General features: G+C 73.2%; 53 protein-coding genes and 2 pseudogenes (2 of these 55 running past the window's edge). 32 read left to right on the top strand and 23 right to left on the bottom strand.

The features are described 5' to 3' along the window. Positions 1-303: the 3' portion of a gamma-glutamylcyclotransferase family protein gene (locus tag Q3Y56_RS02200; RefSeq protein WP_304460283.1), read on the top strand. 108 nt of this gene lie to the left of the window's left edge; the window shows 303 of its 411 coding nt (coding positions 109-411); its start codon lies off the left edge, out of view; the stop codon is at positions 301-303. Positions 304-319: 16 nt separating this feature from the next. On the opposite strand, the gene Q3Y56_RS02195 is transcribed toward Q3Y56_RS02200, so the two are convergent. Further along, entirely contained in the window at positions 320-817 is a 498-nt protein-coding gene (locus Q3Y56_RS02195; RefSeq protein ID WP_304460282.1) for a Zn-ribbon domain-containing OB-fold protein, read from the bottom strand. Between the two features lie 128 nt (positions 818-945). Continuing rightward, on the bottom strand, positions 946-1,677 hold the full coding sequence (locus Q3Y56_RS02190) for a TetR family transcriptional regulator (protein ID WP_304460281.1): 732 nt from the start codon (positions 1,675-1,677) through the stop codon (positions 946-948). 114 nt (positions 1,678-1,791) lie between these two features. Between Q3Y56_RS02190 and Q3Y56_RS02185 the strand changes: the two genes are divergently transcribed. After that, positions 1,792-2,943, top strand: a complete 1,152-nt coding sequence (locus Q3Y56_RS02185) for an acyl-CoA dehydrogenase (protein ID WP_304460280.1) — start codon at positions 1,792-1,794, stop codon at positions 2,941-2,943. A gap of 124 nt (positions 2,944-3,067) precedes the next feature. After that, positions 3,068-3,337, top strand: coding sequence for a hypothetical protein (locus Q3Y56_RS02180; protein WP_304460279.1), 270 nt, complete (start codon positions 3,068-3,070; stop codon positions 3,335-3,337). A 67-nt stretch (positions 3,338-3,404) separates the two neighbouring features. On the opposite strand, the gene Q3Y56_RS02175 is transcribed toward Q3Y56_RS02180, so the two are convergent. Next, positions 3,405-3,620 (bottom strand): DUF397 domain-containing protein, encoded by a 216-nt coding sequence (locus Q3Y56_RS02175; protein WP_304460278.1) that lies wholly within the window; start codon positions 3,618-3,620, stop codon positions 3,405-3,407. Further along, positions 3,617-4,453: a helix-turn-helix transcriptional regulator gene (locus Q3Y56_RS02170; protein WP_304460277.1), complete on the bottom strand. Its 837-nt coding sequence runs from the start codon at positions 4,451-4,453 to the stop codon at positions 3,617-3,619. Before Q3Y56_RS02170 ends, Q3Y56_RS02175 begins: the two co-directional genes overlap by 4 nt. A 107-nt stretch (positions 4,454-4,560) precedes the next feature. On the opposite strand from Q3Y56_RS02170, the gene Q3Y56_RS02165 reads away from it, so the two are divergent. The 3 genes from Q3Y56_RS02165 to Q3Y56_RS02155 all read left to right on the top strand — a co-directional run bounded on the left by Q3Y56_RS02165 (position 4,561) and on the right by Q3Y56_RS02155 (position 6,551). Further along, the gene (locus Q3Y56_RS02165; RefSeq protein ID WP_304460276.1) at positions 4,561-4,719 is read left to right on the top strand and encodes a hypothetical protein; all 159 of its coding nucleotides are present in this window, start codon (positions 4,561-4,563) and stop codon (positions 4,717-4,719) included. Further along, positions 4,716-4,955, top strand: coding sequence for a hypothetical protein (locus Q3Y56_RS02160; protein WP_304460275.1), 240 nt, complete (start codon positions 4,716-4,718; stop codon positions 4,953-4,955). The genes Q3Y56_RS02165 and Q3Y56_RS02160 overlap by 4 nt, the downstream gene beginning before the upstream one ends. A gap of 492 nt (positions 4,956-5,447) precedes the next feature. Continuing rightward, on the top strand, positions 5,448-6,551 hold the full coding sequence (locus Q3Y56_RS02155) for a methyltransferase domain-containing protein (RefSeq protein WP_304460274.1): 1,104 nt from the start codon (positions 5,448-5,450) through the stop codon (positions 6,549-6,551). Positions 6,552-6,675: 124 nt separating this feature from the next. On the opposite strand, the gene Q3Y56_RS02150 is transcribed toward Q3Y56_RS02155, so the two are convergent. Both Q3Y56_RS02150 and Q3Y56_RS02145 read right to left on the bottom strand, forming a co-directional pair. Continuing rightward, a complete protein-coding gene (locus Q3Y56_RS02150; RefSeq protein ID WP_304460273.1) occupies positions 6,676-7,140 on the bottom strand; it encodes a hypothetical protein in 465 nt (154 codons plus the stop codon). Positions 7,141-7,269: 129 nt separating this feature from the next. Next, positions 7,270-8,706 carry an FAD-binding oxidoreductase gene (locus Q3Y56_RS02145; protein WP_304465447.1) on the bottom strand — a complete coding sequence of 479 codons (1,437 nt, stop codon included), beginning with the start codon at positions 8,704-8,706 and terminating at the stop codon, positions 7,270-7,272. Between the two features lie 150 nt (positions 8,707-8,856). Between Q3Y56_RS02145 and Q3Y56_RS02140 the strand changes: the two genes are divergently transcribed. Together Q3Y56_RS02140 and Q3Y56_RS02135 are read left to right on the top strand one after the other, a co-directional pair. Continuing rightward, a complete protein-coding gene (locus Q3Y56_RS02140) occupies positions 8,857-9,927 on the top strand; it encodes a YafY family protein (protein WP_304460272.1) in 1,071 nt (356 codons plus the stop codon). Between the two features lie 22 nt (positions 9,928-9,949). Next, positions 9,950-10,456, top strand: a complete 507-nt coding sequence (locus tag Q3Y56_RS02135; protein WP_304460271.1) for an SRPBCC family protein — start codon at positions 9,950-9,952, stop codon at positions 10,454-10,456. On the opposite strand, the gene Q3Y56_RS02130 is transcribed toward Q3Y56_RS02135, so the two are convergent. Then, complete coding sequence (locus Q3Y56_RS02130; protein WP_304460270.1) at positions 10,407-11,546, bottom strand: PP2C family protein-serine/threonine phosphatase; 1,140 nt, start codon at positions 11,544-11,546, stop codon at positions 10,407-10,409. The two genes, Q3Y56_RS02135 and Q3Y56_RS02130, sit on opposite strands and share 50 nt — an antisense overlap. A gap of 287 nt (positions 11,547-11,833) precedes the next feature. After that, positions 11,834-13,159, bottom strand: coding sequence for a 6-phospho-beta-glucosidase (locus tag Q3Y56_RS02125; protein WP_304460269.1), 1,326 nt, complete (start codon positions 13,157-13,159; stop codon positions 11,834-11,836). Between the two features lie 153 nt (positions 13,160-13,312). Between Q3Y56_RS02125 and Q3Y56_RS02120 the strand changes: the two genes are divergently transcribed. From Q3Y56_RS02120 to Q3Y56_RS02095, 6 genes are all read left to right on the top strand, one after another. After that, entirely contained in the window at positions 13,313-14,722 is a 1,410-nt protein-coding gene (locus Q3Y56_RS02120; RefSeq protein WP_304460268.1) for an ABC transporter substrate-binding protein, read from the top strand. Then, positions 14,719-15,639 carry a carbohydrate ABC transporter permease gene (locus Q3Y56_RS02115; protein WP_304460267.1) on the top strand — a complete coding sequence of 307 codons (921 nt, stop codon included), beginning with the start codon at positions 14,719-14,721 and terminating at the stop codon, positions 15,637-15,639. The genes Q3Y56_RS02120 and Q3Y56_RS02115 overlap by 4 nt, the downstream gene beginning before the upstream one ends. Before the next feature lie 44 nt (positions 15,640-15,683). After that, positions 15,684-16,511: a carbohydrate ABC transporter permease gene (locus tag Q3Y56_RS02110; RefSeq protein ID WP_304465446.1), complete on the top strand. Its 828-nt coding sequence runs from the start codon at positions 15,684-15,686 to the stop codon at positions 16,509-16,511. Positions 16,512-16,585: 74 nt separating this feature from the next. Continuing rightward, positions 16,586-18,670 (top strand): SpoIIE family protein phosphatase, encoded by a 2,085-nt coding sequence (locus tag Q3Y56_RS02105; protein ID WP_304460266.1) that lies wholly within the window; start codon positions 16,586-16,588, stop codon positions 18,668-18,670. 162 nt (positions 18,671-18,832) lie between these two features. After that, positions 18,833-19,507 (top strand): DUF4142 domain-containing protein, encoded by a 675-nt coding sequence (locus Q3Y56_RS02100; protein WP_304460265.1) that lies wholly within the window; start codon positions 18,833-18,835, stop codon positions 19,505-19,507. Between the two features lie 4 nt (positions 19,508-19,511). Then, positions 19,512-20,969 (top strand): DUF1996 domain-containing protein, encoded by a 1,458-nt coding sequence (locus Q3Y56_RS02095; protein ID WP_304460264.1) that lies wholly within the window; start codon positions 19,512-19,514, stop codon positions 20,967-20,969. Between the two features lie 106 nt (positions 20,970-21,075). On the opposite strand, the gene Q3Y56_RS02090 is transcribed toward Q3Y56_RS02095, so the two are convergent. Continuing rightward, a complete protein-coding gene (locus Q3Y56_RS02090) occupies positions 21,076-22,023 on the bottom strand; it encodes a PucR family transcriptional regulator (RefSeq protein WP_369696699.1) in 948 nt (315 codons plus the stop codon). A 598-nt stretch (positions 22,024-22,621) separates the two neighbouring features. On the opposite strand from Q3Y56_RS02090, the gene Q3Y56_RS02085 reads away from it, so the two are divergent. The 4 genes and pseudogenes from Q3Y56_RS02085 (at position 22,622) to Q3Y56_RS02070 (ending at position 26,762) form a co-directional block, all read left to right on the top strand. Then, the gene (locus tag Q3Y56_RS02085) at positions 22,622-23,560 is read left to right on the top strand and encodes a hypothetical protein (RefSeq protein WP_304460262.1); all 939 of its coding nucleotides are present in this window, start codon (positions 22,622-22,624) and stop codon (positions 23,558-23,560) included. Next, entirely contained in the window at positions 23,557-25,065 is a 1,509-nt protein-coding gene (locus tag Q3Y56_RS02080; protein ID WP_304460261.1) for an NADH-quinone oxidoreductase subunit NuoF family protein, read from the top strand. The genes Q3Y56_RS02085 and Q3Y56_RS02080 overlap by 4 nt, the downstream gene beginning before the upstream one ends. Positions 25,066-25,210: 145 nt before the next feature. Continuing rightward, a pseudogene (locus tag Q3Y56_RS02075) lies at positions 25,211-26,223 on the top strand (SCO0930 family lipoprotein). Positions 26,224-26,225: 2 nt separating this feature from the next. Then, on the top strand, positions 26,226-26,762 hold the full coding sequence (locus tag Q3Y56_RS02070; protein WP_304460260.1) for a hypothetical protein: 537 nt from the start codon (positions 26,226-26,228) through the stop codon (positions 26,760-26,762). 19 nt (positions 26,763-26,781) lie between these two features. On the opposite strand, the gene Q3Y56_RS02065 is transcribed toward Q3Y56_RS02070, so the two are convergent. Then, entirely contained in the window at positions 26,782-27,753 is a 972-nt protein-coding gene (locus tag Q3Y56_RS02065; protein ID WP_304460259.1) for a GlxA family transcriptional regulator, read from the bottom strand. A 128-nt stretch (positions 27,754-27,881) separates the two neighbouring features. Here Q3Y56_RS02065 and Q3Y56_RS02060 point away from each other — a divergent pair, with 128 nt between their 5' ends. Beyond that, positions 27,882-28,868: an NADP-dependent oxidoreductase gene (locus Q3Y56_RS02060; RefSeq protein ID WP_304460258.1), complete on the top strand. Its 987-nt coding sequence runs from the start codon at positions 27,882-27,884 to the stop codon at positions 28,866-28,868. 24 nt (positions 28,869-28,892) lie between these two features. Here Q3Y56_RS02060 and Q3Y56_RS02055 read toward each other — a convergent pair whose 3' ends face one another. Continuing rightward, positions 28,893-29,777 (bottom strand): helix-turn-helix domain-containing protein, encoded by an 885-nt coding sequence (locus Q3Y56_RS02055; RefSeq protein WP_304460257.1) that lies wholly within the window; start codon positions 29,775-29,777, stop codon positions 28,893-28,895. 35 nt (positions 29,778-29,812) lie between these two features. Here Q3Y56_RS02055 and Q3Y56_RS02050 point away from each other — a divergent pair, with 35 nt between their 5' ends. After that, on the top strand, positions 29,813-30,595 hold the full coding sequence (locus Q3Y56_RS02050; protein ID WP_304460256.1) for a phytanoyl-CoA dioxygenase family protein: 783 nt from the start codon (positions 29,813-29,815) through the stop codon (positions 30,593-30,595). A gap of 112 nt (positions 30,596-30,707) precedes the next feature. Continuing rightward, positions 30,708-33,050, top strand: a complete 2,343-nt coding sequence (locus Q3Y56_RS02045; protein WP_304460255.1) for an MMPL family transporter — start codon at positions 30,708-30,710, stop codon at positions 33,048-33,050. 29 nt (positions 33,051-33,079) lie between these two features. Here the strand turns inward: Q3Y56_RS02045 and Q3Y56_RS02040 are convergent. The 4 genes and pseudogenes from Q3Y56_RS02040 to Q3Y56_RS02025 form a co-directional block, all read right to left on the bottom strand. Further along, positions 33,080-34,129 (bottom strand): annotated as a pseudogene (locus Q3Y56_RS02040) (zinc-dependent alcohol dehydrogenase family protein); the annotation flags it as partial. Between the two features lie 245 nt (positions 34,130-34,374). After that, the gene (locus Q3Y56_RS02035; protein ID WP_304460254.1) at positions 34,375-35,169 is read right to left on the bottom strand and encodes an SDR family oxidoreductase; all 795 of its coding nucleotides are present in this window, start codon (positions 35,167-35,169) and stop codon (positions 34,375-34,377) included. A 34-nt stretch (positions 35,170-35,203) separates the two neighbouring features. Then, on the bottom strand, positions 35,204-36,415 hold the full coding sequence (locus Q3Y56_RS02030) for an amidohydrolase family protein (protein ID WP_304465445.1): 1,212 nt from the start codon (positions 36,413-36,415) through the stop codon (positions 35,204-35,206). A gap of 97 nt (positions 36,416-36,512) precedes the next feature. After that, on the bottom strand, positions 36,513-37,832 hold the full coding sequence (locus Q3Y56_RS02025) for a glutamine synthetase family protein (RefSeq protein WP_304465444.1): 1,320 nt from the start codon (positions 37,830-37,832) through the stop codon (positions 36,513-36,515). A 426-nt stretch (positions 37,833-38,258) separates the two neighbouring features. On the opposite strand from Q3Y56_RS02025, the gene pqqA reads away from it, so the two are divergent. The 8 genes from pqqA to Q3Y56_RS01990 all read left to right on the top strand — a co-directional run bounded on the left by pqqA (position 38,259) and on the right by Q3Y56_RS01990 (position 43,991). Next, the gene (gene pqqA / locus Q3Y56_RS02020; RefSeq protein ID WP_304460253.1) at positions 38,259-38,399 is read left to right on the top strand and encodes a pyrroloquinoline quinone precursor peptide PqqA; all 141 of its coding nucleotides are present in this window, start codon (positions 38,259-38,261) and stop codon (positions 38,397-38,399) included. A gap of 68 nt (positions 38,400-38,467) precedes the next feature. Further along, on the top strand, positions 38,468-39,304 hold the full coding sequence (locus Q3Y56_RS02015) for an MBL fold metallo-hydrolase (RefSeq protein WP_369696698.1): 837 nt from the start codon (positions 38,468-38,470) through the stop codon (positions 39,302-39,304). Next, complete coding sequence (gene pqqC, locus Q3Y56_RS02010; protein ID WP_304460252.1) at positions 39,301-40,044, top strand: pyrroloquinoline-quinone synthase PqqC; 744 nt, start codon at positions 39,301-39,303, stop codon at positions 40,042-40,044. Before Q3Y56_RS02015 ends, pqqC begins: the two co-directional genes overlap by 4 nt. Before the next feature lie 77 nt (positions 40,045-40,121). Further along, positions 40,122-40,388 (top strand): pyrroloquinoline quinone biosynthesis peptide chaperone PqqD, encoded by a 267-nt coding sequence (gene pqqD, locus Q3Y56_RS02005; protein WP_304460251.1) that lies wholly within the window; start codon positions 40,122-40,124, stop codon positions 40,386-40,388. A 158-nt stretch (positions 40,389-40,546) separates the two neighbouring features. Continuing rightward, complete coding sequence (gene pqqE / locus Q3Y56_RS02000) at positions 40,547-41,620, top strand: pyrroloquinoline quinone biosynthesis protein PqqE (RefSeq protein ID WP_304465443.1); 1,074 nt, start codon at positions 40,547-40,549, stop codon at positions 41,618-41,620. Positions 41,621-41,717: 97 nt separating this feature from the next. Then, positions 41,718-43,211 (top strand): SDR family NAD(P)-dependent oxidoreductase, encoded by a 1,494-nt coding sequence (locus tag Q3Y56_RS01995; protein ID WP_304460250.1) that lies wholly within the window; start codon positions 41,718-41,720, stop codon positions 43,209-43,211. Between the two features lie 127 nt (positions 43,212-43,338). Continuing rightward, positions 43,339-43,611: a hypothetical protein gene (locus Q3Y56_RS33315; RefSeq protein ID WP_369696697.1), complete on the top strand. Its 273-nt coding sequence runs from the start codon at positions 43,339-43,341 to the stop codon at positions 43,609-43,611. Further along, positions 43,515-43,991 carry a transcriptional regulator gene (locus Q3Y56_RS01990; RefSeq protein WP_369696842.1) on the top strand — a complete coding sequence of 159 codons (477 nt, stop codon included), beginning with the start codon at positions 43,515-43,517 and terminating at the stop codon, positions 43,989-43,991. Before Q3Y56_RS33315 ends, Q3Y56_RS01990 begins: the two co-directional genes overlap by 97 nt. A gap of 41 nt (positions 43,992-44,032) precedes the next feature. Here Q3Y56_RS01990 and Q3Y56_RS01985 read toward each other — a convergent pair whose 3' ends face one another. From Q3Y56_RS01985 to Q3Y56_RS01970, 4 genes are all read right to left on the bottom strand, one after another. Further along, positions 44,033-45,505 carry a hypothetical protein gene (locus Q3Y56_RS01985; protein WP_304460249.1) on the bottom strand — a complete coding sequence of 491 codons (1,473 nt, stop codon included), beginning with the start codon at positions 45,503-45,505 and terminating at the stop codon, positions 44,033-44,035. 119 nt (positions 45,506-45,624) lie between these two features. After that, a complete protein-coding gene (locus tag Q3Y56_RS01980; RefSeq protein ID WP_304460248.1) occupies positions 45,625-46,443 on the bottom strand; it encodes an SAM-dependent methyltransferase in 819 nt (272 codons plus the stop codon). Positions 46,444-46,541: 98 nt separating this feature from the next. Next, a complete protein-coding gene (locus Q3Y56_RS01975) occupies positions 46,542-46,778 on the bottom strand; it encodes a DUF397 domain-containing protein (protein ID WP_304460247.1) in 237 nt (78 codons plus the stop codon). A 2-nt stretch (positions 46,779-46,780) separates the two neighbouring features. Further along, positions 46,781-47,638 (bottom strand): helix-turn-helix transcriptional regulator, encoded by an 858-nt coding sequence (locus Q3Y56_RS01970; RefSeq protein WP_304460246.1) that lies wholly within the window; start codon positions 47,636-47,638, stop codon positions 46,781-46,783. Between the two features lie 210 nt (positions 47,639-47,848). Here Q3Y56_RS01970 and Q3Y56_RS01965 point away from each other — a divergent pair, with 210 nt between their 5' ends. Then, positions 47,849-48,301, top strand: a complete 453-nt coding sequence (locus Q3Y56_RS01965; RefSeq protein ID WP_304460245.1) for an ATP-binding protein — start codon at positions 47,849-47,851, stop codon at positions 48,299-48,301. 123 nt (positions 48,302-48,424) lie between these two features. On the opposite strand, the gene Q3Y56_RS01960 is transcribed toward Q3Y56_RS01965, so the two are convergent. Next, positions 48,425-48,949, bottom strand: a complete 525-nt coding sequence (locus tag Q3Y56_RS01960; RefSeq protein ID WP_304460244.1) for a MepB family protein — start codon at positions 48,947-48,949, stop codon at positions 48,425-48,427. A gap of 164 nt (positions 48,950-49,113) precedes the next feature. On the opposite strand from Q3Y56_RS01960, the gene Q3Y56_RS01955 reads away from it, so the two are divergent. Further along, entirely contained in the window at positions 49,114-50,061 is a 948-nt protein-coding gene (locus Q3Y56_RS01955; RefSeq protein ID WP_304460243.1) for a TAXI family TRAP transporter solute-binding subunit, read from the top strand. Positions 50,062-50,098: 37 nt separating this feature from the next. Here Q3Y56_RS01955 and Q3Y56_RS01950 read toward each other — a convergent pair whose 3' ends face one another. The 3 genes from Q3Y56_RS01950 to Q3Y56_RS01940 are packed head-to-tail and all read right to left on the bottom strand — an operon-like array spanning position 50,099 to position 53,499. Next, positions 50,099-51,478: a HAMP domain-containing sensor histidine kinase gene (locus Q3Y56_RS01950; protein ID WP_304460242.1), complete on the bottom strand. Its 1,380-nt coding sequence runs from the start codon at positions 51,476-51,478 to the stop codon at positions 50,099-50,101. Continuing rightward, on the bottom strand, positions 51,460-52,146 hold the full coding sequence (locus Q3Y56_RS01945; RefSeq protein ID WP_304460241.1) for a response regulator transcription factor: 687 nt from the start codon (positions 52,144-52,146) through the stop codon (positions 51,460-51,462). Before Q3Y56_RS01945 ends, Q3Y56_RS01950 begins: the two co-directional genes overlap by 19 nt. Before the next feature lie 48 nt (positions 52,147-52,194). Then, complete coding sequence (locus tag Q3Y56_RS01940; protein WP_304465442.1) at positions 52,195-53,499, bottom strand: MFS transporter; 1,305 nt, start codon at positions 53,497-53,499, stop codon at positions 52,195-52,197. 970 nt (positions 53,500-54,469) lie between these two features. On the opposite strand from Q3Y56_RS01940, the gene Q3Y56_RS01935 reads away from it, so the two are divergent. Continuing rightward, a protein-coding gene (locus Q3Y56_RS01935; RefSeq protein WP_304460240.1) for a RiPP maturation radical SAM C-methyltransferase crosses the window boundary here: on the top strand, positions 54,470-56,058 show its 5' portion. Its footprint extends 331 nt past the window's final position; the window shows 1,589 of its 1,920 coding nt (coding positions 1-1,589); it begins with the start codon at positions 54,470-54,472; its stop codon lies beyond the right edge, outside the window.

Raw genomic sequence — 56,058 nt, 5'->3', positions numbered from 1 at the left:
GCGTCCGCGCCCGGCTGGCGCGCGGCGGCACTGGCGCGCCGCGACTACCCGGGCCTCGTACCCGCCGAAGGGGAGACGGCCCCTGGCTTGCTGCTGACCGGCCTCACACCGGACGAGTGGCGGATACTCGACGCCTTCGAGGACGACGAGTACGAGCTGCGCCGACTGCCGCTGTCCGACGGGCGGTGGGCGTGGAGCTACCTGTGGCGCGGCGGGGACGTGCTGCCCCGCACCTGGGACGCCGCCGAGTTCCGCGCCACCCGGCTGGCCGCGTTCCTGGCGCGGCACACCGCCCGAGGCTGAGGAGCCGGCCGTACGGTCAGCGCCAGGCGGCGGGGATCCGGTCGTCGGCGGACCGGGTGTCGGCGAGCTTGAAGGTGAGCTCCCGCGGGTGGACGGCGTGCGGGTCGAGGCAGACCAGCGTGCCGGGGCGGACGCTGTCGGCGCTCACACCGGACAGCGTCGCGCGGAGCCGGAAGCCCTCCGCCATGTCGATGACGGCCACGGTGCGCAGCGAGCCGTTGCTGCGCCGTACGACGGTGGCCTGCCGGACGACGCCGGCGCCCGCGCTGGCCTCCCACTCCATGTCGGTGGCGGCGCAGACCGGGCACAGCAGGCGGTGGAAGGCCGCGGTGTGGCACCAGCGGCAGCGCTGGAAGTACAGCTCGCCGTGCTGGAGTCCGTCGAGGTAGATCTGGCCGGGCCAGCCCTCGTCCGGCGCGGCCGGGACGTGCGTCTCCGGCTCCAGGGCGGGGGCGGTGTCCGGCGTGTCGGGGGCGGGCGGATGTTCGGCGATCTCGGCCACGGTGTGGAACACGATGTCATCTCCCTGCGCTCGGCCCGGAGGAATCTGGTGCGCTCGAGCCGAGGCTATGGCACCCAGTGCCAGATGTAAAGGCACTGAGTTCCCTGTATGGCTCCTGGGCTCACCCGGGGGCCACCGGGCTACGCCTCGTCGAGCGTGGCCTCGATCTCCCGTACCACCCGCCACATCGGCGTCCGGCGCTTGGCGATCAGCACCACCACGTCCCGGTCGTCCCGCGTCGCGGCGTCGCTCTCGGTGCCGTCCGGGGCCCAGGACTGCCGCACGAACTCCAGGGCGTGGTCGACGGCGGCCTCCGCGTCGCCCTCGCCGCCGGAGCGCAGCCAGGACCGCAGGGCGTTGTTGTGCGCCGCGACCACGGCCGCGGCGATGACGTCGGCCCGCAGGTCCCCGTCGGACCAGCCGGCGAAGCGGCGGCGCAGATAGGCGGCCATGGCGCGCTCGTAGCGCCACACCACCGACAGTTCGTAGGCGCGCAGCCCCGGCACGCTCTTGGTGAGCCGGTAGCGCTGGACGGAGAAGGTGGGATTCTCCGTGTACATCCGCAGCACCAGGCGGGCCGCGTCGCAGACGCGGGCGACCGGCTCGTCGTCGTCCTCGTCCGCGTCGAGGAAGGCCGTCATGTCCTTCAGGGAGCGCTCGTGGTCGGGGAAGACCACGTCTTCTTTAGAAGGGAAGTACCGGAAGAAGGAGCGGCGCCCGACGCCGGCCAGCGTGACGATGTCGTCGACGGTCGTGGCCTCGTAACCGCGCTCCAGGAACAGCTGGAAGGCCGCGGCGACAAGCGCGTCCCGCATGGGGGGACGGGCGGACGTCGTACCTGCTCCCGGGCCCGGCCCGCGTTCCTCGCTCATGCTGGGAACATAACACCAGCGTGGCCATATGGCACTGAGTGTGCATACTGGAGGGTACTGAGTGCCGTACGTGCTCTGTTCGCCGTTCGACCGAGAAAACCAGGGGTACCGATCATGAGCCAGGACTTCGACCTGTACCGGCCGTTGGAGGAGCACGAGATGCTCCGGGAGTCGGTGCGTGGGCTCGCCGAGGCGAAGATCGCGCCGTTCGCGGCGGCGGTGGATGAGGAGGCGCGGTTCCCGCAGGAGGCGTTGGACGCGTTGGTGGCCAATGATCTGCATGCGGTGCATGTGCCGGAGTCGTACGGGGGTGCGGGGGCGGACGCGCTGGCGACGGTGATCGTGATCGAGGAGGTCGCGCGGGTGTGCGCGTCCTCGTCGCTGATCCCGGCGGTGAACAAGCTGGGGTCGCTTCCGGTGATCCTGTCGGGTTCGGAGGAGCTGAAGGCGAAGTACCTGGGGCCGCTGGCCAAGGGTGATGCGATGTTCTCGTACTGCCTGTCGGAGCCGGACGCGGGTTCGGACGCGGCGGGGATGAAGACCCGCGCGGTACGCGACGGCGACCACTACGTCCTCAACGGTGTGAAGCGGTGGATCACCAACGCGGGTGTGAGCGAGTTCTACACGGTGATGGCGGTCACCGACCCGGAGAAGCGCAGCAAGGGCATCAGCGCCTTCGTGGTGGAGAAGGGCGACGAGGGCGTCTCCTTCGGGGCGCCGGAGAAGAAGCTGGGCATCAAGGGCTCCCCGACCCGCGAGGTCTACCTCGACAACGTCCGCATCCCCGCCGACCGCATGATCGGCGCGGAGGGCACCGGCTTCGCCACGGCGATGAAGACCCTCGACCACACTCGGATCACGATCGCGGCGCAGGCGCTGGGGATCGCGCAGGGTGCGCTGGACTACGCCAAGGGCTATGTGCGGGAGCGGAAGCAGTTCGGGAAGGCGATCGCGGACTTCCAGGGGATCCAGTTCATGCTCGCCGACATGGCGATGAAGATCGAGGCGGCTCGTCAGCTGACGTATGCGGCGGCGGCGAAGTCGGAGCGTGGGGATGCGGATCTGACGTTCCAGGGCGCGGCGGCGAAGTGCTTCGCGTCGGATGTGGCGATGGAGGTCACCACGGACGCGGTCCAGCTCCTCGGTGGCTACGGCTACACCCGTGACTATCCGGTGGAGCGGATGATGCGGGACGCGAAGATCACGCAGATCTACGAGGGCACCAACCAGGTCCAGCGCATCGTCATGGCCCGCAACCTGCCGTAGTCCGGCGGGAGAAACTCGACGAGTCCGTACATCAAGGGCCCTGTCTCCCGGTTGGGAGGCAGGGCGCTTGCTTTACGTGTACAGTGCGCCCGCACACTGCACACAGCAATTCAAGGGGGACCCTATGCGTGCTCTGCCCATCGCAGCGGTAGCTGCCGCTCTGGTGCTGTCGCTCAGCGCCTGCAGCGATGACTCGGAGGGCGATGTCAGCGCTTGCAAGAAGGTCATGGCGGACATGATCAAGAGCGGGAACATCAGCAAGGAGAAGCCCGACGCCTGCAAGGGCATCGACGACGAGACGCTGCAGCGCCTCGCCAAGGAGGTCATGGGCGACAAGGTGCCCACGCCCCCCGCGATTCCGACGCCGGACGTCGACCTCCCCAAGGTGCCCTGACGGACCGGAAGCGCCCGATTCGCCGTGCCCCGGCCGCAGTGATGCGGCCGGGGCACGGCTGCTTTGATCAGGCAGTGGGGAAGTCTCCTGCCTTCACTCCGGCCACGAACGCGGACCACGTTTCGGCGGGGAAGACGAGCGCCGGGCCGTGGGGGTCCTTGCTGTCACGGACGGGGACGACGCCGCGGGAGGCGACGAGGTTTGCCGCGACCTCGACGCAGTCGCCGCCGTTCCCTGGGTTGCTGTAGGAGGACTTGAACCAGCGGGGGGAGTCGGTTGTCACGGGGTGCCCTTTCGTATCTGCTCGATCATGGCCACGGATGCCGCCTGCGACAACGCTTCGGCCTGCAACTGATGGTATGCCGTCAGCACGGGCACCACGGAGGTAATCTCCCGGTCCAGGTTTCCCTGAGCCTGAGATTCGGCGTAGTAAATCAGGGACCGGTCCGGCAACGTCAAGAGGTTGACGGGCAGGTCAAACGTGCGGCGCTCCCCTATCTCGTACGGCGCCACCTGCAACAGTGTGTTCGGCAGGTCGGCAAACTCGACCAGCCGCGCCAACTGCGCGTCCATGACGGTGGAGCCGCCAACCGGCCGACGGATACAGCTTTCGTCCAGGGTCACAAACACCATGGGTGGCCGAGGCCGCTCCAGCACCGCCTGACGCTCCGCCAGAAACGCGAGGCGTTCATCCGCTTGTTCGGGCGTGATGGCGCCCCGCCGCACGTGGCTGTCCGCCAGCACGCGTGCGTACTCCGGTGTCTGCAACAAGCCGGGGATGGTCCCGATGTTGTACAGCCGGATCTCTACTGCCCGGCCCTCGTACCCGACGTACTCCGGGAAGCCCTCCAGCAGGCTGCCGTGTTTGATCTCGCGGTACTCACGCTCGAACGAGTCTGCTGTGCCCTCAAGGCCGAAGACGCGGTCCACGTTACGCGAGAACCGGAGAGTCGGAGGCTTCCGACCATTTTCGACGGCCGAAACATGCACACTGGAATATTCTGCGCGTTCGGCAAGATCGTCTTGAGTCCAGCCGCGTGCTTCCCGCAGGCTGCGTAAACGCGCTCCGTAGGCCGCCTGGGGGGAGGCGTTCGGGTTCAACTCGTTGCGATTCAACGGGCGTTCACCGTCCTTCCGTCCACAAGTGACAGGTTGAACGGCCCCTGACTCTAGTCCACGCTGAACCTCCTTGGTAGTGGCAGCACTACGGAGAGGAGCGGTCGGTGACCAGTAAGACCACGAACGCCCCGGCCACGCCCCCGCCCCAGCCCGGCGACGTTCAAGACAGCATCGACCGCCCGACCTTGGCGGAGTTGCGGAAGCGCGCAGACGAGCTCGGGGCCCAGATCCATGACCACCTGGCGCGAGGTGAGAAGAAGTGACCCGCAAGACCTACCGGTTCCGCGAATACGTGATCACCCCGGACACCAGGCCGGAGGCCGAACCGCACACGTACGCCATGACCTGCACGGCGTGCCACACGGTCGGACCCCGTAGCGAAGACATGGACGAGGCGCACGCGTGGGCCGCCCGGCACCTCAAGGCCAACCCCGAACACCTCACCTACCGGGAGCACATCACCAGGCCCTACCTCGCCAAGCCGGGGAAGTGGCTGTGACGGCGCCCGCGATCATGAAGGGTGCCAAGTGGGTGCTGAGCCCCGAGACCGCCGAGGGCGCGCCGGAGGGCATCTACGGCGCGCAGTGCCTCCGCTGCGGGCAGGAGTCCGGTCTGGTGGACGACGACGCGCGGCCGATCGGTGCATGGGCCATCGCCCACACGGAAGCCGAGCCGACACACCATCAGTTCCTCGTGACGACACAACAACACTGGCGTGTCGACCCCTGCGCCACCAGCGAGGAGCCGCGCCCGGCCTCAAGGACCCTCTTGGTCGTCCCCGCTGCCCCTCCTGGGCTTCGGCCGCACCGGCCCCGGTCCCACGCTCGGCCGGTCAGACGCCATGTCCCGGCCCGCGTGGGGCGCTTCGCGGGTCCGTTGTTCGTCCTGGCGCTTGTGGTGTGCGGCGTTCTTCTGGGGGCCCTTTATGGCGTCGCATGAGCAGAAAGGGGAGCGGCCCGCGCTGGGCCGCTCCCTGCTCGAATCAGAGGTAATGACGTCCGACTGGGCGCCCACTTACGAGGCGGTGCCCCGCTCCGCGTTCCTGCCTGACCTGATCTGGCCGCACGACATGGAGACCGGCCGGAGCGTCGCCGTCAGCAAGGCCGGCGATCCGGCGGCGTGGCAGGGATACGCGGACTCCAACGTCCCCATCGTCACCCAGTGGGACGACGGCAAGCATTCCGGCACGGAGCCGGGCGACGAGTCCACCAGTTCCGCCTCCATGCCCAGCGTCGTGTTCTCCATGCTCCGCGACCTGGACGTCCAGCCGGGCAGCCGCGTGCTGGAAGTCGGCACGGGAACGGGTTGGAACGCCGCACTACTCGCTCACCGCCTCGGCTCGGCGAACGTGGTCACGGTCGAAGTGGACGAAGCGGTCGCGGCGTCCGCGCGGGCCGCGCTGGAGCGCTTCGGCCTGCCCGCACAGGTGGTCCATGGGGATGGATTCCGCGGCCACCCCGAGGACGCGCCGTACGACCGGGTCATCGCGACGTGCGGCCTGCGGTCCATCTCCTTCGCGTGGGTGGAGCAGACCCGGTCGGGTGGGGTCATCGTGGCCGCCTGGGGGACGCACTTCAGTCACCAGGACGCCGTCGCGCGTCTTGCGGTCTCGCCGGACGGTGAGCAGGCGTCGGGTCTCTTCACCGGGCCTGTGGAGTTCATGAAGCTGCGAGCCCAGCGCCGCCCTCCTGTGGTGCACGCCGAGTACGTTCCGGGGAGCGTGGCCGATGGTGACGAGACCTCCACGAAGATCACGGAGGAGGAGTTCGTCAGGACGAAGTTCGACGCCCACCGGTTCGCTCTGGGTCTCCGCGTTCCGGACTGCTGCCACGTCGTCGCCGACAAGCGCGACGGCGCACGGCCTGTCTGGTTCTACGGACTGACTGACCGCTCGTGGGCATGCGTGATGTTCCGCGACGGAGCGGAGGCGCGTGTCTGGCAGGGTGGCCCCCGACGACTATGGGATGAGGCGGAGGAGGCCCACCGCTGGTGGGTCGGCCACGGTGAGCCGGACCACTCCCGGTTCGGCCTGACGGTGACTCCCGACGGGCATCGAGCGTGGCTGGACACGCCGTCCGACTCCTGGGCCGTATGAGACGCCCGGCTCATCTGCTCTCCCAGTAGATGAACCGCGGCCCCGCGCCCGCATGGCCGCTGCGGCGGGCCGGCGCCCCGTACCGAGGGCGCCGGCCCGCCGGCGTGTGCACGCGCTGTCGGGATCAGAAGGTGAACGGGCCCGGCGACTGCGCCGAGGTCGCCGTGCAGTTGACGGTGATCACCCCGAAGACCGTCAGCTTCAGCGACTTCGCCTCCAGGATGTCACCGGCGGCCACCGTGCCCTTGAGCGGTCCGGTCGTCACGTCGTCGCCGGTCTCCATCGCCGGGTTGTCCTTGCCGGTGAACGTCGTGGTCCCGGAACCGTTCTTGGACAGGGTGAGGGTGGAGTCGACCGAGCCCGCCGGCACCGCCGCGGGGGCCTTGACCGCGGACGAGGTCAGCGTGATGGTCGCCGCCGTGCCGTCCTGTGTGGCCGTGAGGGTCGCCGTACCCGAGCCGTAACTTCCGCAGTCGGCGGTGACCGTGGCGGTCGTCGGGTCGACCGCCGAGGCCGTGGGCGCCAGGACGATCGCGCCCGTGGCCAGGGCGGCCGTCGCCGTCACGATGCCGAGCTTGCTGCGTCGCATGGAGCTTCCTCCAAGGTGGGGGGAGTTGCCTGAGTGGCGCGCATCGCCCCCACCTGACGGTCGGTCGGGTGGGGACCATGTCATTGACGCGCGCATGATGAGAGAAGGCAAGAGTGAAACGGCGGAATTTCACATAGCCGGAGTCAAACGAGCCGGTGACAGGCGGTAGTTGAGGCGGAACGTCTCGGCCGGGTCGTAGACCGCCTTCACCTCGCGCAGCCGTCGCAGATCCGCGGGCTCGTACACGCCCCGCACCCGCCCGCCCTGACCGTCGTCCTGCCCGTCCTCGCCGCCGATGCCGTACAGGAAGTTGAGCGACCGGCCCACCGTCGACGGCGCCAGCGCGTCGAGAACGCGCCGGTGGACGGCCCCGACCTCCTCGCGCCGCCCGTCCCCCGCCAGCGACAGCACGCTCAGCAGGAAGCGCGCGCCGCGGTGCCCGACCGCGTTGGGCACGGCCGGCGGGCGGCTGAGCGCGCCGCCCAGGTGGCGCACCTGCACCACGCAGCCGACCGGCGCGCCCGGCCCGGCCAGGTCCAGCACGGCGCGGACCGCGTCCGGGCCGAGCTCGCTCAGCAGCGCGTTGTCGCCGCGGTACGGATGCGGCTGCGTCGGGTCGTTGTAGATGGTGCCCGACTCGCTGTACGGCATGTCGGCCAGGCTGTCCACCAGTCGCGGCCCGATGGCCCGCAGCGGGGCCACGAGCCGTTCGCCCTCCGCCGGATCGCCGGTGTACGCGATCCGGATGTGCGCGATGTGCCGCCCCCGGAGCGGCTCGGGCACCATCGGCAGGTCCGGCATCGGGACCAGCCCGATCGAGGAGGTCAGCTCCTCCGGCACCGTCTCCGTCCAGCGCAGATAGGCCGCCAGCGCCTCGGGCAACAGATCGGTGTCGAAGACCAGGCCGCCGCCGTAGACCCGCGGCACCGGGAAGAGGTCCACCTCCATGGCCGTCACGACCCCGAAGCTGCCGTGCCCGCCGCGCAGCGCCCAGAACAGCTCCGGATCGCTGTCCGCCGTCACGTGCCGGAGTTCGCCGTCGGCGGTGACGACGTCGATGGCGCGCACATGGTCCGCGGCGTAGCCGTACTCGCGCGACAGCAGCCCCAGCCCGCCGCCCAGGGTGTACGACACCGCGCCCACGTGCGGGGCCGAGCCGTTCAGCGGCGCCAGCCCGTGCCGGGCCGCCTCCGGCACGACCCGCTCCCAACGCACTCCCGCCTCGAACCACGCGGTGCGGGCCTCGGGGTCGACCCGCACCCCGGTCATCCGGCCGGTGTCGACCAGCACCCCGCCCTCGGTGGCCGCGGCCAGCCCGTGCCCCGTCGCCTGCACGCCCACCGGCAGCCCGTGGTCCCGCGCGAACGCCACCGCGGCCCGCACGTCCTCCGCCCCGGTCGCCCCGACGACCACGGCGGGCAGGTGACGCAGCCCGGTCTGGAACCCGGACCGCTCCGCGTCGTACCCGTCGTCCCCGGGCAGGAACACCGGCCCCTGGACCCGGTCGGCCAGCCGCCGGGCGTCGGCGGCGAGTCCCTGGTCGGCGGTGAGCGGCTGTGCGTGCATGGTCAACGTCTCTTCCCTTACGTGCGGTCGGGTGCGCGGCGAAGGCGCCTGTCGGCAGCGCGCCACGCGGCCTGGCGGGAGGAGATTCCCGCATTAAGTGGACACCCGCCGTCATGTTTTCCCGGACGCTTCCACGGCATCCTTGGCCGGGTGAAATCCGATCGCCTGCTCTCGATCCTGCTGCTCCTCCAGACCCGCGGCCGGGTCCCGGCCGCCGAGCTCGCCCAGCGGCTGGAGGTCTCGGCCCGCACCATCTACCGCGACGTCGAGTCGCTGTCGGCGGCCGGGGTCCCGGTCTACGCCGAACGCGGCAGGCACGGCGGGATCGCCCTGCTCCCCGGCTTCCGCACCGACGTCACCGGGCTGACCAGTGACGAGGCGCGGGCCCTGTTCGTACTCGCCGCGCAGGGCGCGCACAGCGCGCTCGGCCTCGACGGGGCGCTGGGCTCCGCGCTGCGCAAGGTCATGGCCGCGCTGCCCGCCCCGCACCGCCCCACCGCCGAACTCACCAGCCGCCGCATCCTCGTCGACCCGGTCGGCTGGCTGGCCGGGCCGCGCCCCGAGGCCGATCTTGACGTGCTGCACACCGCCGTCTTCACCGACCGCCGACTGCGGATCCGCTACCGGCACGGCGGCCGGACCACGCCGCGCACCTACACCGTCGATCCGTACGGGCTGGTGGCCAAGGCGGGCACCTGGTACCTGGTCGCGGACCGCGCCGGCACGCCCCGGCTGTTCCGGGCCGACCGGGTGGCCGCGGCGACGGTCACCGACGCGCCCGTACGGCGCCGGGACGGGGTGGAACTGGCCGACGCCTGGGAGGCGTTGCGCGCACAGGTGGAGCAGCGCTCCGGCGGCGTACGGGTCCGGGTCCGCGTCCGTGCCACCCGGCTGGACCTCTTCGTCCGCATCACCCGGCCGCACCTGGCCGACCAGCCCGTGCCCGAGGGGGAGTGGGCGTCGGCGGAGCTGGTGTACCCGGTGCTCAGGGCGGTCCGCCAGCTGCTCCAGTTCGGCCCCGACGCGGAGGTCCTGGACCCGCCGGAGGCCCGGCGTGAGATGGCACGCGCGGCGGCGGAGATCACCGCGGTGTACGGCTCCGCCGGTGACGAGGGCTCCGTCGACGAGGCCCCGGCCGGTGACGAGGCCCCGTCGGCGCGCGGCCTGTCCCCTCTGCGGTCTGTCCCGGACTATGGTGCCGTCGACGATCGCACCAGATGACATCAGTGGAGGAGACGCACCGATGGGCATACCCCGCTTCCCGGACCCCGCTGCCGCCGGCACGGTGGACATCCGGGCGACCCCGGCCGAGACGTACCGCGTCATCAGCGACCCTCCCACCATGATCCGCTTCGCCGAGGAGGCCCACCGCGCCCGCTGGCTGGGCGGCGCCGAGGCCCCGGCGGTCGGCGCCCGCTTCCGCGGCTACAACCGCAACGGCCTGCGCCGCTGGTCCACCACCTGCCGCGTCACGGACGCCGACCCCGGCCGGCGCTTCGCCTACGAGGTGGCGGCGGCGCTCGGCATCCCCATCTCCCGCTGGCAGTACGACATCGAGCCCACCGCCGACGGCTGCACCGTCACCGAGACCACCTGGCTGCGGGTACCGCTGTGGTTCGTCCCCGTCGCCATCCTGGTCACCGGCGTCCGCGACCGTGCCGGCACCAACAACGCCAACATCACCACCACGCTGCACCGCCTCAAGGCGCACCTGGAGACGGCACCCGCCCCGGGCCTGTCATCCGGGTGACCGCGAGCAGCGCCATGTCATCGGTGATGCGGCCGCCGGTGTGCCTGCTCACCTCGGTGAGCAGGCCGTCGAGCAGCGCGTCCGGTCCGGGAAGGCCGCGCCCGGCCAGTCCGGCGAGCCCGGCCGCCGGGTCGTAGAAGTCCCCGGCCCGGTTCCGCGCCTCGTTCAGCCCGTCGGTGTACAGCAGGAGAGTCGCCCCTGGGGGGAAGGGCACCGTGTCGGTCCGGTCCTGGTCGGCGCCCAGCTCCGCCAGTCCCAGGGGGAGGGCCGGCCGGGACGGTTCCGCGCTGCGCACCTGGCCGGCGTGCAGCAGCAGAGGCGCGGGGTGGCCGCGGTTGACCAGCCGCAGTTCGTCGCCGCGGTGCGGGATCTCGACGAGAACGCCGGTGACGAACCCCTCGGTCCGCTCGGGGCCCGTCCGCCGTTCCTTCTCCCGAACCAGCGCCCGCTCCAGCCTGGCGGCGATCCCGCAGAGCGTGGGTTCCTCCTCGGCGGCCTCCCGGAACACCCCCATGGCCACGTCCACCACCTTGACCGCGCCCATGCCCTTGCCCCGGACATCGCCGACCAGGCAGCGTACGCCGTACGGGGTGTCCTGCGCGCTGTACAGGTCGCCACCGATCTGCGCGTCCTTCACGGCTGCCCGGTAGCGCACGGCGACGCGCAGGGACCCGATCGAGGGCGGCAACCGCGGCAGCACGGCGCGCTGCACGGCGAGGGCGATTCTGCGCGCGGACTGCAGGCGCACATTGCTGTAGTACATGAGGCGGTTGAGGACGATGGCGAAGGCCGAGACGGTCACGACCGCCGCCAGCTCGCTCTGCCCACCCGGTTTCCCCATGAAGCCGAAGTGGGTGAGGAGCGCGATGTCGGCGGCACAGGCACCGATGCCCGCCAGGATCGTCGCGCGCAGCGACAGCAGTGCGGCGGCCGTCATCGGCGCGGCTGTGTAGAAGGCCTCTCCGCTCACGTGCCCGGAAGTGTTGTAGTCGAAGAGGACACCTCCGACGAGCAGGGCGACGGGCAGGAGCTGCAGGCGGCGCAGGCACCAGCGTCCGACGGCGGTGCGCCCCACGCTCGGGGCCCTCACGTACCCGCTCCCGGTCTGTCGCGCCCTACCACATGCTCAAGCATCCCCGGGCCGGATGGCGGCTGCCAGTCGTGGACGGCCGTACGCCCCCCTGCGGCCCGGGCGCGGAGAGCGTGGTCTTGGCGGGAGGCAGGGAGGACATGATCGATGCGGTGGCGGGTGCCGTGGTCAGGCCGATCCCCGCGGACATGATCGACCCGCCGATGACGTAGTGCCCGCGGCGCCCGGCCGGGTATGGCGGTCGCCGCGGAGCTGGGGCCGGGGTCAAGCCTCGTCGGGTGGGGCGTTCACGTCTGGTCCAGCGCCGCGCGCAGGATGCGGTCCGCCACGCGCACCGAGTCGACCAGCGGGTGCAGCGCCATCGCGCGCAGTGCGGCGGGGCGGCCGCCGTCCGCGGCCGCCTCGATCGTCGAGCGCTCCACGGCCTTGAGCGAGAGCATCAGGCCGAGCTGGTCCGGGGCGACCGCGCCGACCGCGAGCGGGTGCGCGCCGCCCGAGTCCACCAGGCACGGGACCTCCACCACCGCGTCCGCGTCCAGCCCCGGCACGGCCGAGCGGTTGCGCACGTTGAGGATCAGCTTGGTGCGTTCGTTGCGGGCGACGGCGCGCATCAGGGCGAGCGCCACCCGGTCGTAGCCGCCGCCCTCCAGGTCGCACGAGTCGCGCTCCCACCCGCCGGACGCCGCCCGGCTCGCCGCCATGTACGTCTCCTCGCGCTCCAGGCGGGTGCGCTCCCATGACTCCCAGGCGCGCTCGGGCCGGGCGGCGGCCTCACGGTAGAAACCTGCCTGCTGGTCCCGCAGGAACTCGCCGCGGGTGGCGTCCGCCGCGCTGATCGCCTCGACGGCCTCCCGGTTGAAGTAGTAGTAGTGCAGATACTCGTTGGGCAGTGCGCCCAGCGTCCGCAGCCAGTCCGCGCCGAACAGCCTGCCCTCCTCGAACGACTCCAGCGCGGCGGTGTCGGCGAGCAGGTCGGGCAGCCGGTCCCGGCCGTCGACCAGCACCCGCCGCAGCCAGCCGAGGTGGTTGACGCCCACGTAGTCGTAGACCGTGCGGTCCGGGTCGGCGCCCAGGGCGCGCGTGGCCCGGCGGCACAGCCCGATCGGCGAGTCGCAGATCCCGATCACCCGGTCGCCCAGAATCCGCTGCATCGCCTCGGTGACCATGCCCGCCGGGTTGGTGAAGTTGATGGTCCAGGCATCCGGGGCCAGGGCGGCGATCCGCTCCGCGATCCGCACCGCCACCGGAAGGGTCCGCAGGCCGTACAGCACCCCGCCCGCACCGACCGTCTCCTGCCCGAGGACCCCTTGCCCGAGCGGGATCCGCTCGTCCCGGGTGCGCCCCTCCAGACCGCCGACGCGGATGGCGGAGAAGATGAAGTCGGCGCCGCGCAGCGCCTCGTCGAGGTCGGTGGTGGCGGTGACCGACGGGGCGGCCGGGTGGCCCCGCGCCTGCCGGGCGAGCACCGCGCCGATGGCGTCCAGGCGCTGCCGGTCGGTGTCGTACAGCACCAGTTCGGTGCAGCGGCCCCGCTCGTCGCCGGTGTCGTCGAGAAGGGCCTGATGCACCAGCGGCATGCGGAACCCGCCGCCGCCGAGCACGGTCAGCCTCATACGCTCAGTACCTCCGGTATCGAAACGTACTCCACGTGGGCGAGCCCGCGCGAGCGCGAACGGCCTCTTGCGACGGGCCCGTCCGAGCTGCAAGGTGTCGGTCACTTGACGCCCGGCCGAGTCCGGGCCGGACCGAGCCGGAAGGAGATCGGGATGGGCTTATCCGGGAGGCCCCTGCCCGCCATGCTGGCGGCGGGCGCCATCTTGCTCGCCGCGGCGTGCGTACCGGGCACCGACGGGTCGGGGGCGGGAGCCCCGGGCCCCGGCGCCGGCACGGGCATACCCGACCCGGCGACGGCCGGCAGGGTCACGCTGACCGTCTGGGACCAGGAGATCCGCGGCGGCCAGAACGACGAACTGGAGCAGCTCAACCGGGAGTTCCACAGGAAGTACCCCAACGTCCGCGTCAAGCGGGTGGCGCGGAGCTTCACCGACCTCAAGGCGACCCTCAAGCTCGCGCTCTCCGGCGCCCACCCGCCCGACGTCGTCCAGGCCAACCAGGGCTACCCGGACATGGTGGCCTTCGTCCAGGCCGGACTGCTCGCCCCGCTCGACACCTATGCGGGGATCTACGAGTGGAACACCCGCTATCCCGCCACCCTGCTCAACCTCAACCGGGTCACCGCCGACGGCAGGCGGTTCGGCACCGGCCGCCTCTACGGCATCTCGCAGACCGGTGAGTACCTCGGCCTGTACTACAACAAGGACGTCCTGGCGAAGGCCGGACTCGCGCCGCCCAGAACCTGGGGCGACTTCACCGCGAGCCTTCGTCGGCTCAAGGACCGCGGCGAGCTCCCCGTCCAGTTCGGCAACCTCGACAAGTACCCGGCGATCCACACCTTCGGCGTCCTCCAGGGCCGGCTCGGCGCCGCGCGCGTCCGCGACGCCATCCTCGGCCACGGCCCCGGCTTCGACACCGCCGGCACGCGCACCGCCGCGGCCACCCTCGCCGACTGGGCCGACCGCGGCTACCTGCCGAAGGGCGCCAACGGCCTCGGCCATGAGGACGCGGCGAAGAAGTTCGCCTCCGGCGAGGGCGGGTACCTGCTCACCGGCACCTGGCAGCTCGCCCAGTTGAAGAAGGCCATGGGCGACCGGCTCGGCTTCATGCCGCCGCCTCCGGCGACCGCGGGCGCCGACCCCGTCACCACCGGCGGGCAGGGGCTGGCGTGGTCCGTCACGGCCCGGTCCCGGCACCCCGAAGTCGCCGCCGCCTACCTCGACTTCCTCACCGACCGCCACGCCGCGGACGTGATGACCGCGCACGGCGTGCTGCCCGCGGTCGCGGGCGAGGCCGCCGCGAGCGTGCCGCCGGACACCGTGGACGGCCAGATGATCGCGGGCTGGCGGCGGCTCAGCGCCGCCGACGGGCTCGTGCCGTATCTCGACTACGCCACGCCCAGCTTCTACGACACGCTCTCCGAGAGCCTCCAGGGCGTCATCGCCGGAAGGCTGTCGCCGGACCGCTTCGCCGCCGTCCTGCAGAAGGACTACGGCGCCTTCATCAGGAAGCAGCGGCGGTCCGCGCCCTCGGCCCCGGCCGCCCCGGCGGCCACGCGGTGACGCGTCGCAGAGGACACCGCACTCACCCGGGCCGGTACCGGCGGCGGGCCCCCGGCGAGCCGCGCGCCGTCGGCTACCTCTACATCCTCCCCGCCCTCGCCCTCTACACGGCCTTCCTCCTCTACCCGTTCGGCCAGTCCGTCTGGCTGTCGTTCCTGCACTGGGACGGGCTGACCCGGGCCACCCCGGCCGGCCTGGACAACTACCGCGACCTGGTCACCGACCCCGGCCTGCGGGCCTCCTTCGGCCACGCCCTGCTGCTCCTGGTCTTCTACTCCGCGCTGCCGGTCGCCATCGGGCTGCTGCTGGCCGCCGTCCTCGCGCGCACCCGGGTGCGCGGCATGGCCTTCTTCCGTACGGTCCTGTTCCTGCCGCAGGTCCTGGCCCTGATCGTGGTCGGCGTGGCGTGGCGCTCGATCCTCGCCCCCGACGGGCTGCTCAACGACACCCTGCGGGCGGTCGGCCTCGGCTCCCTCGCCCGGCCCTGGCTGGGCGACTACGACTGGGCGCTGCCCGCCGTGGGCCTGGTCGGCACCTGGGTGGGGACCGGGCTGTGCATGGTCCTCTTCCTCGCCGGGGTCCAGCGCATCCCCCGCGAGCTGTACGAGGCGGCACGTGTGGACGGCGCGGGGCCGGTCCGCGAGTTCCGCACCGTGACCCTGCCGGGCCTGCGGCCGCAGATCGCGGTGGCGCTGACCCTGACCATCGTGGCCGGGCTGCGCAACTTCGACCTCATCTACATCACGACCGCCGGCGGGCCCGGGAACGCCACCTCCGTGCCGGCCTACGAGGTCTACCACCGGGCGTTCGAGACCAACCAGGTCGGCTCCGCGGCGGCCATCGGGGTGGCCCTCACCGTGGTGATCCTCACCCTGACCGTCGCCGTGTCCCGCCTGGTCGAAGGGCGCCGCCCATGAAGTGCAGTGCGTCAACCACAGACCGCCGCCGCAGCGTGCCGCCCATCAGCGCCCGCCTGGACCGTGCCGTCACCTACGGCATCCTGACGGTGTTCGCCGCCGTCTCGCTCACCCCGGTCATCGGCATCCTCTCCACGGCCCTCGGCTCGCGGGACTCCCTCGACACCGGGTTCTCCGTCCCGGAGGACGGCCCGCACTGGAGCAACTTCGCGGACGCCTGGAGCCGCGGCCACTTCGGTACGTACCTGGCGAACTCCGTCCTCGTCGCGGTGGCCGTCGTCGCCGCCACGACCGTGCTGTCCATCCTGGCCGCGTACGCGTTCGGGGTGCTGCGCTTCCCCGGCTCGAACGCGCTCTTCCACCTCTTCGTGATCGGCCTGGCCCTGCCGCAGGAGGCCCTCGTCGTCCCCCTCTACTTCGATCTTCGGCACGCCGGGCTGACCGACACCTACTGGGCGCTGATCCTGCCGCAGACCGCCCAGTCCCTGGCCTTCGGCGTCTTCTGGATGCGTACGTACTTCCGGAACGGCGCCCCCCGGGCGGTGATCGAGGCCGCCCGGCTCGACGGGGCGGGCAGCTGGACCACGCTGTGGCGCGTCCTGGTCCCGATGGGCCGTCCCGCGATCTCCACCATGGTCGTGATCACCTTCATGTGGACGTGGAACGAGTTCCTGATGGCCCTGGTCATGGTGAGCGACGAGGAGCACCGTACGGTGCCGCTCGGGCTGGCCTTCTTCCAGGGGCAGCACAGCGCGGACACCCCGCTGCTCGCCGCCGCCGCCGTGCTGATCGCCCTGCCGGTCGTGGTCGTCTACCTCGCGTTGCAGCGCCGCTTCATCGCGGGCATGCTCAGCGGGTCGGTGAAGGAGTGACGCCCCCGTACGCCTGTGCCGCCACCCTGTGCCGCCACATCGAAAATCCGGACAAATGGTGGCAGAGTGGATCCATGGCTGATCGGGGAGCGACGTCGGCCGCCGCGCACGACCCGGACGACTGGCCCGCCCGCCCGGAACTGAGCCTGGCCCTGAACCGTATGGGCTGCTTCGACTGGGATCTCGACAGCGGCCTGATGCACATGGACTCGAGCGCGCTCGGGGTGCTCGGCGTCCCCCCGGAGGAGTACGACGGGCAGCCCACCTCGCTCGCCCGCTTCCTCCCGGCCAGCGAGTCCGCGCGCCTGGACGCCCAGGTCTCGCAGGCGCTCAAGAACGGCAGCGGCGGCTACAGCACGTACGTGCGCGTCCGGCACGGTGACAGCCCCGCCAGCTGGATTCACGTCCAGGGCAGCATCCAGCGCGACAGCGGCGGCCGCCCGCACCGGATCCTCGGCGTGTTCCGCGACGCCACCCAGGAGCTCGCCGACGCCGCCGGGCGCGCCGACCTGGACGAGGAGCGCATCCGGCAGACGAGTGTGGTGGAGCGGGTCACCGTCATCCTGGCGCACGCCCGGACCGTCTCCGACGTCATCGACGTCCTCGAGGACGCCCGCGCGCTCGGCCACCTCGGCCTGGTCAGCGTGATGCTGGGACTCGTCGAGGGCACCCGCATCCACGTCGTCGCCGAAGGGCAGATCGGCAGCAACGTTCCGGAGTTCGAGTACACCGGCGTCGACGAGCAGTTCCCGATGAGCGAGGTGGTACGGACCCTCAACCCCCGTTTCATCGTCTCGCGCGAGGAGTTCGCCGACTGCTATCCGGTCCTGTGGCCGCACATCGAGCCCCTGGACGTCTCCTGCGCGGCCTACCTGCCACTGATCGCCCAGGGCCGCCCCATCGGCGCCCTCGGACTGCTCTACAGCGACAAGGAGGGCTTCACCCCGGAGGACCGCAACCTGATCATCACCTTGGGCACCAGCATCGCGCAGAGCCTCCAGCGCGCCATGCTCTTCGAGCAGGAACACGACCTCGCCGAGGGGCTCCAGCAGGCCATGCTGCCGCGCCGGATCCCCGTCATCCCCGGCGCCCGCGTCGCCGTCCGCTACCGCTCCGCACGCCTCGGCCGGGACATCGGCGGCGACTGGTACGACGTGGTCCCGCTGCCCGGCGGCCGGGTCGGGGTCGCCGTCGGCGACGTCCAGGGCCACGACACGCACGCCGCCGCCGTCATGGGCCAGCTGCGCATCGTGCTGCGCGCCTACGCGGCCGAGGGCCACAACCCGGCCACCGTCATGGCGCGCGCCTCGGTGTTCCTCGACGAACTGGACACCGACCGCTTCGCCACCTGCGCCTACGCCGAGGTCGACCCGGCCACCGGGGCGATGCACCTGGTACGGGCGGGGCACATGGACCCGCTGCTGCGGCAGACCGACGGCACCTGCCGGAGACTGCCCGTGGCCGGCGGCCTCCCCCTCGGCCTCTCGGCCGAGTTCCACCGCCTCGAATACCCGGTGACCACCGTGGAGCTGGCCCCCGGCGAAACCCTGCTGATGTACACCGACGGCCTGGTCGAGCAGCCCGGCGACGACCTCGACGACGGCATCCAGCTGCTCTCCCGGATCGTCCGCGACGGCCCCCGCGAGCTCCAGCCGCTCGCCGACAAACTGTGCGCCATGGCCGAGGCGCGCGGCGGCGAGGACGACATCGCCCTGCTGCTCCTGCGCCGCCAGGGCGGTGACGTACCCCAGTCCAGCGGGCGGCTCCAGCAGCACATCGCCCAGGGCGACCCCGAGGCCCTGGCCTCCGCCCGGCACATGCTCCGCGCGGCGCTGCGGGCCTGGGGCGCCGGAGACCGGGTCGACGACATCGAACTCGTCACCAACGAGCTGATGACCAACGTGCTGCTCCACACCGACGGCGGGGCGATCGTCACCGTCCGCATGCTCAGTGGGGCCGAGCGCAGGCTCAGGGTCGACGTGGAGGACATCTCCAGCGCGCTGCCCCGGCGCCGGGACCCCGGCGAGGCCGGCGTCTCCGGGCGCGGCCTGCTGCTGGTGGACCGGCTGACCGACGTCTGGGGCGTCGAGCCGCGCGGGGGCGGAAAAGTCGTGTGGTGCGAGTTCGTGACGCTCCCGGACGGCAGCGTACGTCCGTAACCCGCCCAGCCGCCACCGGCAGCCGTAACCCGCCGCACCGTACCAGGGATTTCGGGGTCCGGCCGTTCTTTGTCCATCGGTGACGAACCCTCACCGCACCCCCGTGGACCGGGGCTAGCGTCCGGACGCATCTCATCCGGCCTTCAGTAAGGGAGGGTGCTCATGCGATCCGGCCTACGGCGACTCGGCCTCGGCGGCACAGCGGAGTCCCGGCACATGCTCGCCACCACCTTGGTGGTCGGCGCGCTCACCGCGACGTTCGTGGCCCTGCTGATCCCCGTCCAGCTCTTCGGCCGCGGCGGCGCCTCGGCCGCCGCCGGCACGGCGGTGGGGGAGGACGACGGACGCGGGGTCATGAGCACCCAGTACGGGCCGCTGACCCCGCTGGACCGGGAGTTCGTCCGCAAGGTCCGGCTCGCGGGCCTGTGGGAACTGCCCGCGGGCCGCCAGGCGCAGCAGCGCGGCACCACCCCGGCGGTACGGATGGCCGGAGACCACCTCGTCGAGGGCCACACCGAGCTGGACAAGCTGGTCATCCAGGTCGGACGGGACGTCGGCGTGGACCTGGCCAACCAGCCCACGGAGGAACAGCGGGGCTGGCTCGCCCAGTTGGACGCCGCCCGCGGGCGGGAGTACGACCGGCTCTTCGCCAACCTGCTGCGCAGAGCGCACGGAAAGGTCTTCTCGCTGGTGGCGCAGATCCGCGCCAACAGCCGCAACTCCATGGTCCGGTCACTGGCGACCCGCGCCAACACCGTCGTCCTCGACCACATCACGGTCCTGGAGGACACCGGCTTCGTGGACTTCGACGCACTGACCGATGACAAAGCGAAGTGATCTCATGAGGGAACAGACCCACAAACGCGCGCGATTCACCCACCCGTACGCGGTGCTGGCCGCCGTACTGGCGCTCGGCGGCGGCGGAGTGGCCGCCATCGCGGCGACCGCCTCCGCGGGCAGCGGCGGAAGCGACCCGAGCGGCGGGGACGCGCCGCGGGCGCAGGTGCGGACGGTCGACTGCCCGGACGTGGGCGACCGGCTGCGCCGGGTGCCGTCCGGCGCGCGGTCCTCCGTCGACACCGACCTGGCGAAGCTGGACGAGCAGGTGGCCGACGCCTACCGGCGGCTCGTCTCGGACCGCGACGACGACGCCGTGCTCACCGACCTCGAAGCGCAGCGCCGTGCGACGATCGACCGCGTCGTACGGGCGATGGGCGCCGGGTCCGCCGAGGCCGACCGGCTGCGGGGGATGAGCGCCTGCGAGGTGCGGACCGAGGACCAGGGCCAAGCGTGGGGCCAGGACCAGGACCTGTACCAGGGTCAGGACCCGGGCCAGGGCCAAGACCAGGAACAGGGCCAGGAGCAAGGCCAGGAACAGGGGCAGGATCAGGGGCAGGAGCAGGGCCAGGGCCAGGCCGCCGGGCCGTCGCCCGACGACTTCGTCGACATCACGACCGTCAGCCCCGAAGCCGACCGGCCCCAGGACCGCGACGGCGCCTCCACGGGGACGTTCACCTCCGCCTGCGGCCGGAACGAGAACGGCCACTTCAACCCCGACAACGTGATCGTCGCGCCAGGTGTGAGCAACGGCGCCCACCACATGCACGACTACGTCGGCAACGAGTCCACCGACGCCTTCTCCACCGACCAGAGCCTCGCGGCGTCCGGCACCACCTGCGACAACGGGGACCAGTCCACCTACTACTGGCCGGTGCTGCGGCTGCGCGACGGCCAGCGGGAACGCGACGCCGACGCCCCCGGCGGCGGGCAGGACGCCAACGTCGGCCGGATCCTCACCCCGGACGAGGTGACGATCACCTTCCGGGGCAGCCCGGTCGGCCAGGTCACCGCGATGCCCCGGTTCCTGCGGATCATCACCGGCGACGCCAAGGCGTTCACCAACGGCCCGGTCAACGCCAACGCCTCATGGAGCTGCACCGGATTCGAGAACCGCCGACTCAAGGACAAGTACCCGCTGTGCCCCCAGGGCAGCAAGGTCGTGCGCACCTTCGCCTTCCAGAGCTGCTGGGACGGCCGTAACACCGACAGCGCCAACCACCGCACCCATGTCGCCTTCGCCGAGGCCGACGGGTCGTGCCCGAACGGCTTCCGGGCCATCCCCCAGCTGGTGCAGCGCATCGTCTACGACGTCCCCCAAGGCACGCCGTTCGCCGTCGACAGCTTCCCCGAGCAGCTCCACAAACCGGTGACCGACCACGGCGACTTCATCAACGTGATGCCGGACCGGCTGATGGCGAGGGCGGTGGGCTGCGTCAACAACGGCCGCGAGTGCCGCTGACCGGGCACGCTCTCCGGCCACACGGCGTTCAATGCACGAGGTATGAGGTACGACGTAAGGCGGCCCCGGCTCCGACGCCGGGGCCGCCGTACGGCTGCCGCCGCTCTCACAGGCCGTTGACACGCGCCTCCCGCGCGATGCCCAGCGCGAGGCGGCCTCCCGCCATACCCCCCGTCATGCCGCCCGCCACGCTCCGCGCCTTGCGGGTCACCCGCGCCCGCTGCCGCCGCACCTGCGCCATCAGCCGGCGGCTGCGCAGCGCCAGTTCCAGCTCGAACCGGGTCCGCGGATCCCGCAGCCCGGGGCCGAACAGCTTCTCGATCTGCCGCAGCCGGTAGCGCACCGTCTGCGGATGCACGTGCAGCGCCTTCGCGGCCTCCGGCGCGCCGCCGCCCTCCAGCCACGCCAGCAGTGTCTCCTCCAGTCGCTCACTCTGCCGCGGGGTCAGACCGGTCAGCGGCCGCAGCCAGCGGGCGGCCAGCGCCCGCGCCAGCGACTCGTCCTGAAGGAGCAGCAGGGTGGACAGGTGGTCGTCGACGAAGACCACCGGGCCCTCGGGGCCGCCGCCCACGGGCGCCAGCGACAGCAGCCGGCGCGCCCAGCGCAGCGAGGACGCGGCGTCGTACAGCGGCACCGTGTGCCCGACCGCCGCCGTACGCCCGCGCAGTACGGTCTCCAGTGCGGCGCGCGCCTCCGCCCCCTGGGCCGGATCCGGGATCAGCAGGCAGGGCCGGCTGTCGACGGCGCCGACGAGTACGTCGCCCATGGCGGCCGAAAGCCGCGGCAGTTCGCCCGGCGCGGCCAGCACGACGGCCTGGACCGTGTCGGGCAGCGGCCACCGCGCCGACCTGGCCAGCTCCGGCAGCGAGCGCTCGGCGCGCGCCGGGTCACCGATCAGCGCCTCGAACAGCGCCTGCCGGACGTGGTCCGGGACGGATGCGGCCTCCCGGCCGCCGCGCTGCTGCCTCGGTATGACGCCTGACGGTATGACGCCTGACGGGGCGTCGTCCGCCACCGTCCGGTAGCCCAGCGCGACCAGCAGCGCCAGCTCCATGCCCTGTCGGGCCGCTTCCCGGGATGTTTCCCTCAGGAAAGCGGCAAAGCCCGGTTCCGTATGGCGCAGTGCATCCGCCAGTACTTCCGCGAACATCGGGATTTCACTGCGCAGAACGCAATCCCACTCGCTTTTCGGGCGCGACCACATGCGGTTGAGTAGTTCGCACATCTTTACCTCGTTCTCGCCGGGGGCCTGGACCTGCCCGGTAATCAGGAGTTGAGGGTCCTCCTGCGCCTCGCGGGCGCTTGTCGACGCGGTCAGTGCCGACCGGCGGATCTTGCCCCGGCCGGTGCCGGGCGGGGGCTGTTCACGGGCCGGGAACCTGGGAATGCATGCATGGGGACACCTTCCACTCGGGGCCGGTCCAAGCCGTGGCCGAACCGCCCGGATGGGCATCTTCCGCAGCCGCGGGCCACGGCGAACGGGTGCGCCCCAGAATTTGTCACACCGCGATAAAGCTTGTGAAGCTTCTGGGAAGAGTCGCGATACTTCTGCCTCCCGGCTGCCGCCGCGAGCGCCCCAGCCGGCCACCCCCCGACCTGGGCATCCGAGACGAAATGGGAGTGCTCGGCGCCCGCGCGCTCGGAAGGCTTCGATGACCCTTTCCCCGACGCAGTCGCAAGCGCAAACGCAAACAACCGCGCAGACAGAGTCGCTGACAGCCCGTCCGCAGGCCGGTACGCCGACCGCTCCGCCGGCCGGTCCGCACCGGCCCCGCAGGAGGGGACGCCACGCGGGACCGCCCGCCGTCGGCGGGCGGCGCGCGGGACTTCGGCCCCCGCCGCGGCCGGAGCCGCCCGAACCGCCGCTCCTGCGCGACGGACCGGAGCCCGGTCGGGTCCGACCGGCCTCCGGCACCGTCCGCGCGGGCGTCCTCGGAGCCGCCGCACTGCTCTCCCTCGTCGTCGCCGGCAACGCGGGCGCCTTCACCCGGTTCTGGGACTTCCTCGACTTCGGCGCGGGGGTCCTCGCGCTCGTCTCCCTCACCGCCACCGTGCTGTGGGGGCTGGTGGCGACCGACCGGCTGCTGCTGCGGACCGGCCACCGGCTGATCGCCCAGGCCGTCCACCGCGGCACGGCCGTCGCCGGCTTCGGCTTCCTCGCGCTGCACATCTGGGTGAAGGTCGCGGAGGGGCGCACCGGACCGGCCGCCGCCGCGGTGCCGTTCACCGACGGCGACCAGCGGCTGCTCATCGGCCTCGGCACGCTCGCCGGGTACCTGTTCCTGGCCGCCGCGGTGACGGGGGCGGTCCGCGGCTCGTTCGCCGCCAAGGGCCGCTCCCACTGGTGGCGCGCGGTGCACCTGTGCGCGTACGTCGCCTGGGGCGCCGCCCTGGTCCACGGCCTCAAGTCCGGTCGCGCCGCCGCCTGGTGGGCGACCGCCGCGTACGCCCTGTGCCTGGCCGGCGTCGCCGCCGTACTCGTCCAGCGCTCGTACGCCCGGCTCCGGCGCGGTACGGCGGCGGCGCGCGCCACCGCTGCGGGCACCGCCGCCGACGGGCGACCACGTGGCCCGCGCGGGTACCGGCCATGACCGGGCCCGTACCCCGGCTCGCCTGCCTCGGCCCGCCCCGGCTGCTGGCCGGACTGGACGAGGTGGGGTGGCTGGACCGGGTCACCCACCTCACCGTGCACGGCGCCCTGCCCGAGCAGCGCTCCGGCGAACTGCTGGAACTCGCCGACAACATCGACCTGCGCGGCCGGGGCGGCGCGGGCTTCCCGTTCGCCCGGAAGCTGCGGGCCGTCGCCGCGGCCGCCCGGCGCGCCGACGGGCGCACCGCCGTCGTGGTCAACGGCAGCGAAGGGGAGCCCAGTTGCCTCAAGGACACCGCGCTGCTGCTGCACACCCCGCACCTGGTGCTGGACGGCGCGCAACTGGCCGCCGAGGCGCTCGGTGCCGAGGACATCGCGGTCGGCGTCACCCGGCCCGACGTGGCGCGGTCGGTGAGCGACGCCGTCGCCCAGCGGGCCCCCGGCGGCTGCCGGATACGGGTCACCCAACTGCCCGAACGGTTCGTCACCGGCGAGGGGACCGCCCTCACCAGCGGCCTGAACAGCGGCATCGCGCTGCCCTCCGGCCGCCGGGTGCGGACCAGCGACAGCGGCCTGGGCGGGCTGCCCACGCTGCTGTCCAACACCGAGACCTACGCCCAACTGGCCGTCGCCGCCCGGCTCGGCGCGCTGCCCTTCCGCGCCACCGGCCTGCCCACCGAACCCGGCACCGTCCTGCTCACCGTCGCCGGCGCGCAGGTCGTGGAGGTGCCCACCGGGGTGCCGCTGCCCTTCGTCCTGGACCTGTGCGGCACCGACCCCGGGCAGGGCGTCCTGGTCGGCGGCTACCACGGCCGGTGGCTCGGTCCCGGCGCGGCCCGCGCGGCGACCGTCTCCCGCGACGCGCTGGCCGCCCAGGGCGCGGCGCTCGGCGCGGGCGCCGTCCTGCCGCTGCCCGAGGACACCTGCCCGGCCGGTGAGACGCTGCGCGTCGCCCGCTGGATGGCGGCCGAGTCGGCGGGCCAGTGCGGGCCGTGCGTGCTCGGCCTGCCCTCGCTCGCCGACGCCCTCGCCGACCTCGTCCACGGGGGTGGCCGGACCGCCTTCGAGGCCGTCCACACGCGGGTGCGGGCCGTCCGCGGCAGGGGGGCGTGCAGCCACCCCGACGGCACCTCGCACTTCGTGGCCAGCGCCCTCGCCGCCTTCCCCGACGACTTCGAACAGCACGCCTTCGGCGGCGGCTGCGGACGCTCCGTACGCGGCATCCTGCCGCTGCCCGCCGAGGACCCCGCGGGCACGGTCCCGTACGGACCGCCGTCCGCCGAGCCGCCCACCGGGACCTCCGCCGAAGCGGACGAGCGGCTGGTCGTGGACTGGACGCTGTGTCAGGGCCACGGCCTGTGCGCGGACATCGTGCCAGGCGTGATCCGGCTCGGCTCCGACGGCTATCCCGCGCAGGCCAGCATGCCGCTGCCGCGCCGCCAGCGCCCCCGGGCGCTGCGCGCGATCCGGCGCTGCCCCGCGCTGGCACTGCGCATCCAGACCTGAACCCCACCGTGTCACCCCAGCTGTGACACGACCGCGGCGCGTTTGTCGCTCTGTGACAAATTCCCGGCCGATTGAACGCCGGGGGCGCCGCAGCCCGTATCGAGGGGGCAGCGGCACACCGCCGCCCCGACCCAGAGGAGAGATCATGAGGAATCGGCGTCACGCGGCACTCGCCGGCACGGCGGTCGCGGTCATCATGCTGACGGCGGCGTGCGGCGGTTCGGACACCGAGTCGCAGGGAAACGACAAGGTCCAGCCGGCCGGAGACACGATCGACAAGGGATACGGCTCGGGTGACGGCTCGAAGGGGTCCGGATACAACTACGGATCAGGCGAGGGCAGCGGCTCCGGCGAGTCCGGCGGCTACGGCGACGGCACGTCCAAGACCGGCGCACCGGCGAAGAAGCTGGCCGTACGCGACGTCCCCGAACTGGGCCCGGTCGTGACCGACAGCAAAGGCTGGACCCTGTACCGATTCGACAAGGACACCGCGAAGCCCCCGCCTCCAACTGCGACGGCGACTGCGCCGCCGCCTGGCCGCCGGTCCCCGCCGCCGACGCCACCGCCTCCAGCGGCATCGACCCCGAACTCCTCGGCGAGGTGACCCGCGCCGACGGCTCCCGCCAGCTCACCCTGGGCGGCTGGCCCGTCTACCGCTACGCCAAGGACACCGCACCCGGCGACACCAAGGGGCACGGCGTCGGCGGCACGTGGAACGCGCTGGCCCCCGACGGCAAGAAGGCCGGCCAGACGAGCGACAAGGCCCCCGAGGCACCGGAGGACGCCGCGGAGCTGTCCACGATGAAGGACGCGAAGCTCGGCGAGATCATCGTGGACGGAAAGTGGATGACCCTCTACCGCTTCACCAAGGACAGCGCCTGGCCCATGAAGTCCGCGTGCGCCGACGCCTGCCTCGACACCTGGAAGCCGGCCCCGCCCGTCGACAAGGCCAAGGTCAAGGGCGTGAACCCCAAACTGCTCAGCACCTTCACCCGGCCCGACGGCACCAAGCAGCTCGCCGTCGACTGCTGGCTCCTCTACACCTTCACCGGCGACACCAAGCCCGGCGACACCAACGGCCAGGGCAAGCAGGGCCTGTGGTTCGCCGTCACCAAGGACGGCAAGAAGGCCGGAGCCGGCGCGGCGCAGGGGAGCTGACCGTGCCCGGTCCCCCTCTCCGTCCCCGTTTCCGGTCCGTTCGGCTGTCGGCGGCCTGCGCCGCACTCTGCGCGGCGGCCCTGCTCGGCGCCTGCGGAGGCGGCGGTACGGCGGGCGACGGCGCGACGGGCAGCCGTACGTCGGTCACTCGGACGGCGGGCAGCGGTGCGGCCGGTAGCGGCGCGGCGGACCGCACCCGTCCGCCGGCCGCCGCCCCCGAGTCCGTACGCGACATCGCCGCGGCCATCGGCTGCACGGCCGACGTCTACGTCGACGCCGACGAGCTCCGCCAGGCCGGCTGCCGGACCGAGCGCGGCGAGTTCCGGATGGTCACCTTCGCCGCCGACAGCGGGCAGCGCGCCTGGCTGTCGGAGGCGCGCGCGTACGGCGGCACGTATCTCGTCGGCAAGCGGTGGGTCGTCACGGCGCGCCCGGTGAAGCCGCTGGCGGCGCTGCGCGCGGAACTCGGCGGCACGATCGAGGCCGGTGCGGACCACCACGACCACGGTGGTCATTCCCCACCCCGCCCCTCCCCGTGACGAGGGGCTTCGCCCCCGGTCAGGTGGCCGTCCGCCGGGGGCGGAAGGTGCGGCGGTACGCCTGGGGGCTGACGCCGATCGTGGTCTGGAGGCGCTGGCGCAGGGAGGCGCCGGTGCCGAATCCGGCCCGGTGGGCGACCAGGTCGATCGGCCAGTCGGTGGTCTCCAGGAAGTGTCGCGCGAGGTCGACGCGTTGCCGGGTGAGCCACTCACCGGGGGTGCTGCCGGCTTCGTCGCGGAAGCGGCGGCTGAAAGTGCGCACACTCATGTTGGCGTGGGCGGCGAGGACGGCCAGGGTGAGCGGCTCGGCCAGGTGCCGCATCGCCCACGCCCGGGTGGCCGCGGTGCTGCCGGCCGACGGGTCGGGGACGGGACGCTGGATGTACTGGGCCTGGCCGCCGTCGCGCCAGGGCGGTACGACGCAGGAGCGGGCGACCTCGTTGGCGATGCGGCTGCCGTGATCGCGGCGGACGATGTGCAGGCACAGGTCGATGCCCGCGGCGACTCCGGCGGAGGTCAGGACGTCGCCGTCGTCGACGTACAGGACGTCGGGGTCGACGCGGGTGGCGGTGAACATCCGCTGGAGCCGGTCGGCTTCGCGCCAGTGCGTGGTGGCGGGACGGCCGTCGAGGAGGCCGGCGGCGGCCAGGACGTAGGCGCCGGTGCAGATCGCGACGATCCTCGTGCCGGGCCGGATGGCGGCCAGGGCGTCGCGCAGTGGGCCGGGCAGGCGGCCGTCCTCCCGTATCGGCCCCAACCGGTGGGAGGGCGGGACGACGACGGTGTCGACGGCGGCCAGCAGGGAGGCGTCGTGGGAGACGGCGAGGTCGTAGTCGGCCTCGGCGCGCACCGGGCCGCCGTCCAGGCTGCACGTGGTCACGGAGTAGAGCGGTGCGCCGTCGCCGTCGCGGGCGGCGTTGAAGACGCGGGCGGGGATGCCGAGTTCGAAGGGGACGACGCCGTCCAGGGCCAGGACGCCAACACGGTGCATGGCCGGATCCTTTCAGGACATGGCCATCGCGCCACCACCGGGGGCTGTGCCGACCAGGCAGTCTCGGTCCGTGCCCGGCACCACCGGCACGAGAACCCACCGCACCTCCCCGGAGAAGGAACGCCGTCATGACCCAGCCCGTCACCACCCCTTCGACCATGCGTGCCGTGTCCCAGGACAGGGCCGGAGCCCCCGACGTCCTGAAGGTCGTCGCGACGGAGCGGCCGGAGCCGGGCCGGGGCGAGATCCTGGTCCGCGTGCACGCGGCGGGCGTGAACCCCGCCGACTGGAAGATCCGCGAGCGCGGCGTGTTCGCAGACGGAGCGACACCTCCCTTCACCCTCGGATTCGACGTGGCCGGAGTCGTCGAGGCCGTCGGCGCGGGCGTGACGCTCTTCCGGCCCGGCGACGAGGTGTTCGGGATGCCGCGCTTCCCGCACCCCGCGGGCGCGTATGCCCAGTACGTCACCGCACCGGCCCGCCACTTCGCCCCGCGCCCACGCGGCCTGGACCACATCCAGGCCGGCGCCCTGCCGCTGGCCTCGCTCACCGCGTGGCAGGCCCTGGTCGACACCGCCGCCGTCCAGGCCGGGCAGCGCGTCCTGATCCACGCCGCGGCCGGCGGCGTCGGCCACCTGGCCGTGCAGATCGCCAAGGCCCGCGGCGCGTACGTCATCGCCACCGCCCGCGCCGCCAAGCACGACCTGCTGCGCGCGCTCGGCGCCGACGAGCTCATCGACTACCGCACCCAGGACATCGCCGACACCGTCCGCGACGTCGATGTCGTCCTCGACAGCATCGGCGGCCCCACCTGGGCACGCTCCCTGCGCACCCTGCGCCGCGGAGGGATCCTCGTCTCGATCCTGCCGTTCGACGACACCTTCCCCGCCCGGCAGGCCGAGGAAGCCGGGGTGCGGGCGGTGTTCATGCTCGTCGAACCCGACCAGCAGGGGCTGCGCGAGATCAGCGCACTGGTCGAAAGCGGCCGTCTGCGGGTGATCGTCGACGCGGTCCTCCCCCTCGAAGACGCCGATCGGGCACACGCGCTGGGCGAGACCGGCCGCACCACCGGAAAGATCGTCCTGACCGTCACCCCCGACCCCGGGCGCCCGTGAACGCGGCCGGTGGACCGGCTCGGCTCAGCCGCGGAACCCTCGGGGCGAGACCCCGAAGCGGGCGCGGAAGGCGCGGCTGAAGTGGAACGGGCTGGCGAAGCCGGAGGCCGACGCGACCTGTCCGACGTCCAGCGCCGTCGTCTCCAGCAGCCGCGCCGCGTGCCGCAGCCGCGCCTCCCGCAGGGCCCGCATCGGAGTACGGCCGGTCCGCGTGGCGAACAGGTGTGCGAACCGGGACGGCGACAGGGCCACGGCCGCGGCCAGCGAGGCCACGGTGTGCGGCGCGGCCGGGTCGGCGGCGATGAGCGCCTCCGCCCGCCGGACCCGCGGGTCCTCCCCGGCCGCCCCGGGAGCGCCGCACGTGCCGAGCAGCAGGGCGCGTTCGACGCCGTTCAGCGCGAGCTCGTGCGCGTGCGGCAGGGCGGCCACCACCGCCGGCGCCGTGGTCCGGTGCGCGGCGACGGCCGGTGGCGGCGGCCCCTCGCCCGACCACCGGGCGTCGGCGTGCGCCCGGCGCAGGGCGGCGCCGATCCGGGGCCGGACCCCGGGCGCCACCTGCGGCACCGCGAAGCAGCCGGTGCCCCGCAGATACGGCCGCAGCCACTGCTCCCACGCCGGGCGCGGCTGGAAGTGGACCCACCAGAAGCACCACCGCTCCGCGTCCGGCGCGAGCCCGTAGTCCTGCCGGATCCCCGGCGCCAGCACCACCAGATCGCCGTCGCGCGCCGTGAGCTCCGCCCCGCCCTGCCGGACGCGACCCGCGCCGTCGTCGGTCCACAGCAGCAGCCAGCTCGGGGCCCCGCGCTCGCGGCGCACCGCGTATCCGGCGCGCTGCGCGTAGCGGCCGACGATCAGCACCTCGGCCGGCGGGGCAGCAGGATCAGGCAGGTTCTCGGACGCCACGGGCATAGCCTGGCACGGCCGGGTGTCCCTACGGTCGAAGCATGGACACGCGCCTGGATACGAGCCGGTTCCACCGCGCCGGATACACCGTGCTGCGCGGGCTGCTGCCGCCCGCCGAGGTGCGGGAACTGCTGGCGGAGTTCGCCGCGCTGCGGGCCGCGGGGCCCCTTCCGGGCCACTTCGAACCCCGCCCGCAGGATCCGCACGGCCCCTACGACCCGCTGCGCGCCTACCCGCGCGTGATGAACCCGCACCTGGTCAGCGAGCTCGCCCTGCGCACCCTGCTGGACCCCCGCATCGGCCGGGTCGTGACCGAGCTGCTGGGGGAGGAGCCGGTAGCAGCGCAGAGCATGTTCTACTTCAAGCCGCCCGGCGCCCGCGGCCAGGCGCCGCACCAGGACAACTTCTATCTCCGGGTCGAACCGGGCACCTGCGTCGCGGCCTGGGTCGCGCTGGACCGGGCCGACCGGTCCAACGGCGGCCTGGAAGTCGTCCCCGGCACCCACCGGATGGCACTGTTCTGCCCGGAGGAGGCCGACCCGGGCACGTACTTCACCAAGGAACACGTGCCGGTGCCGCCCGGCCTCGCCCGCGTCCCCGTCGACATGGACCCCGGTGACGTGCTGTTCTTCAACGGCAGCCTGGTGCACGGCTCGGAACCCAACACCACCCCCGACCGGTTCCGCCGCTCCTTCATCTGCCACTACGCGCCCCGATCGACCCGCAACATCTCCCGTTTCTACCGGACCTTCACGCTCGGCGGCGACGAGGTGTTCCTGGAGCCGAGCAGCGGCGGCGGACCCTGCGGCACCGAGGCCGACTGACGCGGCTGTCAGAGGTCCAGCAGTCCGATAGCTGTGCTCCACCTACCCGGTGTACCAAACCGTCTCGTACGCACTGGCGTGTCGGGTTCGACGAGACGGGAGCACCACCCTCGTGGCCACGTTCCTCTGCACACTCGGCCGGTTCGCGCTCCGGCGGCGTCGGCTCGTCGTCCTGCTCTGGGTCGCCCTGCTCGCGGCCGTCGGTACGGCGGCGGTGACCGCCTCGTCCCCGGCCACCAATGCCGTCAACGTCCCCGGCACCGAGGCGCAGAAGGCGTTCGACCTGCTGGAGGAGAGGTTCCCCGACTCCCACTCCGATGGCGCCACCGCGCGGGTGGTGTTCCAGGCGCCGTTCGGTGAGAGGATCAAGGAGCCGGTACACCGGCGCGCCGTCGCGAAGGCCGTCGAGGGACTGCGGACCGGGCCCGGCTCCCGGAAGGTCGCCGCCGTCAGCGATCCGTTCCGGGACGGCGGGGTCAGCGCGGACGGCACCACCGCCTACACCCTGGTCTCGTACGAGGCCAAGGCCACCGAGCTGGCGGACGGCGACCGTCGGGCGCTCAGGGACGCGGCCCGGCGCGGGCGGTCCGCCGGGCTGGTGGTGGAGATCGGCGGCGACGCGATGGACGAGCAGCCGTCGACCGGCGTGACGGAGGTCATCGGCGTCGCCGTCGCCTCGCTCGTCCTCGCCGTCACCTTCGGGTCGCTGGTCGCCGCGGGCCTGCCGCTGCTCACCGCCGTCGTGGGCGTCGGCATCACCGTGGCGGGCATCACCGCGCTCACCGGGCCGCTGGGGCTGGGCAGTTCGACGCCCATCCTGGCGATGATGCTCGGCCTCGCCGTCGGCATCGACTACGCCATGTTCATCGTCTCGCGCTTCCGCGGTGAACTCGCCGCGGGCAGGGACCGGGACGACGCGATCGGCCATGCCGTCGGCACCGCGGGTTCGGCGGTCGTCTTCGCCGGCCTCACGGTCATCATCGCGCTGGTCGGCCTGGCCGTGGTCGACATCCCCGACATGACGAAGATGGGGCTGGCGGCCGCGGGCGCCGTCGCCATCGCGGTCGTCATCGCGATCACCCTGATACCCGCGCTGCTGGGCTTCGCGGGCGAGCGGGTGCTCGCCCGCGAGAAGCGCCCGGCGCGGCGCGGGCGCGCGAACGGCCGACGACGCGCGGACGGCCAACGGCGCGCGGACGCCCGGCAGCGCCCGGTGCCGGAGACCAACGCCGGGACCCGCTGGGCCCGTTACGTGCTGATCCACCCGATCGGCGTGCTGCTGCTCGGCGTGCTCGGCCTCTGCGCGGTCGCCGTCCCTGCGGCGAGCCTGGAACTGGGCATGCCCGACGACGGGACGGCCCCCGGAGACAGCACCCGCCGTAAGGCGTACGACATGCTCGCGGAGGGGTTCGGCCCCGGCTTCAACGGGCCGCTCATCGTCACCGTGGACGCCAGGGGCAGCCGCGACCCCCACGTCGTGGCGGACCGGGTGCACCGGGCCGTGCGGCGGCTCGACGACGTGACCAGTGCCTCCGCACCCGTCTTCAACAAGGCGGGGGACACGGCGACCATCACGGTGGTCCCGGCGTCCGCCCCCACCAGTACCAGGACCCAGGACCTGGTCACCGCGCTCCGCGGGCTCGCCGGTGACGAGGTCCTCGTCACCGGGCGGACCGCCATGGACATCGACGTCTCCCGCAAGCTCAACGACGCGCTCGTGCCGTATCTGGCCCTGGTCGTCGGCCTGGCGTTCCTGCTGCTGACCGTGGTCTTCCGGTCCTTGCTGGTGCCGTTGAAGGCGGCGCTGGGCTTCCTGCTGTCCATCGTCGCGGCCCTCGGCGTCGTCGTCGCCGTCTTCCAATGGGGCTGGCTGGCCGGGCTGTTCGGGATCGAGGAGACCGGCCCGATCACCAGCATGATGCCGATCTTCGTGATCGGCGTCGTCTTCGGCCTGGCGATGGACTACGAGGTCTTCCTCGTGACCCGGATGCGCGAGGCGTACGTCCACGGCATGCGCCCGGCCCCGGCCCTGGTCGCGGGCTTCCGGCACGGGGCGCGGGTCGTCACCGCCGCGGCGGTGATCATGATCAGCGTCTTCTCCGGCTTCGTCGGCTCCGACCAGGTGATGGTCAAGACGATCGGCTTCGGGCTGGCGGTGGCCGTCCTCTTCGACGCCTTCGTGGTCCGCATGGCGATCGTGCCGGCGCTGCTGGCCCTGCTCGACGGGAAGGCATGGTGGCTGCCGAAGTGGCTGGACCGGATCCTGCCGCACGTGGACGTCGAGGGCGCGCGCCTGCGCGAGCCGAGCGCCCCGGCCGCCCTGGCCCTACCGGCCGCACCGGCGGCCACGGCCGTACCGGCGGCCCCGGCCGTACCCGTCCCTGTGCGGACCCCCTCCGGCAGGTGCTCCCAGAGCCCCGGCCCCGACCCCGGGCCGCGCCCCAGCGGGGCCTGACACGCCCTAGCCCGGGAATCCCCAGGGCCACGACGCGGTTCGATGACCGTGACCCCCGTCCGGTTGCGGCCCCTGGAACCCATCGCCACCAGCGCCGTCGGCGCCTCGTCGAGGCCGATCGTATGGGTCACCAGCAGGTCCGGGCGCAGCGTCCCGGCCTTGACCATCTCCATCATCGGCGCGTAGGCCGCGGCGGCCATGCCGTGACTGCCGAGCAGATGCAGTTCGAGGGCGATCACCCGGGCCATCGGGAGCATCGGGTTCCCGGCGGCCGGCGGCAGCAGGCCGACCTGGACGTGCCGGCCGTGCCGGCGCAGGCTGTTGATGGACGCGGCACAGGTACGCGGGCTGCCCAGCGCGTCGAGGGAGAGATGCGCGCCGCCGCCGGTCGCGTCCAGTACGGCGTCCGCCACCGAGCCCAGCAGCGACGACGCGTCGATGCACAGCGCGGCTCCGAACCGGCGCGCCAGATCCAGCGTGCGGGGCGATATGTCGATCGCGACGACCCGCGCGCCCGCCGCCGCCGCGATCATCACGGCGGAGAGGCCGACCCCGCCGCAGCCGTGCACCGCGACCCATTCGCCCGGGGCGACCCGGCCCTGCGCCACGACGGCCCGGAACGCGGTCGCGAAGCGGCAGCCGAGACCCGCCGCCGTGGTGAAGGACAACTCCTCCCGGATGCCGACCAGATTGATGTCGGCGTTCTTCACGGGGACGTACTCGGCGAAGGAACCCCAGTGCGTGAACCCCGGCTGGCTCTGCCGCTCGCACACCTGCTGGGCGCCTTCCACGCAGGCCCCGCAGCGGCCGCAGGCGCACACGAACGGCACCGTCACGCGCTGCCCCGGCCGCCAGTTGGCGACGTCCGGGCCCACCGCCGCGACGACCCCGGCCAGTTCGTGGCCGGGCACGTGCGGCAGCCGGATGTCGGGGTCGTGCCCCATCCAGCCGTGCCAGTCGCTGCGGCACAGTCCGGTGGCCTCGACGCGGATCACCGCCCCGCCGCGGGAGGGCGCGGGATCCGGGACCTCCCGGACCTCAGGCTTCCGCCCGAACGCATCGAACACCACCGCCCGCATAGGCCCGCTCCCTCACCGTCCGCCGTACGCCCCTATGGTGACGGCTGTCGGTACGAACTGTGGACTGGCGAGCGCGAAGAAATCGCTCCTGCTCATCCTCCGGTACGGACCCGGAGAGGAGAAGACAGACCAGGCCGACATCGCGCCCAGGCCGTCATTTCCGGTCATACGCCATACGGCGGCGGGCGCGCCCCACCCGGTCGCCACCCGGTCGACACCCGGTGGCGGCCGCTCCGCGCCGCCCGTCAGCGCTTGGCGCGCTGCCCCTCGGCGAGTTGGCGGACCGTGTCGCCCGCCACCCGGCGCTGCACCGCCGCCGCCAGCCCCGGGAAGAGACCGCCGATCGCCCCGCCGATCCGCAGCTCCAGCGGGGCGATGTTGACCTCGGCGCGGTCCTGCTCGACGGCCCGGAGCGTGGCCAGCGCGACCTGGCGCGGCGAGACCGTGCGGACCCCCGCGGGCAGGGTGACGCCGGAGTCGGCGAACATGCCCGCGTCGCGCACGAAGCCCGGCTGCACGATCGACACCCCGACGCCCGTGCCGTGCAGGTCCTGCCGCAGCCCGTGCGAGAAGCCGCGCAGGCCGAACTTGGCCGCGTTGTAGAGCGCGGCACCGGGGGAGGCGGTCCGGCCCGAGACCGAGCCGATCATGACCACATGGCCGCGCCCGGCCGCCACCATCCGCGGCGCGAGCAGCCGGGCCAGCATGACCGGCGCGCGCAGATTGACCTCCAGCGCCCGGTCGAGTTCCTCCGGAGAGTACGCCAACGCCTCGCCGCTGGAAGGGAGCGCGGCGTTGGCGACGAGTATGTCCACGTCCGCGGCCTCGTGCGCCAGCCGCTCCACGTCGGCGCGGTCGGCCAGGTCGGCCACCACGGTCCGGGCGCCGCCGCCCAGCGACGCCGCCAGGTCCTGGAGGACGTCCGCACGCCGCCCCGTGAGCAGCAGGTCGGCGCCCTTGGCGGCGAAGGCGCGGGCGAGGGTCCGCCCGATCCCTCCGGTGGCGCCGGTGATCAGGACGGTCGAGCCGGGTATGCGCATACGATCCACCTCCATGTTGTTCGGTCGGGGCACGCTACCGGGGACGCGGTCCGGGGCGCGGCCCCGGTTCTGCTCCCGCGCCGGTGCGCGGCCCCGATGCGGCACCCGTGCCGTACACCCGGTGGGCGTTCCCCGCCGCGATCAGCGCCGCGACCCGCTCCGCGTCCGCCCGCGCCCAGGCACCGTCCGCGACCCAGCGGGAGAGCAGACCGTGCAGCGCCTCGCGGAAGAGCCGACTGCCGACCACGTACAGCTCGGGAAGCCCGTAGGCGTCGGTGGAGAACAGCAGCTTGCCGAACGGCGCCAGCTCCAGGAACCCGGCGAGCACGGCCTCGGCCCGGGCGCCGGTGTGCGCCAGGGCCAGCCCGACGTCCGCGTAGACGTGCGGGAAGGCGTGGGCGAGGTAGGCCGCGTTCCGGTGGTACGGGTAGCCGTGCAGCAGCACGAGCGTGCAGCCGGTGGGGCGTACGGCGCGGATGAAGTCGGTGAGCAGCAGCGGGTCGCAGCGGTGCAGGGTCAGGTCGGGGTCGCCGAACCCGGTGTGCAGTTGCAGCGGCAGCCCCGTCCGGGCCGCCGACCACAGCAGATGCCGCAGCAGCACCGGGTCGGCGAGCCGGCCGCCCGGGGCGCGGTCCGCGAGCCACCGGCTGGCCGCCGCCGCGACCCGCGCGGGGGCGGGCGGCTCGGCGGGGAGGTCCAGACCGTGCCGGTAGGCGGCCACCGACTTGAACCCGGCCGCCGTCCGCGCGGCCCCGCGCACCCCGTCGTCCACCCCGGTCAGGAAGGACGACGCCGAGCGCGTGCCGTCGGCGACCCGCTCCGCGAGGGCTTCCAGTCGGACGATCTCGCGTGCCGTGCCGCCGCCCGCCGCCGCGAGCTGCGCCGGGTCCGTCAGATCACCAGGGAGGCCGGTGTCCACCAGGAACGTGCCGATGCCCGCGGCCCGCAGCAGCCGCCGGGTCACCTCCTCCCAGCCCAGGGCGCGCCGCCGGGCCAGATACCGCTCGGGCGGGCAGTGCGCGTCCAGCCCGAGAAGCGGCGGGCACCAGCGGCGCACGGCGAAGCCCAACTGGGTGTCGAAGAAGCTGGTGCCGGGCGCGGCGGGCGCGTCGGACTCGGTGAGCAGCCCCTCGAACCCCGCGTCGTCCAGGTCGCCGCGGACCACGCCGTGGCAGTGGTGGTCCACCAGCGGCGGCAGCGGCAGTTCCCCCGCCCCGGGCGTCGGCACATCCGCACCGGGCGGCATGTCCGTACCGTCCCCGGGCGGCATGCCCGCACGGCCCGCGGGCCCGATGCCCGCACCGTCCGCAGGCGCCATGCCTGCACCGTCCCCGGGCGGCATCTCAGTACCGTCCGCGCGTGGCCGCCGCGATCGCCTCCGGCGACGCCCCGTCGAACAGCTCGATCTCCGCCCGGCGCACCGCCGCCACCGACTCGAACAGCGGATCGCCCAGCGCCTCGCGGAGCACCGCCGAGCCCTCGTACGCCCGCAGCGCCTCGCCCAGCGAGGTGGGCAGCCGGGGCGCGGCGCCGGTCAGCGCGGGATCACCGGCGACCGGGTCCGGCAGCGACAGCCCGGCGTCGAGCCCGGCGAGGCCCGCCGCGATGACCGCGCCCACCACCAGATACGGATTGGCCGCCGCGTCGAAGCACTTGACCTCGGCGTTGGCCGCGCCCGGGGCGTCCGGCGCGCCGGTGACGAAACGGAGGGCGGCCTCGCGGTTCTCCAGCCCCCAGCACTGGAACGCGCCGGCCCAGCGGGAGGGTTCCAGGCGCAGATAGCTGGCGGGCGACGGCGCCCCGATCGCGAGCAGCGCGGGCAGTTCCCGCAGCACCCCGGCCAGGAACGCCTCGGCCGTCGCCGTCATCCCGTACGGGCCGTCGCCGCCCCGGCACAGGTTCCGGTCGTGCTGCCACAGGCTGAGGTGGAGGTGCCCGCCGTTGCCGACCGCGCCCGCCTCGATGACCGGGCCGAACAGCGCGGTGAGCCCGTGCCGGGCCGAGACCGCCCGGACCGTCTCCCGTACCAGTACGGCCAGATCGGCGGCGCCGACCGGGTCGGCGGGCGCCACCGACACCTCGAACTGGCCGGGCGCGTACTCGGGGTGGAGCTGGAGGACCTCCACCCCCTCGGTGTGCAGGGCGTCGAGGACGTCGGAGAGGTAGTCGGACAGCTCCACGACGCGCGCCATGCCGTAGGCGGGGCCCGCACCCGGGCGGGCGAGGCCGGGCACCGCCTCCGCGTCGGCTCCCGGGGCGTCGGCGCGCGTCACCGCCCACTCGGTCTCGAACCCCATCCGCAGCCCGAAGCCGCGCTGGGCGGCGCGTTCGGACATCCGGCGGGCGAACAGCCGCTGGCACACCGGGTGCGGCGCCCCCGACTGGTCGTACCGGTCGACCGGTGCCCACGCCCAACCGGGCTGCGCCGCCAGCGGAGTCAGCCGGTCCAGGTCGGGAAAGAGCCGCAGATCCCCGTCCGGGCCGCCCACATGGCGGCTGCTGGTCATCGAGTCGTCCACCAGATAGACATCAAAGACCGGCGACATGCCCACACCCCAGCGCGCGGCATCCGGCAGCCGCGCGGTCGGCACGCCCTTCACGCGGGTCAGCCCGGCGTTGTCCACCCAGGTCAGCGCGGTGCCCCGGACGCCCTCGGCGGCCAGCCGGTCGGCTTCCTGGCGGGCTCTGACGCCTGCGTGCTCACGCCGTTGCGCATCCGCCCCTGCGCGTTCGCGCCCTCGTACGTCGGCCCGTGCGTGCTCGCGCCCTTGTCCGTCCACGGCGGCTCCCGTCGGCATGACACTGCGACACCCCGTCATGGCGCAGTGTCGCATGCCGATGATCAGCGCGTGCGTGATGCGTGGATTTCTGCATCAACGGCTCCAATGGCGGGGAAAGCTGGTAGGAAAGGTTTCTGATGATTCGCGGGGGAACGTACTGCCGCCGATCGCGAAGGGGCAACAGACGTATGCGGCCGCCAACTCGCCATCCATCAGGGGCACATACGCCCGCGACGTGACCTTCACCATGTGCGGATCCCCCGGAAGCCTCCCGGGGATCACCCCCAACCACAGGAAGGCGGAACCGTCATGAACGACAGCCGGCAGCAGGCCGAGCAGACCGCGCCCTGCCCCGAGGAAACCGCGTGGCAGACCGCTTGGCAGACCCCCGACTACGTGATCGTGGACACCGCGCTGGAGGTCACCGCCTACGCGCTCACCACCCGCTGACCCGCCGCCATGCTGCTGCGCGTGCTCGGCACCGCGGCGGGCGGCGGCCTACCCCAGTGGAACTGCGCGTGCCCCACCTGCACCGGGGCACGCGCCCACCCCACCGGCGCCGCCGCCACGCCTCCCTCGCCGTCCAGGCCGCCGAAGGCCGCTGGTACCTGGTCAACGCCACCCCCGACCTGGGCGACCAGATCGAGGACTGCCCCGACCTCCACCCCGGCCCCGGAGTCCGCCGCACCCCGCTGGCCGGGGTCCTGCTCACCGACGCCGAACTCGACCACACCCTCGGCATCGCCCGGCTGCGCGAGGCGGAGCGGATACGGATCCACGCCACCGCGCCCGTCCGCGGCGCCCTGCTCGACCGGCTCCGCCTCGGCGACGTCCTCACCCCCTACGCGGCGCTGGAATGGCGTGAACTGAACGGCTGGGAACAGCAGCTCGAACCCGGTTCGCCGATCACCGTGCGCGCCGTGCCCGTCTCCGCCAAACGCCCGCGCTACGCGGCCGGCACCGGACCGGAGACCGACACCTGGGTGGTGGCCCTGCGGCTGCGCGACCGCGCCACCGGCCGCACGCTCGTGTACGCCCCCGCGCTCGCCACCTGGCCCGACGCCTTCCAGCAGGCCGTCGCGGACGCCGACTGCGTGATCGTCGACGGCACGTTCTGGGACGACGACGAGCCCCGGCGCGGCGGCTTCTCCGGCCGCACCGCGACCGCCATGGGACACCTGCCGATCGACGGACCCGGCGGCACCGCGCACCGGCTCGCATCCCTGCGCGCCCGCTGCCTCTACACCCACCTGAACAACACCAATCCCCTCGCCGACCCGGCCGCACCGCAACACGCCGCACTGACCGCACTGGGCGTCGAGGTGGCCGCCGACGGGATGGAGATCAGCCTGTGAACGGCACGGCGACCTTCGAGGACCGGCTGCGGGCCGTCGCCCGCGAGCGCTACCACGACCGCCACCCCTTCAACGTCCGCATGCACCAGGGTGAACTGACCCCGGCCGAACTGCGGCGCTGGATCAGCAACCGCTTCCACTACCAGCGCCACATCCCCGTCAAGGACGCCCTCATCACCGCCAAGCTGGAAACCCCCGCGCTGCGCCGCATGTGGCTGCGCCGGATCCACGACCACGACGGTGCCGCGGAGGGGGAGGGCGGCATCGAACGCTGGCTGCGGCTGGGCGAGGCCGCCGGGCTCGACCGCGCCCGGCTGATGTCCGGACAGGACGTCCTGCCGGGGGTGGCGCTCGCCGTCGACGGCTACGTCAACTTCTGCCGGCTCCGCTCCCCGCTGGAGGCGGTCGCCGCCTCCCTCACCGAGCTGTCCGCCCCCGACATCATGCGCACCCGCACCGCCGCGTTCGAGCGGCACTACCGCTGGATCGACGGCGACGGCCTGGCGTACTTCCGCACCCGCGTCAGCCAGGGGCGGCGGGACAGCCAGGAGGCGCTCGCCCTGGTGCTCCAGTGGGCCAGGACCGAGGGCGACCAGGACCGGGCGGTGGCCGCGCTCGCCTTCAAGTGCGACGTGCTGTGGTCGCTGCTCGACGCCGTCGACCACGCGGGGAGCGCGGACACCACCGACGCCGAGGACACCAAGGAAACCGAGGACGAGACCGAGGACGGCACCCAGTGACAGATCAGGGACGACACCGAGGGCCGGAGCAGGGGCGCCACCGAAATCCGGCGCGAGCGGAGGAACAGAGCGGGGTCGTGACCCTCGCGACCCAGTGGCGGCCCAACCTGTCGCCGTCGATCCTGCTCCGCTACGACCACGTACGCGACGACGACCTGCTGGTCCTGCCCGAGCGGGTGGTCGTGCTGGGCGGCTCGGCCGCGGCGGTGCTGCGGCTGTGCGACGGCACCCGCGAGGTCTGGGAGATCGTCGAGGAGCTCGCGGAGAGCTTCCCCGGCGCGCCCGTGGAGACCGAGGTCCCCGCCTTCCTGCACCGCGTACTGGAGGAGGGCTGGCTGCGGTGAGCGGCGGCGCCCCACAGGAGGCCGCCCGACAGCAGGCCGCCCGGCGGGAAGCCGCTGAGGAGGAAACCACTGGGCAGGAAGCCGCCGCGCCGGAGGCTCCACGATCCGCCCCTCAGGAAGCCGTCCCTCCGGAAGGCACCCCGCCCCGCCCCTGGGCGCTGCTGGCCGAGCTCACCCACGCCTGCCCGCTGCACTGCCCGTACTGCTCCAACCCCCTGGAGCTGACCCGCCGCTCGCGGGAGCTGACCGGCGCGCAGTGGGCCGACGTGCTCGCCCAGGCCGGGCGGCTCGGCGTCGTCCACACCCACCTGTCCGGCGGCGAGCCGCTGCTCCGCCCCGACCTGGCCGCCATCGTCGCCGCCGCCGAGGCCGCCGGGATCTACACCCAGCTCGTCACCAGCGGCACCGGCCTGACCCGGCCCCGGCTGGCCGAGCTGACCGCCGCCGGGCTGCGAGCCGTCCAACTGTCCGTCCAACACACCGACCCCGGCGCCGCGGACCGCATCGCCGGGCGCGCCGCCTCGTTCCCGGACAAGGAGCGGGCCGCGGCACTGGTCCGCGAGGCCGGGCTGCCGCTCGGCCTCAACGTCGTGCTGCACCGCGGCAACCTCGACGCCGTAGACGCCCTGATCCGGCTCGGCCTCGACTGGGGCGCGGACCGTATCGAACTGGCCAACACCCAGTTCTACGGCTGGGCGCTGCGCAACCGCGACGCGCTGCTGCCCACCCGCGACCAGGTCGCGCGGGCCCGGGAAGTGGTCGACGGCTGGCGCGACCGGCTCCGCGGCGGCCCCGACCTGGTGTGGGTGGTCCCCGACTACTTCGACGGCGTCGCCAAGCCCTGCATGGGCGGCTGGGGCGCGGTCTCCCTCACCGTCGCCCCCGACGGGACCGTCCTGCCCTGCCCGGCGGCGGCCAGCCTGCCCGGTCTCGACCCGCCCAGCGTCCGGGACCACCCGCTGGAGTGGATCTGGGACCACTCGGCCGCGTTCCACCGCTACCGGGGCACCGCGTGGCTGCCCGAGCCCTGCCTCAGCTGCGCCCGGCGGGACGAGGACCACGGCGGCTGCCGCTGCCAGGCGTACGCGCTCACCGGCGACCCCGCCCGCACCGATCCGGCCTGTGCGCTCTCCCCGGACCACGCGCTGGTGCGCGCCCTCACCGACCCCGGCTCCGCCGCCCGGACGGCCGCCGCGCGCGCCTACGCGTACCGCAGGCCGGAGCGGGGGTGACCGCGTCCCCGTCACCGGTTTGGCGTCGCCGCCTCCGCTTACGTACAGTTCCGGCGAAGCTTCAGTAGAACAGACGAACCAGAAAGCGGCGGCGGCGATGACGGTGACTGAGGACGGCCGGGCCGACACGGCGGCTGTCGAAGGAGCGGCCGCCTACGGGCCGGGCATCGACCCGGAGCGGCTCGCGGTCTGCCTCGGCGTCCTCGCCGAGCTGGACGAGCTGCCGCTGGACCACCCCGACGCGATCATGGTGCGCCGCGCCACCGCCGGCATCTACCGTACGGTCAAGCAGCGCCGACGCCAGGAGCGGCGCGCCGCCAAGACCGCCCACGACAAGAACGTCACCGAGGCCACCGCCACCGGCGCCGCCGACCGGATCGACGACGAGACCGTGGGGCGGGCGCTGACCAGCTCCGTGACCACCGAGATCGCCGGGATCCTGCAGCGGCCCCGCTCCTGCTACACGTGCAAGACCCGCTACGTCGAGGTCGACGCCTTCTACCACCAGCTGTGCCAGCCGTGCGCCAGGGAGAACCGCGCCCGCCGCGACGCGCGCACCGACCTCACCGGGCGCCGCGCGCTGCTCACCGGCGGCCGGGCCAAGATCGGCATGTACATCGCGCTGCGGCTGCTGCGCGACGGCGCGCACACCACCATCACCACGCGCTTCCCCAAGGACGCCATCCGGCGCTTCGCCGCGATGCCGGACAGCGCCGACTGGCTCCACCGGCTCAAGATCGTCGGGATCGACCTGCGCGACCCCGCCCAGGTGGTCGCCCTCGCCGACTCCGTGGCCGCCGCGGGCCCGCTCGACATCCTGATCAACAACGCCGCGCAGACGGTCCGCCGCTCCGCGCAGGCGTACACCGAGCTGGTCGCGGGGGAGTCCGCCGCGCTGCCCGCCGGGGAGCTGCCCGAGTCCGTCGTCTTCGGCGCGTTCGGCAGCGGCGCCCAGGCCGCCCTGCCCGGCCCCGCGACCCCGCGGGACAACGCGCTGACCCCCGACGACGTCGCCGCCCTCGCCCTGACCACGGGCTCCGCCTCCCTGGAGCGGATCGCGGCCGGCACCGCCATCGACGCGGGCGGGCTCGTCCCCGACCTGGACTCCACCAACACCTGGATCCAGCGGGTGCACGAGGTCGACCCGGTCGAGATGCTCGAAGTCCAGCTGTGCAATGAGACCGCCCCGTTCATCCTGGTCAGCCGGCTCCGCCCGGCCATGGCGGCCTCCCCGGCCCGCCGCACGTACGTGGTGAACGTCTCCGCGATGGAGGGCAAGTTCAGCCGCGGCTACAAGGGCGCGGGCCACCCGCACACCAACATGGCCAAGGCCGCGCTGAACATGCTCACCCGCACCAGCGCCCGGGAGATGTTCGAGTCCGACGGCATCCTGATGACCAGCGTCGACACCGGCTGGATCACCGACGAGCGCCCGCACCCGGACAAGATCCGCCTGGCGGAAGCCGGTTTCCACGCGCCGCTGGATCTGGTCGACGGCGCGGCCCGCGTGTACGACCCGATCGTGCGCGGCGAGGGCGGCGAGGACGTCTTCGGTGTCTTCCTCAAGGACTACGCGCCCACCGACTGGTGACCACCGGCGGGTGACCCGGCCGGACGGCCGCGAACAGGTGGCCACCGGCGGGTGACCGCCCGCGAGTGCCCCATGAGACCGTGGAGCCGACGGCGACCCCCCACGGCCCCACGGAAAGGTGCCCGCCATGACGCGTGACGCGGCCGAGGTCCTGCACGACGCGGTCCGGGCCCTGGCCCCGGCGGGCGGCGCCAACCGCCTGGTCCCGCTGATCGCCGCGGGCACCGCCCCAAGGACGTCCTGGCCGCGCTCGCCCTGGAGCAGCGCCACATCATCGACAGCGACCGCCGCAGCTTCCGCCACCTGGCCCAGCGCGCGGCACCGCAACCGGCCGTCGCCGCGTTCTTCGCCGCCCTGGCGGAGAACGAGACCGTCGCGCTGGACCGGCTCGCGGCCCTGACCGCCGCCTGCGGCCTGGACGAGTCGGCGATCGAGACCTACGAGCCGCGAGCGGGCTGCCAGGCCTACCCGTCGTACGTCGCCCGGCTGGCGCTGCTGGCGGAGCCCGCCGACACGGTGATCGCACTCGCCGTCAACTTCGCGGCCTGGGGCGGCTACTGCGCCACCGTCTCGCGGGCACTGCGCCGCCACTACGGCTTCGACGACCGGGCGTGCGGCTTCTTCGACCTCTTCGCCGAGCCCGCTCCGGACGCCCGGGAGCGGACCCTGGCGGCCGTCCAGGCGGGCCTTGACGCGGGCCGGGTGACCGGCGCCGCCCGCCGCTACGGGCGCCTGGTGCAGGCCTACGAGCTGATGTTCTGGAACACCCTGGCCGGCTGAACCCCGGCGGCGGACGGGGCCGCACCGGGCCGGCACCAGGGTCAGCCGAGCGGGGTCACGTACACCGTCCAGCCGGTGCGGGTGAGCGTGTACGGCGTCCAACCCCGGGCGTAGCGCGGCGCGGTGGACCGGCCCGGCTCGAGGAGCACGGCGGTCGGCACCCGCGCGGCGCGGCGGAGCAGCTCGGGTTCGGTGGTGGAGCGGTTGTTGCCGCGCAGCTGCGCCGAGGCACAGCCCGCCGCGTAGGAGACGGGCAGCGCGCGATATCCGGTGACCAGACACGGCGGCCGCAGCCCCAGCTCGCGCAGATCGGCGGCGGCGCGCTGGTAACGGGCGGCGCTGGCGGCGGTGGACTCCGTGGTGTGCGCCAGCACCACCAGCTGGCTCGCCAGATGCAGCGCGAGCACGCCCCCCAGCGCGGCCGCCACGCGGCGCCGGACGACCGGTTCCCGTACGCCGCGCGCGACGCGCAGCGCGAGTCCGGCGACGGGCAGCGCCAGCAGGGCGTAGGCGGGCAGCAGGAAGCGCGGCGCCGAGTAGCCGATGAGGAACAGGTACGAGAAGGACAGGGCGGCTGCGCAGACCACGGGCAGGACCGCGGGCGCCCGGCGCCGGTCGCGCCAGGCGACGGCGAGCGCGGCGGCCGCCAGCGGCGGCAGCGCCAGCCACCACAGGGTGAGCAGCGGGTGCGGGCCCAGGGCGGATGCGCACGGGCGGCACAGCAGCGGCCCGTTGAGGCTGCGCAGCACCGCGCCGATGTTCCAATGCAGGCCCATGTCGCCCTCGGTGGCGCTGGAGATCCGCAGCCGCTCCCCGATGCCGCCGAAGCGGACGTACGCCTCGATCACCCACTGGAGCGCGCCGAGCGCGGGGCCTGCGACGAGCGCGGGCAGCGCGGGCCGCCAGGCGCGCACCGCCACCGCGGCGACCAGCAGCGGCAGCGCCAGCCAGCCGCCGTCCGGGGTACGGACCAGGGTGACGGCGGCGAGCACGGCGGCCAGCCACCAGCGGGCGCGCGGCTCGCCGGGCACCCGCAGGAACCAGCCGACGGCGGCGACCGAGCCGAGCGCCACCCACAGGTTCGGCATCACCTGCGAACCGCTGATCTGGGTGATCCACAGCCCGGCGAAGAGCAGCGCGGCGAGCGCGGCGGCGGCCCGCCCGACGATCCGTTCCCACACCCGGAACGCGGCGTACAGCGCACCGGCCGCGAGCAGCGCGAGCAGCACCCGCAGCACGTCCACCGACTCCGTCACGGACACCACGGGCGCGACGAGCAGGCTGATGCCGCGCGAGCGGGGCGCGCTGAAGAACAGCGCGGGCCGCCGCGGGTCGACCTGCGAGGCGTAGACGCTCTCGTCCCACAGCAGCCCGAGGTCCATCTGCGGTACGACGAGCGCCAACTGGAGCACGGCGTACCCGGCGGCGACCACGGCGAGCCACGGGACGGCGGACGGGCGCCGGGGTACGGAGAGCCGGGCGCGGGGGGCGAGAACGGGTGCGGTGCCGGTCACCACCTCAGGCTCACAGCGCGCCCGACCGGCCGCGACCGGCGCGCGACCAGACGGCGTACCCCCGCCGACCCGCGGGCCGACCGGGGCTACCGCGTACTCACCGCGTACTCACGGCGTACTCACGGCTTTCGGGCCACGCCCGCCCACATGGACACCTCGCCGTCCGTGACGGTGGCGGCGGCCGCCTCCTCGTCGGGCTTCCACCGGTGTGCCGACACCACACCCGGCTCGACCAGCTCCAGTCCCGCGAAGAAGGCCTCGACCTCGGAGCGGGAGCGCACCTGGGCCGGTATGCCGCCGTTGCGGTAGATCTCGACGAGCTTCGTCCAGGTCTCCGGTTCGAAGTCGGGCGTGCAGTGGGACACCACGAGATAGCTCCCCGAGGGCAGGGCGTCGACCAGTTGCCGGACGAGTTCGTACGGCCTGAACTCGTCCGAGACGAAGTGCAGCAGAGCGTTGAGGGAGAGGGCGACCGGCTGGCTCAGGTCCAGCGTCTCGTGCAGCTCGGGTGCCGACAGAATGCGCTCGGGTTCCCGCACATCCGCCTGGACGTAGGCGGTACGGCCCTCGGGGGTGCTGTGCAGCAGCGCCTGGGCGTGGGTGAGGACGATCGGATCGTGGTCGGTGTAGACGATCCGGGAGTCCGGGGCGACGCTCTGGGCGACCTGGTGCAGGTTGGGCTCGGTGGGGATGCCGGTGCCGATGTCGAGGAACTGGCGGATCCCCGCCTCCCGGGCCAGCCAGCGGGTGGCACGGTGCATGAACGACCGGTTGGTGCGGGCGACGATCTTGATGGCGGGGAAGAGCGCTATCACACCGTCGGCACACTCCTGGTCCGACTCGTAGTGGTCCTTGCCACCGAGGTAGTAGTCGTACATCCGGGCCGTGTGCGGCCTGCTGGTGTCGATCTGGCCGAGTGTGAGTCCGTTGTCGGTCATGCGGCCCTCCGTTCGTGTGTCTTCGCCGCTTGGGGGGGCACCCGGAGTGGTCGAGCCCGGGATGCTGGGTCGGTGGTGCTGTCGAACGAGCCGTGCCGTCAGGTGAGCAGGAAGTCCGCCGCGCCGGCCTTGGCTCCCTGGATGAACGTTTCGATCTCGTGGTACGCGTAGATCAGGGCGGGGCCGTCGGGGTCGGTCGACTGGCGGAGCGCCACCCGCCCGTCGCTGAGCTTCATGACCTCCACGCAGCTGCCGCCGTTCGGCCCGCTCCATGGCTTCTGCCAGCCCTCCGTACCGAGATGTTTGGAGGGCATGCCGTTGTATATGTGATCCACAGTCAGTACTCCTTGCGAATCGCGCCGAGGAAGGCCTCGGTTCGGTGCACCGGAGTGGCTTGGGTGCACATCCGGTCCAAGGCCTCCAGATGGATGGCCACGTCGGCGCGCTGGTCGATGTAGCCCGCACCGGTCAGGTTCTCGCCGTAGACGATGTCCGGCAGCTCCGGAATCTCGAACCTGAAGAGTTGGAAGGGACCGAACATGCCCGGATGGGGGCCGGCGGCGAACGGCAGCACCTGGAGGGTGACGTTCGGCAGCGCGAGAGCCTCGATGAGCCGGTCGATCTGCGCCCGCATGACGGCCGGTCCGCCGACGGGTCTGCGCAGCGCGGTCTCGTCGATCACCGCCCACAGATGGGGCGCCTCGGGGCGGGTGAGCAGCGCCTGCCGCTCCAGCCGCAGCGCGACCCGGCGGTCCAACTCCTGGTCGCTCGCGAAGGGGAAGCCGACCTTGAACAGGGCGCGCGCGTAGTCCTCGGTCTGCAGCAGTCCGGGCACGCAGTGCGGCTCGTACGCCCGGATGCGGTACGCCGCCTCCTCCAGGCTCACATAGAGGCTGAACCACTCGGGCAGCACATCGCGGAACCGGTGCCACCAGCCAGGCCTGTTGGCCTCCTGGGCGAGCGCGAGGAACGCGTCGACCTCCTCGCGCGGAACGCCGTACGTCAGCAGCAGCTTCTCGACGTACGGGATCTTCAGGCCGACTTCGGCCTTCTCCATGCGGCGTACCGTGGTCTGGTTGACGTGCAGCGCCTTGGCGGCCTGGTCGAAGGAGACCCCGGCCTTCTCGCGGAGCGTCCGCAGCCGCATGCCGAGGACCATCTGGCCGACGGTCGGGGCAGACCGCGCTTCACCCACGTCGTTCCTCCTGGACGCCTGCTTGTCGACGCGATCAGTGTGCCATGGCCGTCATGAATCGAACAGACTGCCTTCGCTATTCTGCAATTCGCAGATCGCCTCTTGCCAAATGATGGTCGCAACAACGATAGTGACGTAGCGACACGGCCAACTCGGCCGCGTAACCGAGGATTTGCAGCACCCAGGCCCCCACAGGTAGATGGAAGGCACATGGCCGTGGCACTACCTCAGCGCAGCACGACGATCAGCCTCCTGCCCTCCGGTGGTGTCGAGACCGGCCTGTGCCACGAAAGATTCCAACTGCCCGCGCGGGGAGCCTCCGTGGCCGCGGCCCGGCGCCGGGTCCGCGGGCATCTGCCGGCGTGGGGCTTCGGTGGCGACGCCTGCGACGCTGTCGAACTGGTGATCTCCGAACTGGTCACCAATGCCTTGGTGCACACGGCCAGCGAGCAGATCCTGTGCGTGCTGCGGGCCGACGCGGAGGTGTTGTACGTCGAGGTTGCCGACCAGGGCGGGGGACCGGTCGGACCCTCGGCGCGGCAGGCCGGCGCGGACGACGAGTGCGGGCGCGGGCTGATGCTCGTGCGCGCCCTCGCCGACGCGTGGGGGGACCGGCCTGTCGCGGGGGGCGGCCGTGCGGTCTGGGCGCAGCTGAGGCGCTGACCGCGGCCGCCCCCGATGGACGTCGGGGACGGGACGGCTGAGAACGACAAGCGGGCCTACGTCTTTCACGGCACCGTGACCGTGGTCGCGGTCCGGCTCCGCTCGTGACCCGCCGGACAGTCCTCAGGGGTGATAGAGGGCGTGGGCGCGCCTCAGGTCGGCAGGCCCGTCCTGGCCGAGGTGGAAGAAGTAGTTCACCTGCCATGCCTGGGCGCTGCGGGCCTGCCGGTTGGTCGTGGTCACCCACGGCGGATAGACGCGGAATCCACGCTTCCCGCCGGAGCCGCCGCGGGAGACGATGGCGCGCTCGCACAACACCTCGCGCGGGAACACGAACTGTCCGAAGCCGTCGCCGTCGCGGCTGCTGATGACGAAGAGGTCCACCCCGTCGTCGGCGTCGAAGGGCCGGATCGGCCCCTCCTCGGACCGCTGCCACACGGTGACGAACTGACCCACCTTCGTCGGGGTGGTCTTGGCCACGCGGAACCGAACCGAGCGGCCGTCGAGCGTGAACGCGCACGCCGCGTACTCGGCGCTCTCCGGTTCGGGCACCGGCGGTGAGCAGGCGAAACCGCTCGGGTCGTACACCAACGCCTTCGCCGCCAGCAGGTCGCCGTGAAGCCCCGTCCACGACTGATTCGTCACCATGCCGCCATCCTGCCATCGCGGCCACGCGCACTGCTTCGGCCCCTCGTACCGCCGGTCGCGCAACCGCCACCCGCGAACCCGAGGTCCATCCTCCGGACAGAGCCCAGGGCTGCTCGGCAGCCCCCACGATGACCGACTCATCGGACAAGCCCTAGCATGTGCCCGTGCCCGCCGTCCCGCGCCGCCCCCTGCTGGCTCTCGCCCTCGCGGCGGCCGGCGGTCTCGCGGGCGGCTGCGACGCCTCCGGTCCGCGCGGCACGATCCGACTGGCCACCGGGCCCGAAGGCGGGCCGTACGCCGTGTTCGGCAGCCGCCTCGCCGACGAGGTGCACCGCGCGCACGGTGAGCTGACCGTGCGGGTGCTCACCACGGCGGCCAGCGTGGAGAACCTGCGGATGCTCGACGACGGACGGGCGGACGTGGCGCCGGCCCTCGCGGACAGCGCGGCGGACGCGGCGGCGGGCCGCGGCGCCTTCCGACGGCGGGTACCGGTGGCCGCCCTCGCCCGGCTCTACCTCAACTACCTGCACCTCGTGGTGCCCGCCGACTCGGCGATCTACGAGCCCGCGCAGCTCGCCGGGCGCACCGTATCCCTCGGCGCCGCCGGGTCCGGCACGTCCGTGACGGCCGGACGGGTCCTCGACGCCGCCGGGGTGCGCTCGGTGCGCGATGCGCGCCGGGGCCTCGGCGAGTCCGTGGCGGCGCTGCGCGGCGGCGCCGTCGCCGCGTTCTTCTGGTCCGGCGGAGCCCCCACCCAGGCCATCACCGCACTCGCCCGTGAGCTGCCGGTACGACTGATCCCGTTGGGCGACCTGGCCCCGCGGCTGCGCCGCGCCCACGGCCCCGTCTACGAGAGCGTCGCCATCCCCGCGGGCGCGTACGGACACGGCGGGCCGACCGCGACCGTGGGCACCCCCAGCTACCTGGTCTGCCGGGCGGGCCTGGGCGACGACATCGCGCGTGCGGTCACCGAGGTGCTGTTCGAACGCCGGGACCGGCTGCCGGTGCCGGACGCGCCGGGCAGCCGACTGGACGAGCGCTACGCGATCGGAACCGGCACGGTGCCGCTCCACCCGGGCTCCGCCGCCTACTACCGCTCCGTCCACGGCTGACGGAGCCGTGCGCCGCCGACGTGCCGGAGGTACATGGCTACCGGTGCGGGTGCCCGTACGCCGCTCGTGCCGGGGCGGATTGCGGGTCCGGCAAGCGGAGTTCCACCACCAGGCCGTGCGGCTCCGCCGGGAGGAGGGCGAGCGCGCCGCCGCAGGCTTTCGCCAGCTCGGCGGCGATGGCCAGGCCGAGTCCGCTGCCGGGGACGTTGCCATGGCTCGGCGAGCGCCAGAACCGGCCCAGTGCCGCGGCGCGCTGCTCCTCGTCCAGCCCCGGCCCGTCGTCGGCGATCCGCAGCGTTCCCGTGCGCAGCGACACCATCACCGTGCCGCCTTCGGGGACGAACTTCGCCGCGTTGTCCAGCGCGATGTCGGCGATCCGGGCGGCGGCCCCCGGCAGCGGGCCGGTGGTCGCCACGTCGAGGACCAGCGTCAGGCCGCGGGCGCCGTACACCTCCCGCCACGCCGCCAGCCGCTGCCGCAGCTCACCGGCCGGGACCGGCTCCGGCGCCGCGGCGTCGGCCTCCACCCGGGCCAGGGCCAGCAGGTCCTCCAGCAGCCGGGCCAGCCGGTCCACCTCCGCCAGCGCCTCCGCGTACTCCGCGCCGCCCGACGCGGCAAGGTGCGGCTCCAGGTTCTCCAGCCGCAGCGACAGCACGGTCAGCGGGGTACGCAGCTCGTGCGAGGCGTCCGCGGCGAACGCGCGCTGCCGGTCCAGCGCCGCCGACACCGCGTCCGCCATGGCGTTGAACCGCCGCTCCAGCAGCCGCAGTTCCGCCGGCCCGCGGCCGGCCCCGCGGCCGGCCGTGCCCACGCGCGCGTCCATCCGCCCCTCGGCGATCGCCCGCGTCGTGGCGTCCAGCTCCGTGACCGGGCGCAGGATCCACCGGGCCAGTCGCCGGGCGGCGAACAGCGCGCACAGCACCGCCACCACCGAACCGGCGCCGATGGCCGCCCACACCCAGGCCACGTCCCGCCGCGCCGCAGCAGTGCCCGCCCGCAGCACCACCACCCCCGAGACCTGCGCGTCCCGGCCGACCGGCTCCGCGACCACCACCGAGCCCGGGCCGAAGGGTGTGACCAGCGGCAGGCTGCCGGTGGTTCGGCCGGACAGGGCCCGGTCGGCGGCCTTCGCCTGCCATGCCCCGCCGCCGGTGACCGAGGCCCCGTTCCGGTCGCGGATCTCCACCGGCGTGCCGTACAGCAGGGTGTAGCGCCGTACCTCCAGGGCGAGACCGGAGGTGTCCCCGTCCCGGATCGCCTGGTCCGCGAGTTCGGCGAACCGGGTGGCGTCGGCCCGCCGCTCCAGCAGCAGTTGACCGGTCCGGTGCGAGGAGTAGGCCAGGGCGCACGGCACGGCGAGCGCGGTGACCAGACAGGCGACCAGAACGGTGTAGACGGTCAGGATCCGGCGGCGCATCCGCCCGTCCCCAGCCGGTACCCGGTGCCGCGCAGCGTCTCGATCAGCCCCGGACAGCCGGTCTTCGCCCGGATGCCCGCGATGTGCACATCCAGTGAGCGCGAGGCGGAGAGCAGGACGTCGCCCCACACCGCGTCCAGGATCTCCTCGCGGCTGCGGACCACCCCCGGCTCGCGCGCGAGCAGCGCCAGGACGTCGAACTCGCGCCGGGTCAGCTCCACCGGCCTGCCGTCCGCCTCGACGCGGCGGGCCGCCAGATCGATCCGGACCCCGCCAGGGCCCGCCACCACGGCCGGGCCGGGCGCCGCGAGCGGCCGGGTGCCGCGCCGTACCACCGCCTCCATCCGGGCGATCAGCTCGGCCGTACGGAACGGCTTGACCAGATAGTCGTCGGCGCCGCCGCGCAACCCCCGCAGCACGTCGCGCTCCTCGGTCCGCGCGGTGACCACGATGACCGGGACGGCCGACACCCGCCGCAGCCGGCGCAGCGCCTCCAGGCCGTCCATGTCCGGCAGCCCCAGGTCGAGCAGGACGAAGTCGGCGCCGTCCTTGAGCCGCAGCGCGTCATCGGCGCGCCCGGCGCGGACGACCTGGTGTCCGTGCCGGGCGAGGGAGGCGGTCAGCGCGGCCGCCAGCCGGTCGTCGTCTTCGACCAGGAGAACGTGCATGCGCGTAAGGGTAGGCGGCGCCGCGAGGGCTCGGACAGCGGCCTGTTCTCACCCCCTCCGCCCGGCCGGAGCCGCGCCGCCCTCGGCCGCCGCCTCCGCGGTGAGCGCGGTGCCGCGGGTCTCGCGCATCGTGAGATAGACGACGAGCGAGACGGCGGCACACCCGGAGACATACCAGTAGAAGCCGGACTCCGCGTCCGCGTTCTTGAACCACAGCGCCACATACTCCGCGGTGCCGCCGAACAGGGCGTTCGCCAGCGCATACGGCAGCGCCACGCCGAGCGCGCGGACCTGGGTGGGGAACAGCTCTGCCTTCACCACCGCGTTGATCGACGTGTAGCCGGTGACGATCACCAGGGCCGCCAGCGACAGCAGCAGCGCCCCGCCGAAGCTGCTGGTGTGCGACAACGCCGTCATGATCGGCACCGTGCAGAGCATCGAGCCGATGCCGAAGCCGATCAGCAGCGGTCGCCGGCCGATCCGGTCCGACAGCGCCCCGGCCGCGGGCTGGAGCAGCATGAACAGGAACAGCGCGCAGAAACTGACCAGGGACGCGTCGGACTTGCTCAGCCCGGCCGTGTTCGACAGGTACTTGGTGAGGTAGGTCGTGTACGTGTAGTACGCCACCGTCCCGCCCATGGTCAGCGCCATCACCAGGGCGAACTCCCTGCGGTGGCGCAGCAACCGGCGCAGCGACCCGCGCTCCTGGTCCACCGCGCCGCCCTCGTCCCCCGCGCCCTCGGCGGCCTCGTACGCCTCCGTCTCCAGCAGGTTCCGCCGCAGCCAGAGCACCACGACCGCGCCGACCGTGCCCACCAGGAACGGGATCCGCCAGCCGTAGGAGTGCAGCGCGTCATCCGACATGGTGTGCTGGAGCAGGATCAGCAGGCCCAGCCCGCACAGCTGACCCAGCGTCATGGAGACGTACTGGAAGCTGGAGACGAAACCGCGGCGGGCGGGCTGCGACGCCTCGGTGAGGTACGTGGCGCTGGCGGCGTACTCCCCGCCCACCGAGAGCCCCTGGAGCAGGCGGGCGACCAGCAGTACACCGGCGCCCAGATAGCCGGCCTGGCCGTAGGTCGGGGCGACGGCGATGAGCAGGGCGCTCACCGACATCAGCGTCACGGTGAGGGTCAGGGCGGCCTTGCGGCCGCGCCGGTCGGCGTACCGGCCCAGCAGCCAGCCGCCGATCGGGCGCATGAAGAAGCCGACGGCGAAGATGCCGGCGGTCTTCATCAACTGCGCGGTGTCGTCGCCGCTGGGGAAGAACGCCCCGGCGAAGTAGGTGGCGAAGCTGGCGTAGACGAACCAGTCGAACCACTCGACGAGATTGCCGACCGAGCCGCCGATCACGGCCCGCCAAGGCGTACGGGCGCGGGGCGGGGGGCTGGGCGTGGATGCGGACTCGGTCACGGGGCCTCCTTCAGTGTGCGGGTCGCGGCGGGGCTCCGAGTGGGGAGCGCGGCCGCGGATCGCAGCTTCCGCCGCGGCCGCGGCCGCGTACAGGTCGCGGGCCCAGAGCTAACATCCCGTTAACAGAGGCGGCCACGGTCTCGCCGACCACCCCGACATCCCCTTGGAGGACGTCGCGCCGGAGCCCGACGGGTCCTGGCCCGAGCCGCCCGACCCCGACCCGGCCCTCCCCGGCGAGACCGAGACGCTCCTGCTCTGCGGCGCCTACCGGCTGAACCGGGCACGGGCCACCTGGGTGGCTGCGCGAGCGCCCCGAGGAACGGGAGTACGGCGTGGCCCCCCGGCCAGTACCGCAGGCGTACCGCTTGGGGCGTTCCGCGGATTGCCGGCGCCCACCAAGGAGACGGACGGACTCGGCCCATTGGGGTGGCCGTCGGCGCGTCCCTCCCCACCTGGGCCGCGGTGCGCGGGCAGCCGGCGAAGATGAGCCCATGGACGTTCGAGAGGGCCCTGCCGCCGACCGCAAGGCCCTGCACGACCCGGTACGGCTCCAGCTGCTGCACGTTCTCTTCGACCTGGCCCGGGCCGAGCGCGCCCGCCGCGCGGAGAAGACCCTTCCGCAGGCCCCTCCGCCCGCGTCGGCGGACCACGCGTCAGGAACAGCCGACGACGTGCCGGGAAGCGCCGACGACACGTCGGAGGCAGCGCGGCTCGGCGCCGCGCTCAAGGCGCACATGGCCTCTCTCGACGACTCGCGGCTCGAACGGGAACACCGCCGACTGGCCAGGCACTTCCTCCAGCAGGTCGACCGCCGGCTCGCGCGATCCGGCAGCCTCCCGGGCCAGCGCATCGACTTCTCCCGCATTCCGGCCCCGCACGCGCCGACGGGGCGGACACCGGCGGCACCCGGGTGGCGCTGGTCTCCCTGCCGTGGATGTCGCCCACCCTGCCCTCGATCCAGCTCGCGACCCTCGCGTCGGCGCTCCGGCAGGAAGGCATCGAATCCGACGTCCACGAGCTGTACGTGGACTACGGGGCGCGTATCGGGCTCAACCTGTACAACCTCCTGGGCAATCTGCTCGGCTACCTTCCGGAATGGGTCTTCTCCCGGCACTACTACGGGCCCGAGCAGGGCGACGACCTCGCGGCCATGCTGGAGCAGCGCCCGTTCGGTGACGACTTCCCCTGGCCGGAGCTGGCCGACTCCGTCCTGGCGGCACTCGAACCCGTCACCGAGGAGTACCTGGACGACCTCGTCCGGCAGACCGACTGGTCCCGGTACGACGTCGTCGGCTTCTCGCTGACCATCTCCCAGCTCGGCGCGTCGATGGCCGTCGCGCGACGGCTCAAGCGCGCCTTCCCCGCGCTGCGGGTCGTCTTCGGCGGCTCGCAGTGCGCGGGCCCCATGGGCAGCACCATCCTGCGGATCTGCCCCTACGTGGACGCCGTCGTCCACATCGAGGGCGAGCTCGTGCTGGCCGACCTCGTGCGGCGGTTCCGCGACCGGCGCCCGCTGCGCGGCCTTGCCGGGGTGAGCCACCGGACATCCGGCGGCGAGGTGGTGACCGAACCCGCCGCGGAGCTCGTCATGGGCGGCAGCCGCAAGCTCGACCTCGATTACGACGCCTACTTCCACCGGCTCCTCCGCCTCGGTCTGGCGGACAAGATGAACCCGTGGCTGCCGTTCGAGAGCAGCCGCGGCTGCTGGTACGGGCAGAAGGTGCAGTGCACCTTCTGCGGCCTCCACGACATCATGGAGTTCCGCGCCTGGGACGCGGACGCCGTCCTGGCCCAGTTGGAACGGCTCCAGGAGCGGTACGGCGTGGCGCGCTTCTACTCCATGGACCTCATCCTGCCGCGGGAGTACCTGCGGACCCTCCTCCCGCGGATCGCCGAACGCGGCCACGACTGGATGTTCTTCTACGAGGTCAAGGCGAACATGCGGCGCAGTGAGCTGGAGACGCTCGCGGCCGCCGGGATCCGCTGGGTGCAGCCGGGCATCGAGAGCCTGGACGCCGACCTCCTGGCGCTCATGCGCAAAGGCGTCAAGCCGCACCAGAACATCCTGCTGCTCAAGTGGTGCCACGAGCTGGGGATCTACTGCGGCTGGAACCTGCTGTACGGCCTGCCGGGGGAGAGCCAGGCGTCCTACACGCGGATGGCGGAGCTGATCCCGAAACTGGCACACCTGCAACCGCCCTCCGGTGGGGGCCGGTTCCAGTTGCACCGGTTCAGCCCCTACTTCGAGCACCCGGAAGCCCACGGCATCCAATGGCAGGGGGCGCATCGGATGTACCGATACGCCTTCCCCATCGCCAAGGAAGACCTCGACCAACTCGTCTACCTGCACGACTTCACACTGGACCCCGCCCTGGGCGAGCCGGTGGGCACCGCGGCGGTGGAGGCGGCGGTCCAGGGCTGGCGACGGGCCAACCGATCGGGGGCGACTCTGGCGCTCACCGAGCTGTCCGGCGGGCAGGGCGTCATCCTCGACCACCG

Origin of the sequence: Streptomyces sp. XD-27 (assembly GCF_030553055.1) — a bacterium.
GTDB lineage: Bacteria > Actinomycetota > Actinomycetes > Streptomycetales > Streptomycetaceae > Streptomyces.
Note: the sequence above shows the minus strand (reverse complement) of the source record. Positions and strands in the feature narration are given on the sequence as shown.

What these genes read in the sequence shown, in the direction of transcription:
- Q3Y56_RS02120 (WP_304460268.1), top strand. Translation starts at nt 13,313, where the DNA reads ATGGGCTTATCCGGGAGGCCCCTGCCCGCCATGCTGGCGGCGGGCGCC.
- Q3Y56_RS02145 (WP_304465447.1), bottom strand. Translation starts at nt 8,706, where the DNA reads ATGCACGCACAGCCGCTCACCGCCGACCAGGGACTCGCCGCCGACGCC.
- Q3Y56_RS02055 (WP_304460257.1), bottom strand. Translation starts at nt 29,777, where the DNA reads ATGCCCGTGGCGTCCGAGAACCTGCCTGATCCTGCTGCCCCGCCGGCC.
- Q3Y56_RS02095 (WP_304460264.1), top strand. Translation starts at nt 19,512, where the DNA reads ATGAGGGAACAGACCCACAAACGCGCGCGATTCACCCACCCGTACGCG.
- Q3Y56_RS02035 (WP_304460254.1), bottom strand. Translation starts at nt 35,169, where the DNA reads ATGCGCATACCCGGCTCGACCGTCCTGATCACCGGCGCCACCGGAGGG.
- Q3Y56_RS01945 (WP_304460241.1), bottom strand. Translation starts at nt 52,146, where the DNA reads ATGCACGTTCTCCTGGTCGAAGACGACGACCGGCTGGCGGCCGCGCTG.
- Q3Y56_RS02090 (WP_369696699.1), bottom strand. Translation starts at nt 22,023, where the DNA reads ATGGAGCTGGCGCTGCTGGTCGCGCTGGGCTACCGGACGGTGGCGGAC.
- Q3Y56_RS02105 (WP_304460266.1), top strand. Translation starts at nt 16,586, where the DNA reads ATGGCTGATCGGGGAGCGACGTCGGCCGCCGCGCACGACCCGGACGAC.
- Q3Y56_RS02065 (WP_304460259.1), bottom strand. Translation starts at nt 27,753, where the DNA reads ATGCACCGTGTTGGCGTCCTGGCCCTGGACGGCGTCGTCCCCTTCGAA.
- Q3Y56_RS01960 (WP_304460244.1), bottom strand. Translation starts at nt 48,949, where the DNA reads ATGGTGACGAATCAGTCGTGGACGGGGCTTCACGGCGACCTGCTGGCG.
- Q3Y56_RS01965 (WP_304460245.1), top strand. Translation starts at nt 47,849, where the DNA reads ATGGCCGTGGCACTACCTCAGCGCAGCACGACGATCAGCCTCCTGCCC.
- Q3Y56_RS02180 (WP_304460279.1), top strand. Translation starts at nt 3,068, where the DNA reads ATGCGTGCTCTGCCCATCGCAGCGGTAGCTGCCGCTCTGGTGCTGTCG.
- Q3Y56_RS01980 (WP_304460248.1), bottom strand. Translation starts at nt 46,443, where the DNA reads ATGACCGACAACGGACTCACACTCGGCCAGATCGACACCAGCAGGCCG.
- Q3Y56_RS02190 (WP_304460281.1), bottom strand. Translation starts at nt 1,677, where the DNA reads ATGAGCGAGGAACGCGGGCCGGGCCCGGGAGCAGGTACGACGTCCGCC.
- Q3Y56_RS02135 (WP_304460271.1), top strand. Translation starts at nt 9,950, where the DNA reads ATGGGCATACCCCGCTTCCCGGACCCCGCTGCCGCCGGCACGGTGGAC.
- Q3Y56_RS33315 (WP_369696697.1), top strand. Translation starts at nt 43,339, where the DNA reads ATGACGCGTGACGCGGCCGAGGTCCTGCACGACGCGGTCCGGGCCCTG.
- Q3Y56_RS01995 (WP_304460250.1), top strand. Translation starts at nt 41,718, where the DNA reads ATGACGGTGACTGAGGACGGCCGGGCCGACACGGCGGCTGTCGAAGGA.
- Q3Y56_RS02080 (WP_304460261.1), top strand. Translation starts at nt 23,557, where the DNA reads ATGACCGGGCCCGTACCCCGGCTCGCCTGCCTCGGCCCGCCCCGGCTG.
- pqqA (WP_304460253.1), top strand. Translation starts at nt 38,259, where the DNA reads ATGAACGACAGCCGGCAGCAGGCCGAGCAGACCGCGCCCTGCCCCGAG.
- Q3Y56_RS02030 (WP_304465445.1), bottom strand. Translation starts at nt 36,415, where the DNA reads ATGCCGCCCGGTGCGGATGTGCCGACGCCCGGGGCGGGGGAACTGCCG.
- Q3Y56_RS02100 (WP_304460265.1), top strand. Translation starts at nt 18,833, where the DNA reads ATGCGATCCGGCCTACGGCGACTCGGCCTCGGCGGCACAGCGGAGTCC.
- Q3Y56_RS02060 (WP_304460258.1), top strand. Translation starts at nt 27,882, where the DNA reads ATGACCCAGCCCGTCACCACCCCTTCGACCATGCGTGCCGTGTCCCAG.
- Q3Y56_RS02050 (WP_304460256.1), top strand. Translation starts at nt 29,813, where the DNA reads ATGGACACGCGCCTGGATACGAGCCGGTTCCACCGCGCCGGATACACC.
- Q3Y56_RS02085 (WP_304460262.1), top strand. Translation starts at nt 22,622, where the DNA reads ATGACCCTTTCCCCGACGCAGTCGCAAGCGCAAACGCAAACAACCGCG.
- Q3Y56_RS02125 (WP_304460269.1), bottom strand. Translation starts at nt 13,159, where the DNA reads ATGAGGCTGACCGTGCTCGGCGGCGGCGGGTTCCGCATGCCGCTGGTG.
- Q3Y56_RS01950 (WP_304460242.1), bottom strand. Translation starts at nt 51,478, where the DNA reads ATGCGCCGCCGGATCCTGACCGTCTACACCGTTCTGGTCGCCTGTCTG.
- Q3Y56_RS02185 (WP_304460280.1), top strand. Translation starts at nt 1,792, where the DNA reads ATGAGCCAGGACTTCGACCTGTACCGGCCGTTGGAGGAGCACGAGATG.
- Q3Y56_RS02155 (WP_304460274.1), top strand. Translation starts at nt 5,448, where the DNA reads ATGACGTCCGACTGGGCGCCCACTTACGAGGCGGTGCCCCGCTCCGCG.
- Q3Y56_RS02150 (WP_304460273.1), bottom strand. Translation starts at nt 7,140, where the DNA reads ATGCGACGCAGCAAGCTCGGCATCGTGACGGCGACGGCCGCCCTGGCC.